Below are 56,779 nucleotides of genomic sequence, written 5' to 3'. Positions count from 1 at the left end.
GAAGCAGACGGCTGGACAGTCCTGCGCTTCTGGAATGACGATGTCCTCAAGGGTGTCGACAATGTCTGCATGCATATCCTCATCGTCGCTGGAAAGGATAAAGCATGACGGTCTCGACTTACACCGGCGGCTGCCAGTGCGGCGCGGTTCGCTTCAGGGTACGGGGCGAGCTGAAGGACGCGTCGATCTGTCATTGCCGCATGTGCCAGAAAGCCTTTGGCGCCTATTATGCGCCGTTGGTCTCGACGCGCGGCGCCGAACTGACATGGACACGCGGCGAGCGGAAGACATTTCAATCGTCCAACCACGTGAAGCGCGGCTTTTGCGCGGATTGCGGCACGCCGCTGACCTATGAAGCGCCGGATGGCATTGCGGTCGCGGCAGGCGCCTTCGACGATCCCTCGAAGCTGCCGCCCATCATACAATACGGCACGGAAGGCAAGATCGACTTTGTCGATCGGCTGCACCTGCTGCCGGGGCGTAGCACGGAAGAGGATGTAGCGCAGGCGCCTTTCGTTCTCGACATCGTGTCATACCAACATCCGGATTACGATACCTCAAGCTGGCCAGAGGAGAAGAGCCATGAGTGACGTCACCAAAAGCGGAGGATGCCAATGCGGCGCGGTGCGGTTTAGCATTCGCGGTCAACTCGGCCGCCCGTCGATCTGCCATTGCCGCATGTGCCAGAAACAGTTCGGCAATTTCTTCTCCGCGCTGGTGACGGCGCCGGATGAAGGCCTGGAATGGACACGCGGCGAGCCCACCTATTTCCAGTCTTCCGTCAATATCGACCGCGGCTTCTGCAAGAACTGCGGTACGCCACTCACCTATCGTCATCCCGGCGGCCTTGAAATCGCTATCGGCGCCTTCGACGAGCGCGACGATCTCGCCCCGCAGATCCAGGTCAACTATGCCAATCGCCTGCCCTGGGTCGACACGATCTTCGAAAAGCCAGTCCTGCAGGATCCGGATTTCTACGCCCGGCAGGAGCAGATCATTTCCTTCCAGCACCCCGATCACGACACTGATGTCTGGCCGGCGGGTGGACTGAAGATATGACCGAGGGGCTGCGGAAGGCCCGGCTGAAGGCTGAGTGCCAGCTCATCCGCGCCACCGACAGGCCCGCAGGAAAAATCTAGCGCCAGGCGCCCAATATCAAAGACCGGCTCGCCGGAGGAAACCGTATGACACGCGAAAAAATCTATCTCTTCGACACGACGCTCCGCGACGGCCAGCAGACGCCCGGCATCGATTTTTCGGTCGAGGACAAGATTGCCATCGCGACCATGCTGGACGAATTCGGCCTGGACTACATCGAAGGCGGCTATCCCGGCGCCAATCCGACCGACACGGCCTTCTTCGATGAGAACCGCACGAAATCGGCCTCTTTCGTCGCCTTCGGCATGACCAAGCGCGCCGGTGTCTCCGCCTCCAACGACCCCGGCCTTGCCAGCCTGTTGCAGGCGAAGGCCGATGCGATCTGTTTCGTCGCGAAGAGCTGGGACTATCACGTCAAGGTCGCCCTCGGCTGCTCGAACGAGGAGAATCTCGAAAGCATCGCCGAAAGCGTCAAGGCGGCGGTCGGCGCCGGCAAGGAGGCCCTGGTCGACTGCGAACATTTCTTCGACGGCTACAAGGCCAATCCGGCCTATGCGCTTGCCTGCGCCAAAACGGCCTATGATGCGGGCGCACGCTGGGTCGTGCTCTGCGACACCAATGGCGGCACGCAGCCGCCGGAAATCCGCGCCATCGTCGAGGCCGTCATCGCCTGCGGCGTTCCCGGCCACTGTCTTGGTATCCATGCCCATAACGACACCGGTCAGGCGGTTGCCAATTCGCTCGCGGCTGTCGAGGCCGGTGTGCGGCAGATCCAGGGCACGCTGAACGGCATCGGCGAGCGCTGCGGCAATGCCAACCTGATCACGCTGATCCCGACGCTGGCACTAAAGCGTGCCTATAGCGAACGCTTCGAAACGACGATCGATGCCGAGCGGCTGGTCGGCCTCACTGGCCTCTCGCATGCCTTCGACGAGCTTTTGAACCGCTCACCGGATCACCAGGCGCCTTATGTCGGTGCATCCGCCTTTGCGACCAAGGCCGGCATTCATGCTTCGGCACTGCTGAAGGATCCCCGCACATACGAGCATGTGACACCGGAAAGCGTCGGCAATTTCCGTAAGGTCATGGTTTCCGACCAGGGTGGAAAGTCGAACTTCATCAACGCGTTGAAGCGGCGTGGCATCGAGGTGGGCAAGGACGACCCCAAGCTCGACCGGCTGATCCAGATCGTCAAGGAGCGCGAGGCGACCGGTTATGCCTATGAAGGTGCGGATGCGAGCTTCGAGCTGCTGGCCCGCCGCACGCTCGGCACCATCCCGGAATTCTTCGCGATCGACGGCTTCCGCGTCATGGTCGAGCGCCGCTTCGATTCCCATGGCCGGGTGAAGATCGTCTCGGAAGCGGTGGTCAAGATCATCATCGACGGTGAGACCATCATGTCGGTTGCCGAGGGCGACGGCCCGGTCAACGCGCTCGACCTGGCGCTGCGCAAGAATTTCGGTAAGTACCAGCACGAAATCGACGATCTGGAACTGGCCGACTTCAAGGTGCGTATCCTCAACGGCGGCACCGAGGCCATCACCCGCGTCCTGATCGAGTCCACCGACAGCGACGGCGTGCGCTGGTGGACCGTCGGCGTGTCCGAAAACATCATCGATGCTTCGTTCCAGGCACTGATGGATTCCGTCATCTATAAACTGATGAAGAACCGGCATATGGCGGGCAGAATAGCGGCGGAGTGATCCGCCGCTCATCAAAAAGCTTGACGATGCCGTCAAGGAAATGAATTGGCCTCGCGACCCGCGTTGGAGTAATCCCGTCTCAAATAACCAAATACTATGGAATGACGGGAAAGATTCATGGCTGCCGATGCGCTGAAACCGGAAATCAAGAACAACGACGGTCTGCGCGGCTTCGGCTACGCGATGACGGCTTACCTCTTCTGGGGCATCCTGCCGCTCTACATGAAAGCCCTGGCGCATATTCCAGCCATGGAAGTCATCGCTCACCGCATCTTCTGGTCCGTTCCAGTTGCCGGCACCGTGCTGCTGGCCCTTGGCGGCATGCGTGACGTGAGGGCGGCGTTTCGCAATCCGCGCACGATTGCCATGGCGTCGCTGACAGCCACGCTCGTCACCATCAATTGGGGGACCTATGTCTGGGCGATCGGTGCCGGACATTCACTGGATGCGGCGCTCGGCTATTTCATCAATCCGCTGTTCAGCATTGCGCTTGGGGCTTTGATCCTCAAGGAGAGGCTGACGCCGGTGCAGATCGTCGCGATCGGTCTTGCCGCGGTTGCGGTCGTCATCCTGACCATCAAAGCCGGCACCCTGCCCTGGGTCGCGCTGTCCCTGACCTTCTCCTGGGGCTTCTACGCCTTTTTCCGCAAGACGCTGCCCGTCGGCGCCAATCAGGGCTTCTTCATCGAGGTGCTGCTGCTGTGCATCCCGGCGACGCTCTACATCATCTACCTGGAGATGCGGGGCGAAGGCCATCTGTATCAGACCGGCCTGTCGGACACTGCCCTTCTCCTTGGCTGCGGGCTGGTGACAGCGCTGCCGCTGATGATTTTTGCGAACGGCGCAAAGCTCCTCAGATTGTCGACCATCGGTATCATGCAGTACATCGTGCCGACGATGGTCTTCCTGATCGCCGTCTTCCTGTTCAAGGAACCCTTCGGCACGACGCAGCTGATCGCTTTTTCGCTGATCTGGGCCGGGCTGGTGCTCTACAGCTGGTCGATGCTGCGTCAGAGCAAAGACCGCTAACGGACAGATATGGTTATCAAACCGCTAAAGCGCATCGCGATCTTTCAGGGTCGCTTCGCGCGCTCAGCTGTTTAATTCTGCACATGTCGTTATCGCAAGACCGCTGCACGGTTCTGCGCGACATGTGTTAATCAGAGTTTGGAGATGACGGCTTCTTCGCCGCTGCGGTCGCCGCGCGCCTCGGCGGCGTGCTTGCGGATGGCCGGGATGATATCGTCCACCTTGTCGATAACCAGCGGCTGCACGCGATGGGCCGTGTGCACGAAGCCCTCTTCCGTCATATGGCGGACAAGTTCCATCATCGGGTTCCAGAAGCCGTTGATATTGGCGAAGATCATCGGCTTTTCGTGACGGCCGAGCTGGCCCCAGGTCATGATCTCGACGATCTCCTCCAGCGTGCCGATGCCGCCCGGCAGCGCCACAAAAGCATCAGCGCGCTCGAACATGGTGTGTTTGCGCGCATGCATGTCAGGCGTTATGATGAGCTCGTCCAGTTGACCGAGCGAATGGCGCGTCGCTTCCATGTCGACGAGGAATTCCGGGATGATGCCGGTGACCTGACCGCCATGTGAGAGCACGCCGCTCGCGACGGCGCCCATGATGCCCTTCGTTCCGCCGCCATAGACCAGGCGCAAGCCGTTCTCGGCGATGCTTTTGCCCAGCTCGCGGCCGGCAGCCATGTAGGAAGAATCGCGCCCGGGCCTTGAGCCGCAATAAACGCAGATGGATCGAATTGGCGCAGAATCGTCGGTCATGAAAGCAAACAACTATGCTGCAGATGCTCAGTCAAGAATTTTCGAAGGAAAACTTGTGCCCGAACATGCGAAAATGGCTGAGAAAGCTTGTAAAAGCAGGCGAAATCGCTAGCAATTTCAGGAGTTGCGACGACTGCGCCGCGTGGAGATGAATGATGATGAAGAACCGTGCCGGTTGGCTGGCTCTGTTGGTGTTGGTAATTGCCACCGTGTTGATGGTCTTTTTCGTGATGCCGCGCATCAACGGCAGCAAGAACCCGATCGGCGATGTCGTCAATCAAGCCGGCAACACGGTAAAAAACACCATCGAGGAGAATGCGCAGAAGGCTGGCGAGACGGCGCAGAAGTCGACTGAGGCGGCGCAGAACACCGTGTCGAAAGCGGTCGGCACCGCCGATCTTGCCAAAAAGCTGACTGATCTGACCGGCGCGGCGGCAGCATCGCTCACCGACCTCAAAGCGCTGTTCAAGGATGGCAGCACGCCGAGCCAGGATGTTTTCGCAGCAGCGAAGACGAAGGCGATCACGGCGCTGCAATCGATCGTCGCCTTTGCGCTTCCCGACGGAACCGATGCCACGGTGTCGGGCCTCGCGAAGAAGGCCCAGGAAGGCGCAGGCAAGGCTCTTGCCATCGTTCAGTCCCTGCCCACCAACGCCGCCGAAGCAAGCAGCGCGATCGACAAGGCATTGGCGGCGCTGACCGGCCAGCCCGCACCGCAGACCGCGGCAGCGGCAGCGCCGAGATATTCAATACCGTCATTTGATGTGCTGCGCGTGGAACCGAATGGCTCCACCGTGATCGCCGGCTCTGCCGAACCGAATGCCAAGCTTGAGATCGTCGACGGCGAGAAGGTCGTGACGACAACCAAGGTCGGTCCCAGTGGCGACTTCGCTGCCGTGCTCGACAATCCGCTGCCTCCTGGCGACCACGAGCTGGTGCTGCGCGCCACCGGCAAGGACGGTAAGGCCGTCAACTCCGAAGAAGTTGCCACCATTTCGGTGCCGAAGGACGATTCCACGCAACTTCTCGCCATGGTCTCGAAACCGGGCACTGCGAGCCGCATCATTACCGCGCCCTCGGCCAAGCAGGGCCGCGTGGCGACAGCGGAAGATAACGCAGCGGCAGCCAACGCTCAGGGCAACGCTGCATCGTCCCCCGACGCCAAGACGCAGCAACAGGGCGCGGTCGTTGCGTCCGCAAACCCTGGTGCAGCGACGAATCCGGCCGCTGCGAAGACGGACGAGCAGCCGGAAGTCGTGGTCAACGCCGTTGAAATCGAAGCCGACCATATCTTCGTCGCAGGCACCACGAGGCCGAATGCCACGGTACGCGGCTATGCCGATGACAAGCTGATCGGCGAGGTCGATGCCGGCGCAGACGGCCATTTCGTCGTCGACGGCGTGATGCCGCTGAGCGTTGGCGGCCACAAGATCCGCGTCGATGTGCTCGATGATGCAGGAAAAGTCGTCGTGCGCGCCAATGTCAACTTCACGCGTCCCGAGGGCAACCAGGTGACGGTCGCCGCTCAGACGCCGGCCGCCAACGCTCAAACACAATCTGCGTCGGCAAATCTGATACCTCTGGACGAAGGCGAGCTTGCCAAGCTGAGGGAGAGTGCCGGCAGGGCCTTCGCGCTGCTGAAGGGTCTCTTCACGGACGGCAAGCAGCCGAATGTGGAACAGCTTGCTGCCGCGCGGTCCGGCACGGAAATCGCGCTGAAATCGCTTTCGGAGTTCCGCCCGTCGATCAATGCCACCGCCGAGCTGAAGAAGGCTGCAGCCGATGCTGGTAGGGTTGCCGCCAAGGCGCTGAGCGCGCTGCAGGCTCTGCCGAGGGACGCGAAGTCGGTCGGAGCTGCTCTGCCTGGCCTTGAGGAGTTGATCGCGCAGATCACCGCGCCCTCGCAGCCGAATGCCGAGGTCTCGTCCAAGGACAATGGTCCGAAGACGCTGGAGCAGGCGCCGCTGGCGCAGGATGCCAACGCGGTAATCATCCGCCGCGGCGACACGCTCTGGCAGATTTCCCGTCGCGTCTATGGCGCCGGCGTGCGTTACACGACGATCTATCTGGCAAATGAGGACAAGATCAACAATCCGGACAGGATCTTGCCTGGGCAAGTGTTCGGCCTGCCGAAGGATGCGCTGCCGAATGCCGAGGAGCTGCATCGCAAGCGGCTTTCCGGCGAACACCTCTAGGCTGCTCACCATTCCTTGATAGGATTATGCATCGGCCAGGCGCGACCAACGCCTGGCCGATGCTTTTATGCGGAATAAAAATAGTATAAGCCTCGCGCAACCCTCATTGCCTTCACGCAACGGCCGCATCTAAGTGCGTGAAGGCTTATCAGCCGGACTAGCCCAACGGGTGCAACGCCCGGCTGCCTTTATTCTTCGCCGGAGACGGACATGGCAGAGCCCAAGAAAACCATATCGGCGGATTCCAGCAATCCATTGAACACGATCGTCAATCTCTGGCCGTATATGTGGCCCGCCGGCCGCATGGACCTGAAGATGCGCGTCGTCTGGGCGACCGTCTTCCTGCTGGTTTCTAAATTCTTCCTGCTGCTGGTCCCCTATTTCTTCAAATGGTCCGTCGACGCGCTGAACGGCAAGCTCGACATGCAAGGCATCCTGCCGGCCTTCATGGTCGGCGCCATCGCTCTGATCGTCGCCACGAACCTTACCCGCCTGATCCAGCTCGGCCTCAACCAGCTTCGCGATGCGCTCTTTGCCAGCGTCGGCCAACACGCGGTTCGCCAGCTCGCTTATCGGACCTTCGTGCACATGCATGAACTGTCGCTGCGCTTCCATCTGGAGCGCAAGACCGGCGGTCTTTCGCGCATCATCGAACGCGGCACCAAAGGCATCGAGACGATCGTCCGCTTCACCATCCTCAACACGTTTCCGACCTTCATCGAATTCCTGCTGACCGCCATCATCTTCTGGCGCGGCTACGGCTTCTCCTACCTCGCGGTGACGGCCGTCACGGTCTGGCTGTACATCTGGTTCACCGTGAAGGCGAGCGACTGGCGCATCTCCATCCGCCGCACGATGAACAACAGCGACACCGACGCCAACACCAAGGCGATCGATTCGCTCCTGAACTTCGAGACGGTCAAATATTTCGGCAATGAAGAGATGGAGGCCAAGCGCTTCGACCAATCGATGGCGCGCTATGAGAAGGCCGCCACCAGCGTCTGGACCTCGCTCGGCTGGCTGAACTTCGGCCAGGGCGTGATCTTCGGCCTCGGCACCACGGTCATGCTGGTCATCTCCGGTTTGTCCGTCCTTAATGGCCATCAGACCGTCGGCGACTTCGTCTTCATCAATGCCATGCTGCTGCAGCTCTCCGTGCCGCTGAACTTTATCGGTTTCGTCTACCGCGAAATCCGCCAGGGACTGACCGACATCGAGGAAATGTTCGACCTGCTGGAAGTCAAGCCCGAAGTGGTCGATGCTCCCGACGCCAAGGAACTTGTCATCGGAAAGGGCGCCATCTCTTTCAAGAACGTCCATTTCGCCTATGATCCGGCCCGGCCGATCCTGAAGGGCATTTCCTTCGAAGTCCCCGCTGGCAAGACGGTCGCCGTAGTCGGCCCATCAGGAGCAGGAAAATCGACCCTTTCACGCCTCCTCTATCGCTTCTACGACGTGCAGAGCGGCACGATCACCATCGACAATCAGGATCTGCGCACGGTGACGCAGAAAAGCCTGCGCAAGGTGATCGGCATGGTGCCGCAGGATACCGTGCTGTTCAACGATACCATCGCCTACAATATCCGCTACGGCCGGCCAAGCGCGAGCGAGGGTGAGGTCACGACCGCAGCCGAGATCGCGCAGATCAGCGACTTCATTCGCCATCTGCCCGAAGGCTTCGAGACGAAGGTCGGAGAGCGCGGCCTCAAGCTTTCGGGCGGCGAGAAGCAGCGCGTCGCGATCGCCCGCACCGTTCTGAAAGCGCCACCGGTTCTGATCCTCGACGAGGCGACCTCGGCGCTAGACACGACGACGGAGCGCGAAATCCAGGCGGCGCTCGATATCGTTTCCAAGAACCGTACAACGCTGGTCATCGCCCATCGCCTGTCGACCGTGATCGGCGCCGACGAAATCATCGTGCTGAAAAGCGGCGCGATCGCCGAACGCGGCACCCATGCCGACCTGCTGGCGCAGAACGGGCTCTATGCCTCCATGTGGAACCGCCAGCGCGAGGCAACGCAGGCCGAAGAGCATCTGAAGCAGGTGCGCGAAAACGACGATCTCGGCGTGGTCAACCGGCTGGCGCCCGCAAACTGAGCAACGACGGCCTTGTGTCCGGCGCCGTGTACGGTCCTTGCGGGTAAAAATCGCGCTGAAACATTGTGCACCGCAACTGTCACGAGCTTGAGATGACAGCTTGATAGGTACGGGCCTCACTTAAAAGGGAGCCCCCAAATGCGTACTTTCGCCAAAGCTTTAAGCCTGTTGCTCGTCGTCGGCCTCGCCTCGCCGGTCTTCGCCGAAGATGCCAAGCCCTTCAGCGATGCCAAGGAAATCAATCTGCTTGATCTGCTGCCGCCGCCTCCCGCCAATGATTCGGCGCAGACGAAGGCCGAGCTCGGCGAAATCCTGACGATCCAGGTTACGCGCACGCCGGAAATGGCGGCTCGCGCCGTGGCCGATTCTCAGGAGAATGTCTGGCGCTTCTCCGACGTCATCGACAATCCGAAATTCACCAAGGAAAACCTGCCGAAATTCTCGGCCTTCTTCGATCGCGTCGTCGAGACCGAAGGCGCCGTCGTCGATCCGGCCAAGGATGTCTGGAAGCGCCCGCGTCCGCATCTCTACAGCGATCTCGTAAAGCCGATCGTTTCGCTCTCCAAGTCTGGCTCCTACCCGTCCGGCCACACCACGGTCGGCACGCTGATGGGCGTCGTGCTGTCGAACATGGTACCGGAAAAGCGCGCCGCCATCATGACTCGCGCCTGGGAATACGGCCATAACCGCATTGTTGGCGGCATCCATTACGCCTCGGACATCGAAGCCGGTCGCATCGTCGGCATGGTCATTGCCGAAACCATCACCACGCATGACGACTACAAGACCGAATACGAAGGCGCCAAGGCTGAACTGCGCGCAGCTCTCGGCCTCTGATCGCCTCCGATCATTGCAGACTATGAAAAGCCGCCGCTTCCGCCGGCGGCTTTTCTGTTGCGCCCTGCTTGAATTCCGGTGGACTACGCGTCCAAAAACTGAAGATCGTCGACATCCTGCGCTTGCGTGGATTGCGTTGGGGGCGAGCATACGAGAGCATTGCCCATGACGGCGTTTGCCTGTAGTCACGCTCGTCTGGTAATCAGAGCAAGACCGCTTATCTTGTTCTCATCTTTTGATCGGCAGCGTCTCGCCCGGCAACCGGGGTTCGGTTTTCGCGGGAATGCCCTAACGGAGTTGGCTGTAGATGAGCTTGTTCAACAGCGTGCGCAACGTCATCGTTCCGGTGCACAAGGAAGGCTATCCCTTCGTCGCAGGTTTCTTCGTCGCTTCGCTGGTGCTCGGCTGGATCTTCAAGCCGCTCTTCTGGATCGGCCTGATCCTCACGCTCTGGTGCGCCTATTTCTTCCGCGATCCCGAGCGCATGACGCCGCAGGACGATGATCTGGCGATCTCGCCGGCCGACGGCAAGGTGTCCGGCGTGCAGATGGTCACGCCGCCGGCGGAACTCAACCTCGGCCATCAGCCGATGCTGCGCATCTCGATCTTCATGAACGTGTTCGATTGCCATGTGAACCGTTCGCCGATGCGCGGACGCATCACCAATATCGCCTATCGCCAGGGCAGCTTCCTCAATGCGGAACTCGACAAGGCCAGCGAACAGAACGAGCGCAACGGTCTTGTCATCGAGACGAAGCATGGCGAGATCGGCGTCGTGCAGATCGCGGGCCTGGTCGCACGCCGCATCCTCTGCTTCGTCAACCCGAACGAACCGGTCGATGCCGGCGAGCGCATCGGCTTGATCCGCTTCGGTTCGCGCCTCGATATCTTCCTGCCGGAAGGCGCTTCGCCGCGCGTTGCCATCGGCCAGCGCGCGATTGCCGGCGAAACCGTGATTGCCGAATTCGACTCGGCAAAAGGCCCAACCGTTAGCCGCCGCAGCTGAACCTAGAGCATTTCCGCTTTAAACGGGTCACGGAAATGCTCCATATTATTGTTTTCACGCAATTCCGGACGCAAACTTGCTTCGCAGGTTTGCTGGAATTGCTCTAGGAACTCGAGCGAGATGAAGACGCCTTTTCCGCCTTTCGAACCGCATGGACCCAACGACGAAGCGCGAGGGCCGCGCCTCCGGGAAATCCCGCTGCGGCTGATCGTGCCGAACATGATCACCGTGCTGGCGATCTGCGCTGGCTTGACGGGCATTCGTCTCGCTTTCGAAAACCGCTATGAACTCGCCGTGGCCGCCGTGCTGGTCGCGGCCTTCCTCGATGGTATAGACGGACGCGTCGCGCGGCTGATGAAGGCTACTTCAAAGTTCGGCGCGCAAATGGATTCGCTCGCCGATATCGTCAATTTCGGCGTCGCTCCGGCTCTGGTGGTTTACGTCTTCCTGCTCGATCAGGCCCGCTCGCTCGGCTGGATCGCCGCGTTGATCTATACGATCGCCGCCGGTCTGCGGCTCGCCCGCTTCAACGTCATGGCCGAACGGGAGCACAAGGCTTCCTGGCAATCGGAATATTTCGTCGGCGTGCCAGCGCCGGCAGGCGCAATGCTGGTGCTGCTGCCGGTCTATCTCGGCTTTCTCGGGCTGACGCCAGATCGCAGCTTCGCCTATTGGGGCGCCGCCTATACGGTTGTCATCGGCTTTCTGCTGGTTAGCCGCCTGCCTGTCTGGTCCGGCAAGACCGAAGGCAGCGGCATAAGGCGCGACCTCGTCCTGCCGATCATGCTCGGCGTCGTCGTCTATGTCGCGCTGCTGATGAGCTATACGTGGCATGTCATGGTCGTGACCGTCGTCGCCTATCTTCTGTCGCTGCCCTTCGGCGCACGCTCCTGGGCGAAGAAATACGGCACCTACACCATCAACGGCCCGGCCGATCCCAGCGTCGATGATTCCAACGACGACATCGGTCGGCATATCTAGACCCGGAATATCTGCACGCTATTCGACTGGCTCCGGCCTCCGCGTCCTGCTGCAACCGCAAGTCTGTAAGTCTCCCTTATCAATCAGGGACATGACAAACGTTTTTCGGGCGAATGGAAAGCCGCTTCAAGCTGGATTTTTGGCAGATCGAAACCTTGCGGCAGTGCGGATTCTACACGAGGTTTCGGCGCTAATCTCTCGAAATATGGTCGTTGTTCACAAAAGCTGATTGGAAAACGCCTTCGATTTGTCATGATTTACGACAAAAAGCACTATTCGATAGTGAATCGAAAATGCTCCCACGGGAGCATGGTGAGGAGTAAATCATGACGCAGAAGAAAGAAGCGGCGGCACAACCGCAGGCAAAAATCGACCCCAGCAAACACTATCGTCCGCTGGGCCTGAAAGCCGTTCTGGCAGCTCATCTGATGCTGAAGTCCAAGCCGCCGCTCAAGAAGAAACACGCTTGAATCCGAAGGGCGCCGGCCGGCTGCATGGCAGCTGAGGCGCCACAACTCGTATCGATGCCGGCCGCCGGATGGCGGTCGCTCAGAGAAGGCTTAGCTGGCCGTCGTCTGGATCTGCCTTCTTCGACGGTTTCCTGATAGGCTCGATCGCTACCGGTGTCTGCAGATCCGGCCCCATATTGGCGACCTTGTTGACGCGATCCGAGACCGGGATCGCCTCGAAAAAATCTTCCTGTACCGGTGCCATCAGATCAAGGACCTCGCGCGGTTCCTGGGTCTTGCAGTCGAGCCAGCGCGCAAAATCTTCCGGCTGGATCACGACGGGCATTCGATCGTGAATGGATCGGATCGCGTTGTTTGCCGCAGTCGTCAGGATCGCGCCGGTATCGACTTCCGAACCGTCTGCCGACGACCAGGTCTCCATCAGCCCGGCGAAAGCGATGACGCCGCCCCGGCGCGGACGGATCCAGTAGGCCTGCGGCTTCTCGCCGCTTTCCTTCGATGGCCTGTGCCATTCGTAAAAGCCCGATGCCGGAATAAGAATGCGTCGGTGGCGCATGGCGGCGCGGAAGGACGCCTTACCGATCGCCGTTTCGGCGCGCGCATTGATCAGAAGCGGAAACTCCTTCGGATCCTTCACCCAGGAAGGTGTGAAACCCCAACGGACCAGAAGGGCGCGCCGATCCGGCAGGTTGCTGCCCGGCTGCTGCCGGTCGCCGGATATGACGACGAGGATCGGCTGCGTCGGTGCGATGTTGTAGCGTGCGGGAAAGCCCTCACGCAGCAGGACGCCGAGCGCTTCTCCCACATAATCCGCCGTCGATGTCAGAGCAAAGCGTCCGCACATGGGGCTTGTTTTGCACCGGTAAAGCGCCGGGTCAAGCGGAAGCTCAGCCGCGCGGGCCGAAGAGAATGACGGCCGCTCCGACCAGGCAGATGGTGGCGCCGGAAATATCCCAGCGATCTGGCAAGCGTTCCTCCGCAAGCCAGAGCCAGAGGATGGAGGCGACGATATAGACGCCGCCATAGGCAGCAAAGGTGCGTCCGGCGGCCTCGCTCGGCACGAGCGCCAGCAGCCAGGCAAAGAGCGCCAGCGAGATCAGGCCGGGCGCCAGCCACCAGATCGGCTTTGCCAGCCGGAGCCAGGCCCAGAAGGCGAAGCAGCCGGCAATTTCAGCCAAGGCCGCAAGAGCATAAAGTCCATAGATCATCCAAGCGCCCGCCCAATCGGCGCATACGAATCGCCGTTCCATCGGCAGCGAGTTAAGGGGCTTTCCCGCGGGACAGCAAGGGTCGTTTCCTGTAGAGATCGTGAACCGATGGCGTGACGTCATTGCCAGCCAGTCTCCCGTGCGAATGCGAAACAATCCGATGAATTCTATTCCCCGCCCCGCCTCCTCCGCCATTCTCGAACGCGACGGCCGCTTCCTGCTGGTGTTGCGCAGCAATCCGCCATCGGCCGACATGTATGCTTTTCCCGGCGGCAGGGCGGAAGCGGGCGAAACGCCCGCAGAGGCAGCGCTCCGCGAATTCGAGGAGGAGACCGGCATCGGGGCGCGCAATCCGCGCCTGTTCGAGACCTATGATCTGCGGTCCCATGCAGCAGACGGGACGCTCACGAGCCATTTCCTGCTCTCGGTCTTCCTCGTCGACGCCGACAAGGACGCCGTGGCAGTGGCGGCCGACGATGCCGCCGAGATCGGCTGGTATTCGCTGGAGGAGATTCGCACCATGCCCGTGCCGGCCAGCGTGCTCGAATGCGTGGAGAGAATTGCCGCCGCCTGATTGGCGGCCGGGCCGCCATATTAACGATATCGAGCAATAACGAGGTGAAAAGACGGCCTGATGCCTTGTTCCCGTCATGCTTGTCCGGTCAACATGGTTACATGATTCATAACCGCCCGGGCCGACCGCTTCTGATTTGCATCGCGCTGGCATCCGCTTTTCCTGCGGTCGCCCAACCGACTGCGACCACGGCGCAGGTGCAGACGCCCAACGCCACGGACGCCGAACGGCCGACGCCTTATGACGAGCGGCTTTCCCGCCTCGCCGAAATCCTCGGCTCGATCGATTATCTGCGCAATCTCTGCAGCCCGACGCGCGAAGACGGATGGCGCGGCGCTATGCAGCAATTGCTCGACACCGAGACCAAGGGCGAGCCGAAACGCAAGGAAAAGCTGACGTCCGCCTTCAACCGAGGATATCGGTCCTTCGCTTCGGTTTATGCAAGTTGCACGCGTCAGGCTCTCGTCGCCGAGGAGCGATACCGTAACGAAGGTGCAACACTAGCCACAGAAATCACCGCGCGCTTTGGAAATTAACGATTTATTAACCCCTTTTCGTACCGAGCCGTGTCGTTTTAGGAAAAGGCTGATAAAGTTATTAAGCAAGTGGTAAGGACATGAACGTCTCGAGGAAAGAAGCAATGGAAACCAGCCTGAATGAAATCGACGACATGATCGTCCATGAAAAGATGCAGGCAGCGCTGGAATACCAGAATGAAGCTTGGGCCGACGGTATGGCAGACGGCATCGAGCCGGAAATCATTGCCGACGCCGCCATTGCTCATGCGATTCGCGAGACGATTCGCATTCGGGGCGAACAGGGAGCGGAAGCCTTGCTTGAATCGCTTCGCGAACGGATGCTCGCCGGCGAGTTTTCTCCGACCCGAACCCTGCAATAGAAAACAGAGATTGCTCATGCGTATCGTCCCAGGCAATGAGTTCCGCTGTTCCATTGCCTCGCTTGCCGTTGCAGCTCTGCTTCTGAGCGGCACTGCTCTGCCGTTACCGGCCCTCGCCTTCTCCGAGCTCAATCCTCCTACGCAGTTGCCGGGCGCCACCGGTACGCCCGGTCAGCAAAAGAACGCCAAGCCCGTCGAGCAGGCGCTGGAAGCGCCGGCGAACAACGGGCTGCCGATGCCGGATCCGCTGATCAACAAGCAAGCCGGCCAGAGCGGCGGCGATGCTTCGAATGCCAACAAGTCAGTCGAATTCCTCTTCGACATCGACAAGGCGCCGGAGCCGGTCAAGAAGCTCCGTGCGGCGATCGTCGAGGCTGCCGCTTCCGGCGATCTTGAGCGCCTGCGTCCGCTGATGAATGTCGGCGCCGGCCTCAAGCAGACACAGGTCACCGCCGACGATCCCGGCGAAGATCCTATCAAGACCCTCCATGATCTTTCGGGCGATCCTGACGGCATCGAAATCCTGTCCATCCTGCTCGATATCATGTCGACGGGCTTTGCTCATGTCGGCCAGGGCACGCCAGATGAAATGTATGTCTGGCCCTATTTCGCCCAGAAGGACATCAAGACGCTCTCCACGCCGGAGAAGGTCGACCTGATGCGCATCGTGACGGCGGGTGACTATGCCGACATGCTGGAATTCGGCGGCTATAATTTTTACCGCGTCGGCATCACGCCGGACGGCCGTTGGAAATTCTTCACCTCGGGCGAATGATCCTGCCGGGGAACTTGCGGTTCCCCGCCGAAGGCCCTACCTCTTGATGATGAAGCATGTCGCGCAGAAGTGCGCAGCGGTTTTGCGGCAACGACATGGGCAAAATCAAAAGCTTAAAGCGCACGTAGCGAATCTGGAAGGTCGTGGCGCGCTTTGAGCCAAATCAGCGGATCCACCATGCCAGCCGTATTCCTGAAAGATCGCTCCTTCATCCGCGTTGCCGGCACGGAAGTGGAAGCGTTTCTGCACAATCTCATCACCACCGACCTCGCATCGCTCGCGACGAACGAAGTGCGCCCCGGCGCGTTGCTGACGCCGCAAGGCAAGATCCTGTTCGACTTCATGATCCGGCGAGACGGCCCAGGTTTCCTGATCGAGACCGATGCGACACAGCAAGAGGGCTTGCTGAAGCGCCTGACCATGTATCGGCTGCGCGCCAAAATCGACTTCAGCGTCGACGATGTTCAGGGCGTCACGGTGGCATGGGCCGCAGAAGCGGGCGAAGGCCCACGCGACAGCCGCTTCCTCAAGGCTGACATAGCGCTGACGCGCACGCCTGGCCAACATGGGCACGATGCGGAAGCGCTTTACGACGAACTGCGCATTGCCAGCGGCATCGCCGTTTCCGGCCGCGATTTCGCGCTGCAGGATGCGTTTCCGCATGATGTGATGATGGATATCAACGGCGGGCTGGGCTTCCGCAAGGGCTGCTATATCGGCCAGGAAGTGGTTTCGCGCATGCATCACCGCGGTACGGCGCGCAGGCGCGTCGTTATTGTCGACGGCACCATGGATCTGCCCGTTTCCGGGACCGAACTGACCGCCGGCGGCAAGCCGATGGGGTCGCTGGGATCGATTGCCGGCCGCAAGGGCCTTGCCGTTATCCGTATCGATCGCGCAGGCGAAGCCATTGCAACGGGAACACCGATCCTGGCTGGCGAGGTCGAGGTCTCGGTATCGCTGCCCACATGGTCGGGCCTCACCTTTCCCGCCCCCGCCGATGAGGCTTCGGCATGAACTCGGCCAAGACGCCGCGCGCCTGGCAGCGCATGTTGTCCGGGCGCAGGCTCGATCTGCTGGACCCGTCGCCGCTCGACGTCGAGATCAGCGACATCGCGCACGGGCTTGCCCGTGTCGCACGCTGGAACGGCCAGACCTCGGGCGATCACGCCTTTTCCGTCGCGCAGCATAGCCTCGTCGTGGAAGCGATCTTTCGCCATCTCAATCCGGCCAACCCGGATGAACGATTGGCAGCGCTGCTGCACGATGCGCCTGAATATGTGATCGGCGACATGATTTCGCCGTTCAAGTCCGTCGTCGGCGGTGACTATAAAGAGGTGGAGAAGCGGCTTGAAGCGGCGATCTATCGCCGCTTTGCCCTGCCGCCGCATTGCGCACCGCAGCTGAAGGACAAGATCAAGAAGGCCGATACCGTCTCGGCCTATTTCGAGGCGACGCTGCTTGCCGGTTTTACGCCCGAAGAGGCGCGCAAATTCTTCGGCCAGCCTCGTGACATCACTCGGGAGATGCTGCCGATCGATCCGGTGCCGGCGGTCGAGGCGCAGCGACTTTTCCTGCGACGCTTCGAGGAGATCGAAGCCGAGCGCGCTGCGATGAGGATCGGTGCGTGACCGATATCGTGGTATCACCGCTGGCGCGTATCGCGGAGATGGCCGTTCGCCATGGTGCACGCGAGATGATCAGCCTGATGGCCAAGGAGCAGGCGTTTCATCGGCCTGCCGTCATCAAGGCCGACAGGCATTTGCTGCTCAGCATGAATGATATCAGCTTTGCCGGCACCGGCGATCTCATCGCTCCGCAGGAGACGCACGTCCGAGCGATCATCGACTTTGCAACGCAATGGGACCGCGCGTCGCCTCTGCTGATCCATTGCTGGATGGGGGTTTCGCGCTCGCCGGCGGCAGCGCTGATCGCCGCTCTTGCCGTTCATCCGGAACAGGATGACCTAGCCCTCGTCCGCCGCCTGCGCGCGGCCTCCCCCATTGCAACGCCAAATACCCGGCTGATCGCGATCGGCGATGACATGCTCGGACGAAAGGGGCGGCTTGCAGCGGCGATCAAGGAGATCGGCCGCGGCGCGGATGCTGACGGCAATGCGCCATTCGTGCTGCCATTGGCAGAGCTGAGCAATAGGCGATAAACAAAACGGAGGCCGGTTTGTGCGGCCTCCGTCCGTTTCACGACAATCGGTTGCGCGCAGGTCAGGCCGAAACGCCGCCCGACTGCTCAGGGTCGTACTGACCATAGGTATTCTGATAGAGGGCCGACGGATTCTGCATTTCGCTCAGCAAGACGTCCAGCGCCTGGTTCTGGGCTGCGGTCTTCGAATTAGTGCTATCGGGCGACGGTTCCAGCGACAGCATATCTGCGGCAGATGCGTCCGATGATTTGAGCGCATCGAGACCTCCCGCGAGCTGATCCTTGGTCAGCGAACCGGAATTTTGCCTGTCGATGCTCTTGAACAGGTTCGCCGCATCGCTTTCGCTCATATCCTTCGGCCGTCCGGCGACGAATTCGCTCTGCGTGATCTTGCCATCCTGATTGGTATCGAGGCTGGCGAATAGTTGATCCATCGGCGACTGATCCGAAGAGCTGTTCGAAGTCGAAGAGCCCGACTGGCCGGTCTGCTGCATCTGCAGCAGCATCGACGCCAGATTGCCGACAGAAGGCCCGATCGAGCGGCCTGCTGCAACTCCTGGGCATCCACAACGCCGTCCTGGTTCTTATCAAGGGGACTGTACGAGGCAGCCGTCATGCTGCTCCCAATTGAAGAAACGCCACTCATCCAAATCTCCTAAGCAAACGCCATCGGCGTGTTCGACTGCCCCCCGGCACGCTTAACCACATGGAGGCAGGATAGGTCGATTTGGCCAGGCTGAGATAGATGGGTGTTAATTCATCATTAACCATAATTGACAGGCATCGAATCCCATTGCCGGTGGACGCCCGCCGGGCAGGAACAACCGCCGCTTGGCACAGCTTCGCACAAGGATTCGAATCGCCCTTTGGCTGGGCCTTACCGGATGACGGCACACGCCAGACGCTTGCCGGCGCCGCCGACCGGCTGGCTGCGGTAATCGTCCGATTCCTCGTGGATCATCAGCGTGCGCCCGCGAATACCGTTCTTGCCGTTGAGCGATACCATGCCGTTGAAAACCTGAGCCTGCAGCTTGCCATCCTGATCGACATACTGGTTTGGCATGTCGCCCGCATGCGGCCCCTTGGCGGCGAGAAAGCCGTGCTCCGCTTTCGTCGGATTGAAATGGCCGCCGGCGGATTCGAAGCCATGCGTATGGTCGCACCGGCTGCTTTCGTGGACGTGAAAAGCGACCCAGCGATTGGCCGGCAAACCAGAGACCTCCATCTCGATCAGCACGCCCGACTTGCCCTCCGTCAACGTCGCCCGCCCTGCCTGCTTGCCGTCAAGCCCGACAAAATCGGCCGTCGCCGTCCTTTGGTCTTGAGCCACCGCAGGCATGCCCGCGGCCAGAGCAAGAATTGCAGCCATCATCATCCGTCTCATGGAGCGGTACTCCCTCTTTGGTAATCACTGTCCAACGCATTGCGGGCACGAGTGTTCCGTCGAGAGGAAAATGAATTGCATCAAACAGATAAAGCGACCTACCGTCGTCCGGCAGGCCGCTGAAACAATCCGACGAAACCGGCTATGTCAGGCCGCGATGCTACCCACGTCGTACTGGCCGTAGGTGCTGTTATAGGCATCCATCGGTGAGAACAGATCCGTATGGTGTTCGGGCAATTTGGCCCTGGAGGCGACATCGGCGCTGGGCAATTGCATGAGCTTGGCCATCAGATCGCTCATGGCGCCGCTGGTACTGTCCGCGGCGCTGTTGTCGGCGTTCTCCTGTAGAATGCCTGGACGCTCGCCAGCTTGACGCTCCTGACCGCTGAGGAGGCCATCTCCATTGGTGTCGAGACGCGAAAGCGTGCCGCGATAAGGATAAGAGCTATTGGTTACGGAAGATACATGGGACATTCAAACCTCCTTTGGAAGGAGCCGCCTCATGCGACGTCGTTTGCCCTCAATACATTCAGAGCCAGACTATGAACTCTTGATAAGCTGCTTCGCTCTATCAGTAAATACGAATTGTTAATGAGCATTAACTATAATTTTCAAAAGGTAAATCGGAACCAGCTAATACCTCGTCGGCACGGCTTTGCCGTATTGCTCGGTATAATCCACTGGAATCATAGGCGAATTTGACCGCCACCCCTTACCGTTCAGTCCAATTGGTATATTGTGCGGACGATTGCTCACGGAGAGGCCCTGATGGAACTGCTGCCGCTTGTCGTCGTGATCGCCGGCATTTTCATACTGCGGGGATACAACCAGCGGATAAAAAGGCTGGAGGTTCGCGTTCAGGAGCTGCAGAACGCCATCGCGGGCAAGGTGCTTCCGGCAGATGTGGCCGAATCGGCCCCAGCGGAAAAGCCGCAAACGAGCGCTGCCCTGCTGCACGCTGAGCATGACGACGGGGCAGCGATAGCCGAAGCCGCGATCCCGAGCCCCTCTCCAGTCGATATCGAAGAGGCTGATATTGCCGCACGCGACATGGCTGACACGTTCACCGATGGCGGCCCGGATATCACAGCGCCGGCGGCGATGAAGCCGAAAGAAAGCCTGGAAAGCACGATCGGCGCGCGCTGGGCTGTTTGGGTCGGCGGCATCGCTCTAGCCCTCGGCGGCATCTTCATGATCAAATATTCGATCGAGAGCGGCCTGCTGAGCCCGGGCGTCCGGCTGGTGCTTGCTGCGATCTTCGGCCTGATCCTCGTTGCCGCCGGCGAAGTCATCCGTCGCCGTTCGGCGCCTGTTTCCGGCAATGCTTTCCAGAATGCGATGGTTCCCGGCGTGCTGACGGCAGCAGGCGTCGTCGCACTGTTCGGCTCGACCTACGCGGCGCATGGCATCTATGGCTTCATCGGGCCGGCCACGGCTTTCGTCCTCCTCGCCCTGATCTCGCTAGCAACCCTCGCCCTGTCGCTCTTGCATGGACAGGCGCTGGCGGGCCTCGGTCTGCTCGCCTCGATGGTCACCCCCGCCTTGATCGCATCGACGGCGCCGCGACCCTGGATCCTCTTCGGCTACCTCGTCCTGACATGGCTCGCAACACTGCTTGCGTCACGGCTGCGCCGCTGGCTGATTGCGCCTTCACTTGCCAATGCGCTGCTCAGCCTTTGGCCCCTGCTCTACATCTCCTACAGCCCGGTCGTGGACTTCACGCCGGTTACGCTTTCGATGCTCGCCATGATCGGCGGCACCATCTTCCTCTGGCCCGGACGCTACCAGACTGCCGCGAAGGCCGTGGATCACGCGACGACTGAGACGAAAGCCAATCCGCTGCAGCTTCGCAGCGCCGGTGGCGGGGGCGCCTTCCTTGCCCGAGCGCCGCTCGGCATGACGCTGACGGCAACGATCGGCGCGCTTGCGGTGGCTCTCTCCTTGCTGGCCGACGGTCTCCTTTATGGATATCCCATCGTGGATGCCGTGTTCATGTTCGCGGCGATCGTCGCGGCGGTGGCCGCCTTCGGTGCTGGCCGGCTGCACGCAGCCTGGGCGGCGATCCTCTCTGCCGTCGTTGCCATAATCGGCATGTTCGGTCTCCTGACGAACTGGATCTATGGCCTCGACCCCGGCACCGTCGACGCGCTGGCACGCATGCAAAGCATGGTGATCTACGAAGCGCTCGGCCTCGGGGCAATCTTCGTGCTGATCGGCGCTTTCTTTCTCCGGCGTTTTGCCGAGGGTGAGAAACCCTTCGCCGCGCTGTGGAGCCTGATCATGGCCGCCGTTCCGCTGGCGATCGCCACGATCAGTTTCTTCAATTTCGGCAACTGGACGGTCGACTGGCTGCATGGTCTCTATGGCATCGGGCTCGCCGTCGCGCTGCTGGCGCTCGCCGAATGGCAATATCGCCGCTCGGGCGACGGATGGAACCTGCCGACCAACATTCTTGCCGCCGGCTCCTTCGCGGCCACGGTCTTTGCTCTGCATGTGCTTGCGCATCATGCCGTGCCGACCATTCTGCTGCCGGTCCTCGGCATTGCCTATCTGCTGACGGGACGCGTCCGCGACTGGCCGGTCCTGCCCTGGGCGATGGTCGCCGCATTGATCGTTGCCATGGCGCGTATCGCCTGGCAGCCGACCATCGTCGATCCGTCCGAGCTCGGCACGACGCCGGTCTTCAATATGCTACTCGCAGGCTACGGCATTCCCGCAGCGCTTGCAGCCGTGGCTGCCTTCATGGTCCGCCGCGCGCCCAACATCCGCCTGTGCAGCGCGCTGCAGGCATTGGCCTCCTTCCTCGTTCTGCTGACGATCGCCATCCTGGTCCGCCATGCCATGAACGGCGGCGTGCTGAACGACGCTGTGCCGACGCTCGGCGAGCAATCGATCTATACCCTGCTGGCCATCGGCGCTTCAGCGACGCTGATGGCCCTCGATCTCAGCGCCGCAAGCCCCGTCTTCCGCTACGGCAGCATGGCGCTCGGCACGCTCTCGGTCATCATGATCCTGACACTGCATCTGCTCGGACTGAACCCGTTCATCACGGGCGAAAGCACCGGCCGGATCCCGTTGTTCAACCTGCTGCTGCTCGGCTATCTCCTGCCCGCCATCGCCTATGGCGGGCTGGCGCTCCTGGCACGAAACCGGCGGCCCCTACCCTATGTCGCCATGCTGGCCGTTGCCGGCGCGGTCATGGTCTTTGCCTGGGCGACGCTGACGGTGCGCCGCTTCTGGCAAGGGGAATACATTCCCTTCTGGAACGACTTCATCCAGGGCGAGCTCTATTCCTATTCCGTCGTCTGGCTGTTGATCGGCATCGCCCTTCTTGGGCTAGGTGCCCGCTTCGAAGCGCGGAGCCTGCGCATTGCATCGGCGGTGCTGGTCTTCATCGCCGTCGTCAAAGCCTTCCTCATCGATATGGCAAACCTCGAAGGCTTCCTGCGCGCCCTCTCCTTCATCGGTCTCGGCGCAGTGCTGATCGGCATCGGCCTGTTCTACCAGAAGATCCTGACACGGAAGAAAGCCACGGAATGATTGCGGCGAATCCTTTCGCCCGTTAGGAAGTGGCTCTGCCGACAGATCATTCCGGAGCGCTTGCCACAATGGACACCAACAGGATGGCGCGGGCCTTTGCCCCGTTCGAAACGCTGGCTGCGGATCTCATTCCACATGCTGCCGATGGGGACGACGGTTCGCATGATATCGCCCATATCCTGCGGGTTTTCCGCAACGCCATGGCGATCCAGGCTGAGGAAGGCGGCAATGCACGAATCCTTGCCGCCGCCGTGCTGCTGCATGATTGCGTTGCCGTGGAGAAGAATTCGCCGCATCGCGCACAGGCCTCACGGCTAGCCGCAGAGAAGGCATCGGGCATCCTTCGGGAGTTAGGCTGGGCCGATGAGGATATCGCGGCGACCGCACATGCGATCACCACCCACAGCTTCTCCGCCAATCTTCCGCCCGAAACCCTGGAAGCGAAGATGCTGCAGGATGCCGACCGGCTGGATGCGATTGGCATGGTGGGGGCCGCACGCTGCTTCTACATCGCAGGCCGTCTCGGTTCCGGTCTCTACGATCCATTCGATCCGCTTGCGTCCGAGCGACCGCTTGATGACAAGCGTTTCGCCATTGACCATTTCGAGACGAAGCTGTTCAAACTGGCGGACGGTTTCCAGACCGAGACCGGACGCAAGCTTGCCGAAGCACGGCATGATCGGCTGAAAACCGTGCTCGCAATGTTCATCGACGAAATCTGAGGGCTATCCATGCGCGTCAGCGATCTTTTTATCTACCCGCTCAAGAGCGCTCGCGGCATCGCCATCCCGTCGGCCGCCATCGATGCCTTTGGTCTGGCCGGCGATCGCCGCGCCATGCTGGTCGATCCTTCCGGCCAGTTCATCACCCAGCGCGAATTGCAGGCCCTGGCGCAGATCGATATCGAGCCCGGCCCTTCCTATCTGCGCCTGAAGATGGAGGGAAAGCCCGACATCATCGTGCCGCCGCCGCATCCCGACAATCGCATGGATGTCGTCGTCTGGAAGTCTGCCGTCAACGCGTCCATTGCCGATGAGGAGACCAACAGGGCTCTGTCCGGCTGGCTTGGCCGCGAGGTCAAGATGGTTTTCTTCGACAGGCTCGCCAGGCGTCTCGCCAGCCCGGAGTGGGCCGGCGATGATTCAACCGTCACCTTCGTCGATGGCTATCAGATCCTCGTCACCACGACTGGATCGCTGAAGGCGCTCAACGCCAATCTTGCCGCCCATGGCGAAGGCGCCGTCGGCATGGAGCGCTTCCGTCCGAATATCGTCATCGATATCGATGAGGAATGGCCGGAGGATCGCTGGGCAGCGATCGAGGTCGGCGGTATACGCCTCGATCTGGTCAAGCCCTGCTCGCGCTGCATCATGACGACACAGGACCAGAAGACCGGCTCGCGCGACGTGCCGAACCCGATGCCGGCCATGGGCCGCATCCGCATGTCGGCAGACCGCCGCGTTCCCGGCCCACTCTTCGGCTGGAATGCCGTGCCGCGCGGCGATGGCTCCGTGAAGATCGGTGATGCGGTCACCATACTCGAGGAGCGGCCGGACGGCTGGGCTCTCAAGCGGCGATAGCCATTCCGCCGTTTGTTTAGCTTGCGGACCCAGCGCAGCAGGCGCATGCTTGTCGCTCATTTTGAACCCGTCGGTTACGGCTGAAACAGCCATGGCACACGGGGATGCGTGGGGTGCGTTCGATGGAGTGCGCCGGCTGCGGTTTCGATATTCAGAGCGGCTTTGCTTTCTGTCCGCGATGCGGAGCAAGGCAGCCTATCGCTTGTGCTGGCTGCGGCTATCCCTGCCAGCCTGATTTCGCCTTCTGCCCCCGATGCGGCACCGCAGTCTCCGGCAAAGTCCAACCCGCCGCCAAGCCCAGCATCGAGGTTGTGCCGGCAAAATCCGATGGCGATGCCGATCGGCGGCCGGTAACCGTGCTCTTTGCGGATCTCTGCGGCTTCACGACACTGAGTGAGCAGATCGACCCGGAAGTCATGCGGGTGCTGCAGAACGACTTGTTCGAAGAGATGACACAGGCGGTCGAGGCCTATGGCGGCTTCGTCGACAAATTCGTCGGCGATGCGCTGCTGGCGCTGTTCGGCGCACCGGTTGCTCATGAAGACGACCCGGTGCGGGCGCTGAACGCAGCACTCGATATGATCGGCCGGGCGACGCAGGTCGGCGAGCGCTGGCAACCGCGCGCCGGCGTGCCGCTGCGTCTGCATATCGGCATCAATAGTGGCCCCGTCGTCACCGGCGGCTTTGGTGCCGTCAGTGCAAAATCCTATTCCGTGACCGGCGACACGGTGAACACGGCCCAACGCCTGCAATCCATGGCAGGCGAAAACGATATTCTCGTCGGGCCGCTGACCTATCGCCTCACCCGCCATGCCTTCGCCTTCGAAAATCTCGGCGCCCAGGCCTTGCGCGGCAAAAGCGGCAACGTGCTTGTTCATCGGCTGACGGGACCGCTGGAAGCGCCGCATACGGCGCGCGGCCTCGAGAGTTTCGGCCTTCAGGCACCGATGATCGGACGGGATACGGAATTGTCGCGGCTGCTGACCTGCCTCGACCTTGCCTGCGGCGGTGCGGCGCAACTGGTCCGTCTCATCGGCGACGCAGGCATCGGCAAGTCGCGGCTGGTCAGCGAGTTCATCGGAATTGCAGGCAATGCAGCCCGCTTTCAGGGTCTCGCCATCCGCAAGGCGACCTGCTCTCCTCTCGGCGAACAGTCCTATGGTACGCTTGCCGCGGTCGTGCGCAGCGCCTACGGCATCGGTGAGCGGGACAATCTCGACAGGACGCGACAATTGCTGGCGACCGGCTTCCGCGCGCTCGATCTCACGCAAGAGGATGTAGACGGGCTTTTACCGCTCTTTCTGCATGTGCTTGGTCTCGGCGACCCCAGCGGAGCGCTGCGGCACATAGAACCGGAGCAATTGCGACGGCAGATCTTCTATGCGGTGCGCACCATCTTCGAGCGGCGGCTGGCGCAAGGTCCTCTGCTGCTTGTCATCGAGGATCTGCACTGGGCCGATGCCGCCTCGCTGGAAGTGCTTCGCTTCATGATGGATCGGCTGGAGCGCAGCCGGCTGATGCTGCTCGCGATCTACCGGCCGACATCGCAGATCGATCCGCTGGACTCCAATCGCGTCAGCGTCACCGTGCAGCGTCTCGGCCCGCTCATCGCAGCCGACGGGCAAAAGCTGCTCGCTGCTTTTTTCGGCGAGAGCCATGGCAAGCTGCCGGCCGCGATGCGCAAGCGTATCCTTGATCGTGCAGGCGGCAATCCCCTCTTCATCGAAGAGATTCTTCGGGGATTGATCGACATGGGCGAACTGCACAATGACAGCCAGCGCTGGGAAATTGCGGCGGAAGACACGGATGTCGATATTCCGGTCAATCTGCAGGCCCTGTTGCTCGCCCGTGTCGATCGTCTGCCGCCGGAGATCAGACGGCTGGCGCAGGAGGCGGCGGTGGTTGGGCCGAAGTTCGACACCGTCCTGCTGCGCAGCGTCGCCACCGAACCGGCTGCCATCGACGCCGCGTTGGACTATCTCTGCGATGCCGATATCATCGGAGAATTGCGCGGGCCGGATGCCGGAGCATCTCCCACCTACCGCTTCAGCCAGTCTCTGCTGCACGACGTCATCTATCATAATCTCCTGCTGCAGCGGCGCACCGAGCTGCATCACCGGATCGGACGGGTTCTGGAACGCCAATATGGCGCAGCGCCGGACCGGCCCGAGCATCTGGCGCAACTCGGCCATCATTTCAGCCTGACCACCGAAAAGGCGAAGGGGGCCGGCTATCTGATGGCGGCCGGAGATCTGGCGCGCAAGACCTACGCCAATGACGACGCGATGCGCCTCTACCGCCAGGCGCTTGCAGCCTTCGAAAACGAGCCGGAGGTGGCACCGGAACAATTGGCGCTGCTGGAACGTCTTGCCGATCTCTATCGTCCTGCCGGTCGCCGCGACGCCGCATTGAACCATTATCAGCGAGCGCTGGCCATTCATCGCGCCGGAGACGATCGGATCGCAGCAGCGAGGGTATTGCGCAAAATCGGCCGGCTGTATCTCGAGGCGGGGCGCCGTGATCAGGCGGAGGCGCATTGCGCCGAGGCGGAAGCTATGATCGCGACGATCGATGCGCCGGTCGAACACGCGCATCTGCTGCAGGAGCGCGGCCATCTCGCCTTCCGTATGGGTGACCAGGCCGCAGCCGCCGAATGGGCGACGCAGGCCCTGCAACGGCTGCAAACGCTTCCCATCGACGGAACCACCGAGGCCGGACGAGAAGCGGCGCGCGCCATGGCGGAAGCGCTGAACACCAAGGGCGCGGCTCTTGCGCGGCTCGGCCGCCGTCGCGATGCGGTGCAAGAAGTGGAGCACAGCCTCACGGTCGCCGAAAAGGCCGATCTGCAAAGTGCTGCCTGTCGCGCCTATTCCAATCTCGGTGTGCTCTACACGATTGTCGATCCAGCCAACGCAATCAAGATCTGCCGGCGCGGGCTGGAGGTCGCCACCCGCATCGGCGATCTCGGCTTCCAGGCGCGCCTTCTCGCCAACCTCGCCGTTTCCTGTTGCACCTTTACCGACCGCTGCGCTGCCGAGGGTGTGCCCGCGGCCGAGAAGGCGGTGGAGATCGACCGGGCGCTCGATCAGCGCGACCACCTTTCCGTGCCCCTGATTGTCCTCGGGCAGATCCATCAATGTCACGGCCAGCCGAAGCTGGCGCGCAAGTATTACGAGGAAGCCCTTGAGGTTGCGAAGGAAATCGATGAGCCGCAACTGCTCTTTCCATGCTATGATGGCTTGGCGACACTAAGCTTGGAACATGACGATCTGGTCGAGGCAGAGCGATTTTTCACGCTGGCGCAGGATGTTTGCGCGCGCCACAACCTCGATCCGGGCACACTCGTCGTATTGCCGTTTCTCGACTGACCGTCCTCGTTATGACGGTCGTCGGAGATCCAATAGGAGAATCGATTCAAGCATATAAAGGGAGGAACGAAACATGCAGGAGAACCACATCGAGAGACCATTGCAGCCCGGAGATCGTGCGCCGAATGTCGTACTGGATGCGATCACTCGCCAGGGCAAAATCGCCATCGACGATTTTCGCGGCCAGAGGCCGGTGCTTGTGGGATTGTTCCGCGGACTGCATTGTCCCTTCTGCCGCCGTCAGATCGCCGCGATGTCCGAGCTTACGGGTGCTCTGCAGGAGAAGGGCATCGACAGCCTGACTGTCGTCAACACGCCGATCGAACGCGCCCGGCTTTACTTCCGGTACCATCCGCTTCCCAATCTACTGGCCGCTTCCGATCCGGAGCGGGTATCGCACAGGGCTTTCGGCCTGCCGAACGTCCAGTTCACCGAAGATGAGACCGACTGGCCGCGCAAGGTCGGCATAAGCGCCGTGCGGTCGATGCGCATCGAAATGCCGAGCGAACTTCCACAGCCGATGGATCCGATGTCAGCGATGGAGTTCCTCGACAAGGCGGACGGCTATGAAATCACGGAGGATGACAAACATATGGTTGCCACCGGCGAAGGCCAGCTCGTCGGCGAGTTCCTGCTCGACCGGGATGGCGTCGTCCGCTGGTGTTTCACCGAGGCCGAAGAGGCCGGTCGTCATATGTTCGGCATTCCCGCCCCGCGGGAGGTGATGTCGGCCGCCTCGAATATGGCTGTCTGAAGCGAGCGGTCTTTCAGCTTGGAAACACGCCTTGAGCATGATCCTATCCGCTGCGTGCTTGCGAGATCATGCTCTATATTTTCGCGGCAACGGCCGGCCGCTCCTGCGGCGCCTCCAACGACACCGCATCCAGCGCCTTCAACGCCGCCTGAATAAAGCCGTCGCGCGCCACGGCGATCTGAATGCCGCGCGGTTCGTAGACATGGCGATGCAGGAAAAAGCCCGTTAGCCGGAAAGCCGCAGAAAGGCCTTCGCTATCGGCCGCGACCACGGCTCCGGCAGCAAGAAAGGGCGGCAAGGTCAGCATCTTATCCGCCCATGGCATACCGGCTGAACGGCATACGGCACGCCCGGTTTTCGGCGAAACGAAGGCCAGATCCTCGCGCACGCCAGTTGCCGCGCATTCGGTCAAATCGAGGCCGAAACCGAGATCGTTGAGCACGGCAAGCTCGAAACGGACGAAAAGCTCGCCGGCATCGGCCGGGTTCTGCAGGCTCTCAAGGATGACATCGAGCGCATCGTAGAGATGCGGGTGCGGATCGCGCTCTGGCAGCAGCCGCAAAAGCGCGCCCATTGCCTGCACGCCATAGACGGCGGTCGCGGTCTCCATCAGCCGCGCCGCTCGCAACGCGACGGGCTCCATGCGGAATTCGCCAAGATGCTCGTGCAGCCTCGCCCGCCAGGTCACTTCGACCAGATTGCCCGCCTGCAGCACCGGTTGCATGGAGCGAGAGCGCCCTCCTCGCACCATGCCCATATGCCGGCCGCGCGCGCGCGTCATCACCTCGGCGATGACGCTGGTTTCTCCAAGGCGCTTGACGCCCAAGATGATCGCGTGGTCCTGCCACTGCATCGGCTGGTCTGCCTCAAGAGGATTGTCGCGATTCGAGTTTAGGACAAATGGCAGCGGCTGTCACATGCCCGAGGATTTGCCGGCCTCCGCCAGTGTCTGAACAAACAGGCGCATGGCCTGCTCATCGAAAGGTTTGTTCAAAAGCGGCACATGCCGCAGGTCCGGCGGAAAATCGAGCGTATCGGAATAACCGCTGACGAAGCCGAAGGCGATGCCGCGCTCCATCAGCAGACGGGCGAAGCCGAAGCTTGTCGACTCCCCGAGATTGACGTCCAGCATCGCAAAATCATAATCACCAGCATGAACGGCGTTGACCGCCTGTTCCAGATTCGAGGCAATCTCGACTTGCCCGATCCCGACAAGGCGCAGTATTTCCTCCGCCTCCATAGCAATAATCAGATTGTCTTCGAGAATCAGGACTCGTTGAACCGTCATATCAACGCCATCCCGGCATGCGTGCGTCGAGCGGTGCGCCCGTTAAGAAATTCCACATCAATCCCTCCGGCGCCAATCATCGGCCCGTATTGAATGGATGGTTTTCTCCCATCCGTCCCGGCTCGGTCTGTTGTGACATGACCTCGCCTAAAACCCGCTTCGCACTTTTTGCATTGCGGGACTATGGGCTCGTCGACGTGCTCCCGTCGCTTTTACCGCGGGGGTTAGTAAAGGGTGAAACTGGTCGAAAAGTGACGGTCATAGTAATCTAAGCTGATACAGTTGAGGCCGACATTGAAAAAAGACATGTCGCCGATCACAATAAATATCTTCAAATGAAGGGCCGCTTGCCCGAATCAGGATTGTCCCATCCGGCTACATCTGCGAGGCCTTTGGCGCCCAGGACGCCGCAGCAGCACTCCTGCCAGAGCATCGGTCGTCATCCGGCCAACTTTTTTCAAGGTCTTATTGGTGTGGACAGCGGAAAGGCCGAGCGTATCGGCAGCATGCTGCTGCGTGATCGGAATGACCCCGCCGCCGTTGAACAGGCGAAGCGCGTTTGCGCGCCGATAGTGATGGGCCATGAGACAGGCTGCTCGTTCCAGAGCCGGTCGGCGCCCGATGTGCTCGTCCAACATCCGCTCTTCCTGAGCCGCAATTCAGCTGGGACCGAAGGCCAGCGGCGCATGGGAATTGGAAAGCGTCATCAATTCAGTGCGCTCGAAAACGCAAAGCAAAACCGGCGAGAGCGAGCGGCTTCGGTCAAATGCTGCATCTCCCCCGTGACCGAGCCTTGCAAGCCGATCAGATCACCGGGCATGGCATGGTTGAGGGTCTGCCGGCGACCGTCCTCAAGCATATTGCAGCGGAAGCTCAGCCGGACAGATTGAAAGCGCTGACGAAACTCAGCTCATCGCGCACGAACTCCCGAAGATGAGGAAGGGAACGCGACGGACATTGCTGATATGGCGTTGGCACCCCATGCGTCATTGCTGCTTTCGCCATGAAGCGTTCCCCCAAGTTGCGTCAGCTCAGGCAAGGCGCCCGATAAACTGTTGCAATATATAGCGCTCAGGGGAGCAAAGTTCCATCAGTGCGGGAAGTCGAGACCCATTTCCCGGAAGCGCTCGGGATCGTCGCCCCAATTCTCGCGCACCTTGACGAAAAGGAAGAGGTGAACCGGCTGCTCCAGGATCTCGGAGAGTTCCTTGCGCGATGCAGTCGAGATCGATTTGATCGCTTCGCCACCTTTGCCCAGCGCAATTTTCTTCTGGCTCTCGCGCTCGACATAGATCACCTGTTCGATACGAACAGAGCCATCCTTGCGCTCTTCCCACTTCTCCGTCTCGACATGCGAGGAATAGGGAAGCTCCTGATGCAGGCGCAGAAACAGCTTTTCGCGGGTGATTTCGGCAGCGAGCTGGCGCATCGGCAGATCGGAAATCTGGTCCTCGGGATAGTACCAGGGTCCTTCCGGCAAGGTCTTTGCCAGATAGTCCATCACATCCTCGCAACCGGAGCCGTTTTCAGCCGAGATCATGAAAGTCTGGTCGAAGGCGATCTTCTCGTTGGCGGCAGCAGCAAGCGCCAGCAGGTCCTCGCGGCGGACGCGATCGATCTTGTTGAGCACGAGGATTTTCCGCTGCGGGACTTCTTTCAGCCCTTCCAGAATAGCTTCGGCATCGCCGCGTAAACCGCGCTCGCTATCGATCAGCAGCATGATGAGATCGGCATCCTTGGCGCCGCCCCAGGCCGATGTCACCATTGCGCGGTCGAGGCGGCGGCGCGGCTTGAAGATGCCGGGCGTATCCATGAATACGATCTGTGCATTGTTGTGAATGGCGATGCCGCGAACGACTGCGCGCGTCGTCTGCACCTTGTGGCTGACGATCGAAACCTTGGCGCCGACGAGCCGGTTGAGCAGTGTCGACTTCCCGGCATTTGTCGGGCCGATGAGAGCCACGAAGCCGGAATGGGTCGGGCCGCTCTGTTCAACCGCACCATCGTCGGCGGGCGTATCTTGCTGATTGGTCATCTTTTCCGTCGTTTCTAGGCAGTCACTTCTCAGTCGACTGAGGCTGCCATACACCTTCGCGCTCCAAAATCCGCGTCGCCGCCACCTGTTCGGCCGCACGCTTGGAGCGTTCAATTCCTGTCTCGGGCGCGGTTCCCGCCACTGCCACGGTCACCGTGAAGCGGGGATCATGATCCGGTCCGCTGCGATCATCAACCCTGTAGACCGGGGTGACGCCGAATTTCGCATGCGCCCATTCCTGCAATTCCGTCTTGGCATCGCGCCTTGCGCCGTCGGGCCGAACCGCCCGGCGCTCCCAATAGCGCAGAATGAAGGTGCGGGCCACTTCGAGGCCACCATCCAGATAAAGCGCTGCGATCAGGCTTTCGACGACGTCGGCGCGCACGTTGAGCATGCGCTTGCCGGTGAGCTTCTTCACGTCGGCGCCGGTGCGGATATAGAGATGCAGCTGCATCTCGTCGGCGACCTCGGCACAGGTATCAGCGCTGACCAGCTGGTTGAGGCGCACCGAAAGCTCGCCTTCGGTCGCGTTCCCGAAGGTCCGGAACAGAAGTTCGGCGATGCACAGGCCGAGAACCCGGTCGCCGAGAAATTCCAGCCGCTCGTAATTGCCCGTCTTGTGCGTGCGGGCGCTGGCATGCGTCAGCGCCCAATGAAGACGATCCTTCTCGACGAACTCGTAGCCTATCGCCGATTCAAGCTTGGCACGATCCGCTTGCGAGAGGGCCTGCGCTTTCGTCATTCGACAACCTTGAAGAGGCGATCCCAACGCATGTTGGTCGGCCATTTCCAGATTTCCCGGAACGACGTGTCGTGACCGAGCGAGAAGAAGATGACGCTGGCGCGACCGATGAGATTTTCAGCCGGCACATAACCGACGTCGAAACGGCTATCGTCGGAATTGTCGCGATTGTCGCCCATCATGAAATAATGCCCGGCCGGAACGACATATTCCTGCGTGTTGTCGCCGCGCGAATTCGGCGAAAGATCCAGCGTGTCATAGACCTTGCCGGTATCCGCCAACCGCTCGCTATAGACCGGGATGTGATCGCCCGGCTCCTGGCTGTAGTCCGACGAGAAAGTGCCATGCGGCTCGCGCGGCACGGCCTGGCCGTTGATGTAAAGGATATCGTTCTTAACCTGGATGCGATCGCCAGGCAGGCCCATGACGCGCTTGATGTAGTCGACATCGGGATTCGGCGGGAAGCGGAAGACGACGACGTCGCCGCGCTTCGGCTCACTGCTGAAGATGCGGCCGCTGAACAGGTTCGGCGAGAACGGCAGCGAATACTTCGAATAGCCATAAGCAAACTTGTTGACGAAGATATAGTCGCCGACAAGAAGCGTCGGCATCATCGAGCCGGACGGAATAGTGAATGGCTGAAAGAGAACCGTGCGGATGATCATGGCCAGGACGAGCGCCTGCACGATGACCTTAATGTTCTCCCACAGGGCGTTCTGCTGTTTTACGGCTTTCTCGGACACGCAGTCTTGTTCCTTTTTCGCACCCCACCGGCGCAACTTGCATTCACGCACTCTCTACTCGCTTCATATCACTGCGGCAATGGCGCTGGCGCCAAAAGCAACATCAAGCAGCGATTCAGCCCTCTATCGGCAGCGCCTCGATGATCACGAAGGCCTGCGCGAGAGGGAAATCATCCGTTATCGTCAAATGAATGGCGGCGCGATGATTTTTGGGCAGCATGGCTGCCAGCCTTTCGGCTGCTCCACCTGTCAATTGCATGGTGGGCTTGCCGCTCGGCAGATTGACGATGCCCATGTCGCGCCAGAAGACGCCCTGCGCCAATCCGGTGCCCAAAGCCTTGGAGCAGGCCTCCTTGGCGGCAAAGCGCTTGGCGTAAGACGCCGCCTTGTTCTTGCGCCCCTCCGACTTGGCGCGTTCGATATCGGTAAAACAGCGCTCGGTGAAGCGGGCGCCGAAACGCTCCATCGTCTTTTCGACGCGGCGGATGTCGATAAGATCGCTACCTATACCGATGATCATGATGCGGCCCTCCTGGCGGCCCGGACGATGTCGGGCTCGTCAGACGCTCGACGCGTTGTCGGCAAGCGCCATGCGCTCGCGCGCGCGCTCCATCAGCCGCTCCTTGCGGCGCGTCTTGAAAGTCTTCACACCGTAATAGGTCAGCGCATAGACGATGATGCCTGAGACAATCGCCGGCGGAATACCGCCGATCAGCATCGGCTTCAAAACCGGGTCCCAAATCTGCAGAAGGTCGCCCTTGTGCCACAGCGCCGGTAGATCTATGCCGGCAGCACTACGGCCGCCGCTGTCGCGTGCCAGGATCAGATGACCGATTTCCCAGGTGAACGCCCAGATGAAGGGATAGGTAATGGGGTTGCCGGCGGCCAGGCAGCCGAGCGCGGAAGCAATGACATTGCCACCGACCAGATAGGCGATGATGATCGCCATCACGAAATGCACGCCGATGAACGGCGTCCAGGACACGACGATCCCCGCTGCAAATCCGGCCGCAATCGAATGCGGCGAGGCAGCGAGGCGAACGAGGCGCTTGCCGAAATATTGGAATGAGCGAACGAAACCCTTGCGGGGCCAAAGGTGCTCCCGCAGTTTTTCCTTGAATGTCAGTGGTTTTCGGCGACGAAATAGCATGCGGCTTATCTAGTGCAATGGGGGCCGTCGTGACAAGACCGGCCAGCGGATCACGCACTGATTAAGAACCGAAAGTGCGGCCCTTTTTGGGAACGTCGCCCGCTTGCGCTGCAAAAAGCCGGACGCTCTCCCATTTTACGGGAAGCAATCCCGGAGTATCGGGATGCTCCAAGGGCGCAACAGCGACGCGCCCTCCTGGTCTTATAAGTATTGGCAGCGATTAACGCTGGCGGAACAGACCGCGGTCAACCTGACGCTGACGATATTCAAGGTCAAAACGGTCGTGCGAGCCATTCAGATATGCCATTTCACGCTCTTCAACACTCGGAACGCGCAGGGCACGGGCGATTTTCTTGATCGGGCTAAACATTGTCTTCTCTCATCTCTGTTTCATTTCTTCGATGACCAGAAGATAGGCTTGACAAAGGTTAATTACCACCTCTCTAAAATTGATGCAGCCATGCGCTATACGCATATCACTCCGGAAAGCTGCTCGTTTTCGGTCATAAAATGATCACAAAATATGCAGCCTGCACCGGATCGGCCGCGAGGCCGTGCGGTGTCACTCGTAAAGGCGCTTCACCGTCGCGATGCAATCGAGCTCCTTGAGCTGCACGAGAAGCTGGTTGAGCTGGCGCAGATCCCAGACTTCGACATCGAGCGCCATTTCGGTGAAATCGGCGGCGACGCGAACCGTATTGAGAACGCGGATATTGACGTCGACATCGGCGACGGTCTGCGCGACCTTGGCCAGAGTACCTGGTTCGTTCAGCGCGTTGATCAGGACGCGGGCGGCAAAGCGGGACTTGTTGGCTTCGTCCAGATCCCAGCGCACATCGATCCACCGTTCCGGCTCATCGTCGAACCGCTGCAGGACCGGCGACTGTATGGGATATATGGTGATCCCCTTGCCCTTTTCCATGATGCCGACGATGCGATCGCCGGGGACGGCGCCTGTCGGTGCGAAATGCACTTCGACATTTGCTGCGAGGCCACGGATCGGTGGCGTCTCGATCCCGTCGGCGAGATCGGCCTTGTTCTTGCCGGGGATCTTGAAAATCATGCCGGCGGCGCTGTGCACATTGAACCAGCCCTCGTCGCCGGCCGGCTTGACGGTCACCCGCTCGTCCTGATGATCGGGGTAAACCGCGCGCAGAACATCGAGCGACGACATCTCCCCTCGCCCGACGGCGGCAATGGCATCCTCCACATCCTTCTGACCGAGGCGATGCAGAGCAGGCTTCAAGGCATCCCGCGAGAAGACCTTGCCGGCACGCTCGAAGGTGCGCTCGAGAATGCGATGGCCAAGGCCGGCATATTGCTTGCGGATGGCAAGCCGGGTCGCACGGCGAATGGCCGCGCGCGCCTTGCCGGTCACGACGATCTCTTCCCAGGCAGCCGGCGGCACCTGAACGCCGGAGCGGATGATCTCCACCTCGTCGCCATTGGTCAGTCGCGTCACCAGCGGCATGATGCGGCCGTTGATCTTTGCGCCGACAGTGGTGTCGCCGATATTCGTATGGACGGCATAGGCAAAATCGATCGGCGTGGCGCCGCGCGGCAGAGCGATCAGCTTGCCCTTGGGCGTGAAGCAGAAAACCTGATCCTGGAACAGCTCGAGCTTGGTATGTTCAAGGAATTCTTCCGGGCTGTCGCCCTCGGCCAGCGCCTCGATGGTGTGCCGTAGCCAGGAATAGGCGCTGCTTTCCCGCGACAGGACCTCGCCGTCGCCATTGCCGTTCGTGCCATCCTTGTAGAGCGTGTGGGCGGCGATGCCGAATTCGGCGATCTCATGCATGCGCTTGGTGCGGATCTGCAGTTCGATACGCTGACTGGACGGGCCGACGATCGTGGTGTGCAGCGAGCGGTAGTCGTTCTGCTTCGGCGTCGAGATATAGTCCTTGAAGCGGCCGGGGACGACGCGCCAGCGGGTGTGCACGATACCGAGCGCGCGATAGCAGGACGGTATGTCGTCGACGAGAAGACGGAAACCGTAAATATCCGAAAGCTGCTCGAAGGAGAGCGACTTCGACTGCATCTTGCGGAAGACTGAGTAAGGCTTCTTCAGCCGGCCCTTGACCATGGCGTTGGCAAGGCCGTTGGCGACCAGCAGGTCGCGCAGCTCGGTCTCGATCTTCTTGACGAGACCCTCATTGCGCCGCGACAGCTCTTCGAGCCGCTTGGTGACGGTATCGTGCGCCTCGGGATTGATGTGGCGAAAAGAAAGCTCCTCGAGCTCCTCGCGCATGTCCTGCATGCCCATGCGGCCGGCAAGCGGCGCATAGATTTCCATCGTCTCTTCGGAAATGCGGGCCCGCTTTTCCGGCGACATATGGTCCAGCGTGCGCATGTTGTGCAGACGGTCGGCAAGCTTCACCAGAAGCACGCGGACATCGTCGGAGATGGCGAGCAGCAGCTTGCGCAGATTTTCCGCCTGCTTCGCCTTCTTGGTGACGAGATCGAGCTTCTTGATCTTGGTCAGCCCCTCGACCAGACGACCAATGTCTTCGCCGAACAACTCGTCGATCTCGGCGCGCGTCGCAGTCGTATCCTCGATGGTGTCGTGGAGGAGTGCGACGGCGATCGTCGATTCGTCCAGACGCATGTCGGTGAGAATGGCGGCAACTTCGAGGGGATGGGAAATATAGGGGTCGCCGCTGGCGCGTTTCTGCTGACCATGCTTCTGCATCGCATAGACGTAGGCCTTGTTGAGCAGCGCTTCGTTGGCATCGGGCTTGTACTTCTGCACCCGCTCAACAAGCTCATATTGCCGCATCATTCCAAGACTACTCCCGCACAAACAAAAGCGCGCCAGTCTTATGACCGGCGCACGCATCTCATCATCATATCGCTCCTGCCCGGAGCATCAAGATCGACGATCAGTAATCGTCGCTTTTTTCTGGCGGAACAAGACCTTCGATGCCAGCCAGAAGCTCTTCTTCCGACATCTGGTCGAAAGTAACGGCTTCCGGAAGATCTTCTTCCTCGTCGCCGGAGGCAGCGGCGCCGCTGGCGGCGAGCAGGCTTGCCGGATCGGGCTCGGGCTCGTCCACTTCGACATGCTTCTGCAGCGAATGGATCAGGTCTTCCTTGAGGTCATCGGGAGACAGCGTCTCGTCGGCGATTTCGCGCAGAGCAACGACCGGATTCTTGTCGTTGTCGCGGTCGATCGTGATCGAGGAGCCCTGCGAAATCAGGCGAGCGCGGTGGCTGGCAAGCAGCACGAGCTCGAACCGGTTTTCTACTTTATCAATGCAATCTTCAACTGTGACACGGGCCATTGCCTGTCCTTTGCGGTCGTGATGTCTTCATCATGTCTCGGAGTAGCACGCCGATACAAGCAAACGATGGCAAATTCAAGTTTTTCCTGTTTGAGCCCCTTCGCACCATCCCATAAAGTGCTAAAATTCTCCTAGACAAACGGTGCATTCCACCTAAGGTTGCTTGGAATATCGCGTAACGTGCCCTAAATCTCGATTATATGAATAATTCATAAAGTAATTCGAATTATTCTTGGACGCTGTACAAGGCTTTGTTTTAGCTTACCTTTGAATAAAAAGATTACGTTTTGTAACAGTGGATATGTAAGCGATGTTTGACCCACGCGAGAAAATCGCACTTTTTATCGACGGCGCCAATCTCTACGCTGCTTCCAAGAGCCTCGGCTTTGACATCGACTACCGCAAGCTCCTGAAGGCGTTCCAGAAACGTGGATATCTGCTGCGCGCCTATTACTACACCGCCCTTATCGAGGATCAGGAATATTCCTCGATCCGTCCGTTGATCGATTGGCTCGATTACAACGGCTACAAGGTCGTTACCAAGCCGGCGAAAGAATTCACCGACTCCATGGGACGCCGCAAGATCAAGGGCAACATGGACATCGAACTGGCGATCGACGCCATGGAACAATCCGAGACCGTCGATCATCTGGTTATCTTCTCCGGCGACGGCGATTTTACGACGCTGGTAGAGGCTCTGCAGCGTCGCGGCCGCAAGGTGTCGGTCATTTCGACCATGGCGACCCAGCCGCCCATGATCGCGGATGATCTGCGCCGCCAGGCCGATCACTTCATCGATCTCGTGTCGCTGAAAGCGGAAATCGGACGCGAACCCTCCGAACGCCCGCACCGTGCCACGGAGGCCAATCACGCAGAAGCGGATGCCGAACAATAAGGTCGGGAAATTCCTGACCTCCGGCTTTTGAACTCCTGCGCTATTACCACTGATCCTTAACCTCGCCCCTACCCCTACCCCTACCCCGGCCGGTCTCGGCTAAACGCCAACCGGCGGAGCGTTCTCGGTCAGCCATTGTCCTTCAGCAGGCGGCTCTTCTGCCGGTTCCAGTCGCGTTCCTTCTCGGATTCGCGCTTGTCGTGCAGCTTTTTACCCTTGGCGAGAGCCAGTTCCAGCTTCGCGCGGCCGCTGTCGTTGAAATAGATCTTCAACGGCACCAGCGTCATGCCCTCGCGATTGACGGCAGAGCGCAACCGGCCGATTTCTCGACCGGAAAGCAGCAATTTGCGGCGGCGGCGCGGCTCGTGATTGAAGCGGTTCGCCTGCAGATATTCAGGCAAATAGGAATTGATGAGCCAGATCTCGCCGTCCTCGTCGGAGGCGTAGGATTCGGCGATGTTGGCCTTGCCCTCGCGCAGAGATTTGACCTCGGTGCCCTTCAGCACGAGGCCAGCCTCATAGGTATCGATGATCTCGTAGTTGAAGCGGGCCTTGCGGTTCTCCGCCACGATCTTATTCACTACGCGCTGGCTGCCTTTGGGGGCCATGATTCTTCTTCTTTTCTTACGTCATTCCGGCTGCAGCCATCGGCGCGCCAAGTTCCTGCACCCTAAATAAGCGAGGCCGCCCTCTTTGTGAAGGGAGCGGCCCGATAGAGCTTCAGCCTTGCGCGCGTTGCCGTCAGTTCAGAAGGCCCGCGTGGCGCATGGCTGCGTCGATCGCAGCTTCCGTCGCAGGCTCGAGGGTCGACAGCAGCGGCGAGCGGACGTTGCGGCTCATGCGGCCGAGGCGCGAAAGACCGTATTTGGCGCCGCAAACGCCGGGCTCCATAAAGATCGCCTTGTGCAGCGGCATCAGACGGTCCTGATACTCGAGGGCCTTGGCATAATCGCCGGCAAGCGTTGCCGCCTGAAATTCGGCGCACAGGCGCGGCGCGATATTGGCCGTCACAGAAATACAGCCGACGCCGCCATGAGCATTGAAGCCGAGCGCCGTCGCATCCTCGCCGGAAAGCTGGCGGAAACCGGTGCCGCAGGCGATGCGCTGCTCGGAGACGCGCTCGATCTTGCCGGTCGCATCCTTCACGCCAACGATATTGCCATAGGCCTTGACGAGTGCGCCCATCGTCTCCGGCGTCATGTCGACGACCGAGCGGCCCGGAATATTGTAGATGTAGATCGGCAGCTTCACCGCTTCGGCAATGGCCGCGAAATGCGCGTAAAGGCCCTTCTGCGTCGGCTTGTTGTAATAGGGCGTAACGACGAGAACCGCGTTGGCACCCACCTTCTCGGCATGCTGAGCAAGCTCGATCGCTTCGCGGGTATTGTTCGAGCCTGCTCCGGCCATGACGGGAACGCGCTTGTTCGCTACCTCGATGCAAAGCTCGACGACGCGCTTGTGCTCGTCATGCGACAAAGTCGGCGATTCGCCCGTCGTGCCTACGGGCACCAAGCCGCGGCTACCCTCTTTTATCTGCCACTCGACATGGGAGGCGAAAGAAGCCTCATCGAACTTGCCGGCGTCAGTAAAGGGCGTAACGAGTGCGGGAATGGACCCCTGGAACATACAAGTCTCCTAGCGGCACTGCTTTCATGCTTCAGCCGCAATCCATGGTTATGAATCTGCGCACCATAGAGTGCCGGCTTGACGGGGACAAGCGCGCTTTGATTGGTTTGGGGCAGTTTCCGATATCATAATTGATTGAAATTCTGACCGCCGGTAAGGTTTCGTTAATATGGCATTAGGCAAATGGAAGGGGCCTGATTGTTTTGTGAGTAGCCGGATGAAAAGACCCGCGATGATCTGGACCGCCGTAGGCTTGGCGGTCGCATGGGGCGCTTTTGCGTCTCAGCTTTCCGGCCAACAGACCTTGACCAGCGATCGCTCCGACGTCGCGATGACGATGCCGGATCCGATAAGCACCGCCTCCATACCGCGCGGCGGCCCCATCGCCCCGGTCAATGGTGACCTGAAGGCGGGTCTTGATGCGCTTTCCAACAAAAACCCGATGCAGGCGCTCGCCATCCGCAACGGCATGAGCCAAGGCACCCTCGATCGCCATATTCTGACCTGGGCGATTGCCACCTCCGGCCAACCCGGCACTCCTTCCGGAGAAATTGCCGCCGCTGCGCGCGAGCTGGTGGGCTGGCCGGGTCTCGGCAGCCTCCGGGCAAACTCGGAACGGGCGCTCTACGCCGAAAATCCGCCGACGGATCAAATCCTTGCCGCCTTCGGCAGCACGCAACCGGAAACCGTCGAAGGCTCGGTGATCCTGGCTCGCGCCCTCATGGCGCGCGGCTCGTCGGCGCAGGCTGCGAAATTGATCCGCAAGATCTGGCGCAATGAAACGCTGGACAAGTCCTTCGAGGACAAGATCCTCGCGGAATTCTCCGCGCTGTTGTCGCCGGCCGATCATAAGGCACGTATGGACTATCTGCTTTACCGCGACCGTACTGCTCAGGCGAAGCGCTTCGGCGATCTCGGGAAAGCGCAGTCGCTCTACAAGGCCTGGGCTGCGGTCAACGAGCGCTCGGACAAGGCCGACGGGCTGATTGCCGGCATCGACGCCCAATGGCGCAAGGACCCCGCTTATCTCTTCATGCGGATCGAAAACCTGCGCCGTCAGAACAAATATGACGATGCCGCCAATCTGCTGGCGCAGATGCCGCGCGATCGCGGCGTGCTCGTCAATCCCGACCAATGGTGGAACGAGCAGCGCATTGTCAGCCGCGGCCTGGTGGATCAGGGCGACTTTAAGGATGCCTATCGCATCGTCGACGCCAGCGTTGCGGAAAGCCCGCAAGATGTCGGCGAAGCCGAATTCCATGCTGGATGGTACGCTTTGCGCGGCCTGCAGGACGGCGCGAGCGCGGCGACCCATTTCCGCAAGATCCTGCAGGTATCGAACGGGCCGATCTCGCAGTCGCGCGGCTGGTACTGGCTCGGTCGCGCCGCCGAGGCCGGCGGCCCGGGCAAGGCAGCCGATTTCTATGCCAAGGCCGCCTCCTATCCGAGCACGTTCTACGGCCAGCTTGCCGCCGAAAAGCTCGGTCGACGCACGCTGAACGTCACCTATCCCGCTCCCTCGCCTGCCGATCGCCGAGGCTTCCAGGACCGTGAAGCCGTGCAGGCCATTTCGCGGCTCGAAGCGGCAGGGCATGGCTGGCGTGCCGAAACGCTCTATCGCGCACTGGCGAGACAGCTGGAGAGCCCGGGCGAGATTGCCTTGCTGACGGCCCAGGCCGAACGCTCCGGCAACCACCAGCTCTCGCTGCAGATCGGAAAGATCGCCTATGGACGCGGCATCGACGTGGCGGCCTTGGCCTTCCCGATCGGCGTCATTCCGCAGAATGCGAATATCGCCGGCTCCGGCAAGGCGCTCGCCTATGCCATCGCCCGGCAGGAAAGTGCCTTCAATCCATCAGCCATCTCTTCGGCCAACGCGCGTGGCCTGCTGCAACTGCTGCCGAAGACGGCCAAGGCGGTCGCAGGCCGGCATGGAATTGCCTACTCCGCCGACAAGCTGACGCAGGATGCCGGCTACAACGCCACGCTTGGCGCCCACTATCTCGGCGAACAGATTGACACCTTTGGCGGCTCCTACATTCTCACTTTCATCGCCTACAATGCCGGACCGAACAAAGTGCCGGAATGGATCAGCCGCTACGGGGATCCGCGCGGCAAGTCGCTTGACGATGTGATCGACTGGATCGAGCGCATCCCCTTCCCCGAGACACGCAACTATGTTCAGCGCGTCATGGAGAACTATCAGGTCTACAAGGCGCGGCTCGGCCAGAAGACCGATATCGTGCAGGATCTCGTCAACGGCCGCAGCTAAATGGCCCGCAAGTGCACGGTTGTGAAAGCCGGCGAAATCGCGTTACATCTCTCGTCCTATCCCAGGCACGAGGCATGATGCATGCGCAGCGACGACGAAAGCGGCTTCCTTGCCCGAACGATATCCACCCAGGACGGCCTGAAGCTCTATGCTCGAGACTATATGGGCGATGCATCGGCAATGCGGGCGCGGCCGCCTGTCATCTGCCTGCCGGGCCTGACCCGCAATTCGCGGGACTTCCACCAATTAGCACTGCTTTTGGCCCGGCATCCGACTGATCCCTATAGGGTGATCACGCTCGATGCGCGCGGACGCGGCCAATCCGAACGCGATGCGGACAAATCCCACTACAATCTTGCCGTCGAAACTCAGGACGTCCTGACCCTCTGCGCGACGCTTGATATCCCGCAGGCAATCTTCATCGGCACGTCACGCGGCGGTCTCGTCATGCATCTGCTGGCAGCCAGCCGTCCGGATATCCTGAAAGCGGCCATTCTCAATGATATCGGTCCTGCGATTGAGAAAGCTGGCCTAGCCGATATTCGCGACTACCTCAATCGTGACAGGAAGCCCATCGACCGAGACGATGCCGTTGCCATTCTGCGCGAGAACCATGGAGGCACTTTTACCGCACTCGGCGACGATGACTGGCAGGACATGGCGGAGGCGATCTATGCCTTCGTCGATGGCAAGCCCGTGGCTGACTATGATCCGGCCATCGCCGAACAGCTGCAATCGCTTGACCTGGAAGCCCCTCTCGCGGACCTATGGCCGCAATTCGAGGGATTCAACGGCATTCCCTTGATGGTGATTCGCGGCGAGAACTCCGGACTGCTGAGCACGGTCGTCACGGAAGAAATGGCGCGCCGTCATCATGGAACAGTCGTCAAGACGGTGGCAGGACAGGGCCATGCCCCCATTCTGCATCTCGGCGATACTCCGGAGGTAATTCGGAGCTTTCTTTCGGCGGTTTGACAACAACCCCTCTCGCTTCCGGGAGGCGGCAAACAATGAAAAGGCCCGGTTGGGAAAACCGGGCCTGTCCCTTTCTGATCGGAGGTCAGATCAGAAAATTCGTCAAAGTCGATTCGGCGGACCGAATTAGAAGCTGCGCTGGAAGCGGAGGATACCAGCCCACTGATCCTGGTTCACAGAATCGAAGTTGGTGTAGGATACTTCCGGCTCGACGAGCAGGTTCTTAACCGGGTTCCACTTCAGGTTCGTGGTAGCGGCGAAGATCTTGCTGTCGGTGTAGGCGAGCTGGAGGTTCCACTTCAGCTTGTCGTTGACCGGAACGCCAATGCCACCCCAAACTGCCCAGTCACCCCAGCCGCAGAGATCGCCACGGCCAACCGGGCAAGCAGACGCATCCAGGTTCGAACCGGCATACTGGTTCAGCTTCTTGCCGTCGGTGTTCCAGCCGCCCATCAAGAAGGCCTTGAAGACGCCGAAGTCGGCATCGACGCGAGCCTTGATAGCGCCTTCTTCGACGATGGAGTCGTAACCGCCGACGACCTTGAAGCCGAAGTTGCCAGCCTTGTAACCGATACCGGCAACAGCGTTCGGAGCATAGTGGTTAGATTCCGACTTAACCCAGGCGCCGCCGAAGGAAGAGGCATCCGCACCGGAGTTGCTGTCTTCAACGGAGACCACAGCCGTGAAGCCGTTGCCCGCGTCGTAGTTGTAGGTGATCTGGTTCAGTTCGTACGGGCCGTCATAGACCACGTCGTCGTTGATGACGTCGCCGGCATAACCGGTGAAGGCGTTGTACTGCGAATCAGCCTTACCGACGAGGAAGCCACCGAGGCTGATGTTAGCCCAGAGCAGCTTCGTGGTGGTGGTGTTGCCTTCCTGCCAATCCCAACGGATGACCGTGTTGGTCTTCAACGGACCGTATTCGGTGTCCGATGCAGTGTCGAGGCTCAGCTGAGCGCGGGTATGCCAGATAGTGCCGTTGTGGGTATTCGGGTTGTAGGCATCGTACCACTTGCCTTCGGTACGGACCATGCCGCCGACCTTGAGGCAGGTTTCGGTGCCCGGAATGAAGAAGTAGCCCGCACCGTATGCGTCGCAGATGCGAACGTATTCCAGCGGCTCCGGCTGAGCAGCGACGATAGCGTCAGCTGCCTGGGCACCGGATACTGCTGCCAGCGCAGCAGCGGAGCCGAGAAGAAGGCTCTTGATGTTCATTGTAAACTCCAGTTTCAATATCGATTAGGCACAGGAAATCACGCCGAGAGAATCGACGCGCCCCACCCCACCTAAAGTTTTTCAAAGTTGACCCCTGATCTGGGAGAACCAAGACAATAAGCCTTGCTTCCGATTTGCACCCTACAGATCGTTTTTTGCAGAGCAATATCGGATACAAACAATCGGTATTTATGACGCGCGTTTCAAAGAGCGCGTTGCACAAAGATCACGTCGCAAATTCGTCATATTGCTGACGCGTCCAGAGCGAATTCCACTTAAAATTATATGGAAAAAACTTTCGCCCCATAAGCAATATCCGCGGGGAAAGTGTGCCGCACCAAGACAGTCGGCTCTATCCTTCCGATATCAGAAAGAAATGCTGCCACAGACAAAGCAAAAAGCCCGGCCTTTCGACCGGGCTTTTCCTCACCGAAGTGAGAAATCTCATATGACCGAAGTCATACTAGATTAGAAGCTGCGCTGGAAGCGGAGAATACCAGCCCACTGGTCCTGATTGATGGAGTCCCAGTTGGTGTAGGATACTTCCGGCATGACGAGCAGGTTCTTAACCGGGTTCCACTTGACGTTCGTCGTAGCAGCGAAGGTCTTGTTGTCGGTGTAGGCGAGCTGCAGGTTCCACTTCAGCTTTTCATTGATCGGAACGCTAGCACCGCCCCAAACTGCCCAGTCACCCCAGCTCTGGCCGATCGAGTCGCCATTCGCATACTTGTTGAGCTTGCTGCCGTCGGTGTTCCAGCCGCCCATCAAGAAGGCAGAGAATACGCCGAAGTCAGCGTCAACACGAGCCTTGATAGCGCCTTCTTCAACGATCGAGTCATAACCGCCAACGAGCTTGAAGGCCCATGCGCCGGCCTTGTAGCCAACACCGGCAACAGCGTCAGGAGCGTAGTGGTTGTGGCTGTCTTCGCCGTTAGCGCCAACAGCACCCGCGCCGGAGTTGCTGTCTTCAACCGAGATCACAGCCGTGAAGCCGTTGCCGGCGTCGTAGTTGTAGGTGATCTGGTTCAGTTCGTACGGGCCGTCGCCGATCACGTCGTCGTTGATGACGTCGCCAGCATAACCGGTGAATACGTTGAACTGCGAGTCTTCCTTACCAACGGTGAAGCCACCGAGGCTGATGCTGGCGTGCAGCAGGTTCGTCTTGGTCGAACCACCTTCCTGCCAATCCCAACGCATTTCGGTGTTGGTCTTCAGCGGGCCGTATTCGGTGTCCGAAGCCGTCTGCAGCTGCAGCTCAGCGCGGGTGTGCCAAAGAGTGCCGATGTGGGTGTTCGGGGTGTAAGCGTCGTACCACTTGCCTTCGGTACGAACCTTACCGCCGATCTTGAGGCAGGTTTCGGTGCCCGGAATGAAGAAGTAGCCAGCGCCGTATGCGTCGCAGATGCGGACGTATTCGAGCGGCTCCGGCTGAGCGGCGACGATGGCATCAGCTGCCTGAGCGCCGGATACTGCTGCGAAGGCAGCAGCGGAGCCGAGAAGAAGGCTCTTGATGTTCATATTGACCTCCAGTCAAAGTTTTAATCGAAAATGAGAACTACCCGAAGGTATTCCCTGTCCCATCTCCGTGTTTCAAGAAGTGGACGATCAATCGCCCTCGCTTCCGAGAGTGAAAATACAAGACGCGCTCTGTCACGCAATCGACATCTTGCCGGAAAGGGTGATTTGCGTAAGCCTTCCGTGAGCCCTGTTGCCGAAAGGACACAAAACGACGAACCGGCGGCAATATTGGTTTAGACTTTGTTAAGAAAAGCCTTAGTCTACGGGGGGTTATAAGGACCGCCCAAATATTGGCAAAGAATTGAAATGGGCGCTCAGATGGCCATCACATGGCAATTTGCGGGGGTTTGCGACGCTCTGCAGGCCTATTACGACATTTGCCGAGCCGTCGGCCGATGACGCGCGCCACTGCCAGAGTTCCCTGGCCGTCCCGAAACGATGCACGTAGCCAAATGATTCCCAACAGCGCCGATTCGTCTGCGCGCGCCTATCCAACAACTGTTGATGCGGCTTCGCGTATCAGTTGGCGGAATCGGACGAGAGCGGGAGCAGCGGAGCGGCGGCGGTTCCAAGCCAGCGGGACGAAAAACGGCTCCGGAATCAGTGGCGATGGCTCGGACGCCGCGCATCCGGACGATCCCGGCCATCCTTCAGCCGGCATTCCGGATGACTTTGCCGATCCAGCGCGAGGTGCATGATATGCGTTCCTCTTCGACCGTCCCTGCCATATCGATGCGATAAAGTTTACGGCCCGCTTTTCGTTGGATGTGACGCCGATCAATGTGGGAGTTGCCGAGACGGTCCGCCATTTCCTGAGCGCCGCAAACCGATGCGGTTCGATCCGCAACCCGAACAAAGGGTCTGCGATCGGAAGGTAGGCAATCGCCAAGCCGACCATCTGGCACCGGAGCTGAGGGAAATGTGTTCGGTATGGACAAGGTCATCATGGCGGAGAAGATGGGATTCGAACCCACGATACCATTTCTGGTATACTCCCTTAGCAGGGGAGCGCCTTCGACCACTCGGCCACCTCTCCGGTGCGGCCCTGATAGGGCCATTCATTTATCGACGCAAGCGCTTTTTCGCCTCCACCCACGTTCTTTCCGAGATTTGGCGATAGCCGGCTGTCGAATGTGGCGCGTCAGGCCAGCAGTTGCTTGAGGTCGGCAGCCGGGTCGGAAAGAATCGCTTTGGACGGATTGACGCCGCTTTCCAGCAGCTTCTTGCCGGTAACATAGGCCTTCGCGTCGTTTACGGCATCGACGGCGATGAAGCGGCCCTGCTTGAAATACCAGACGGAGGCGGCGCCTTCGCGCGCGCCGGGACGCAGCAGGGTCTCGTCATAACCGAGATTGAAGCCGGCAATCTGCAGCTTCACGTCATACTGATCCGACCAGAACCATGGTTTCGGATCATAGGCCTGATCGCCGCCGGCGATGATCTCGGCGGCGGCGTCTGCCTGGTCGACCGCGTTCTGGACCGATTCGAGCCGGATTCGCGCTCCATCCCATGGCAGCTCGACGCAATCGCCCATAGCGAAGATGGATGGGTCGGATGTGCGGGCGAACGAATCGACAACAATACCGTTGCCGACCTCCAGGCCTGCTTCCTTGGCCAGCCTATCGTTCGGCGCGACGCCGATGCCGACGACGACGAAGTCTATATCTATAGTGGCCCCATCGGAGAGCTCCGCAGCGGCGACATGACCGTTCCTGCCGACGAGCTGCTTCAGCCCGGTCTTCTCGCGAATGACGACATCATGCTTCTGGTGGATCGATCGGAAGATATCGGCCGTTTCCTTGGCCGCAACCCGCTGGAGGATTCGGTCGCTCATTTCGATGAGGGTGACCTCAAGGCCGCGATGGCGCGCGACGGCCGCCGCCTCGAGACCTATATATCCCCCACCGATGATGAGAACCCGGCGTCCGGGGCGCATTTCGTCCGCCAGCAGATCGGCATCGCGCTTGTCGCGAGCAACATAGACGCCTTCGAGCGCGCCGCCGACGGATGGCGGAAGGCGGCGCGGCGTGGAGCCGGTCGCAAGCGCCAGCGTCTCGTAATCCAGCCTCGAACCATCCTGCATGACGATCTGCTTTGCAGCGCGATCGATCTGCTCGACCCAGGTGGACAGACGAATCTCTACATTATTGTCGGCATACCAATGTTCCGGACGGAACAGCAGGCGGTCGAAGCTCATTTCGCCGAGGAGATATTTTTTGGTCAATGGCGGCCGCTGGTACGGCAGGCTCTCCTCTGCACCCACAATGGTAATCGGCCTCGAATCACCAAGCGCCCGCAATTTGGCCGCAAGAGCAAAACCCGCCTGCCCGGCCCCGACAATGACCAATCTGCCCGTCACGATCCGTACTCCATTGTTATTATGGCGATCCAATCCGCGTGAATGCGGAGGATGCACCTCGGCCTCAGGGGTAACGCCTGCGCCGGCAAGCGTCAATCATGACTGACCCTGCGCCCCGGATCGGGAGAAAGTTGGGCCACGACTTCTTTTCTCCGGCCGCATTTCTGCGACGCCAGGTGGGGTGCGCATGGCCGCAATGATCTAGGCGATCTCGATCCACCGCCGTTCATGGAAGGATTGCGCCATGGCATGCACCGACTTCTCGATGCGCAGGCCATCTTTGAAAGCCACGACTGACGCAGCCTCGCCGGAGATGGCGCGGATCAGTTCGCGGCATTCGATGATCTTCAGATCGTTGAAGCCGAGACCATGGCCGGGTGCGGGGATGAAACGATCGTAGGGCTTGTGAGCAGGCGCCGCGAGGATCTTGCGGAATCCTTGTTCCGTATCCCTGCCCTCGGCCTGATAGAGTTCGAATTCGTTCATGCGCTCCTGATCGTAGGAAATGGAGCCCCTTGAGCCGAAGATCTGCAGGGCGATCCGTCCCTTGCGGCCCCAGGCCGACCGGTTGGCCATGAGCACGGCGGAAATGCCGCCGCCAAGCCGCATCAGCACGTTAGCCAGATCGTGGTTTTCGACGGCACGGCTGCCGCCGTCCTTCAATGGCCGCTCGGCATAGGGCTTCACCATATCGGTGATGACGGCCTCCACATGACCGAAGAGAAACCAGAGCAGCGAGAGTGGATGCACGGCAAAATCGTCCAAAGCGCCGTAGCCGGAGGCTAGCTCGCTCTTCCAGTAGAACAAGCCGTTCGGATCGGCCATGAAATCCTCGTCCATCTCGACGCGGACATGATTGACCGTACCGATCGCGCCCTCTTCGATCAGCGACTTGATGTGCCGCATCACAGGGTTCTGGATATAATTGTAGCCGAGAATGGCGATCTTGCCGGAAGCCTTGGCCGCCGCCAGCATGCGTTCGGCATCATCATAAACCGGCGCCATGGGCTTTTCGCACCAGACGTGCTTGCCAGCCTCGAGGGCCGCGATCGCCATTTCCGGGTGGAACTGGTTGGGTGTCGTGACCGAGACGACATCGACATCGGGATCCGCAATGAGATCGCGCCAGTCGGCCGTTGCCTTCTCGAAGCCGAACTCATCTCCGCGCGTCTTCGCCAAATCGGCATTCGCTTCGGCAAGGTGGACAAGACGAGGTCGCGCCACATCGCCGAACACGGTCTTGACCGCATTCCACGCGAGCGCGTGGCATTTGCCCATATAGCCCGTACCGATCAGTCCAACGCCCAACGGCTTCATTTGCCTGTCCTCCTCCGCTTCCTCTCGAAGCTGGCTCATTTTTGGAATGTTTAGACCGTTTTGGCAAGCGCACATTTCGTATCGCCGACATGAGATTTCGATGGGCATCTAAATTATGTGTTTAAAATCATTATCTTAAAAATATTCGTGCCGATCAAATCGAAATCCGCTATCTTTGCAAATATGGAATACTTATTCCATCATAGGCATGAATGGCGGAAGGGCAGGCATGGATAACGGTATCGACACGCAGACAAGGGTGCCGCGCGACTTCGAAAGCCTGCGCAGCAACATCATAGAGCGCAAGAATGCCATGCCGAAGCGACTGGCGCAGGTTGCCGCCTTCGCGCTCGGCAATCCCGATGAAATTGCCTTCGGCACTACGGCGAGCATCGCGGCCGCCGCCGAAGTCCAGCCTTCGACGCTGGTACGTCTTGCCCACCACCTGGGTTACGAGGGCTTCTCTGACTTGCAAAGCATCTTTCGCGAGAGGCTGCGCGACCGGACGCTGAGCTATGAAGAGCGCCTGGTGACACTCGAACGTTCCGGCACAGAGAATGAGGAGGCCAGCATTCTATCCGGCTTCCTGTCTGCGGCCAGCCAGTCGGTCAACAAGCTGGCCGCAACCATCGAGACGGAGACCTTCGCCAAGGCAGTCGACACGCTTGCGGCGGCCGAGACCATCTATCTCATTGCCAAGCGCCGCTCCTATCCGCTCACCGCCCATATGGCCTATGCCTTTTCCAAGCTGAATATACGCCATCAGATCGTCGCCTCGCCGAACGGCATCGATAGCGAGATCGCCCGCTTCGCCACGGAAAAGGATGCAGCGATCGCGGCAAGCTTTTCCCCCTACGCCGCAGACAGCCTGGCGCAGGCGCAGGATCTCGCCTCACGCAACGTGCCGGTCATTGCCATTACCGATTCGGCCTTCTCGCCGCTCACGGCCTGCGCAACCCACTGGTTCGAGGTCGCCGAGACCGACTTCGCCGGCTTCCGCTCGATGTCGGCATCGATGGCTCTGGTCATGGCCTTCCCTGTCGCAATCGCCGAGCGGAGGAGAAAAGGTGCAGCAAAAGCCGACAAAACGAAAATGGAATAAATATTCCGAATTGACAAAAACTCGGAACCGATGTTTCACTACGCCCAGGATAGCGGCCGCAAAGACGGCCGGCCAATCCGCCGCAACCGGGACGAAACGAATACCGGCACTTTCAATGACGCATGATCTCGGCGCAGTTTGAAGAGCAAAAGAGGTCATGCATGGACGGGAGGACATCATGACACACGGCAATTCTGGCGCTGAGCCGGAGGCAAGACTCGATGTGATCACCATCGGACGGTCCTCCGTTGATCTCTATGGTCAGCAGATAGGATCGAAGCTTGAGGATATTGCCTCCTTCGCCAAGTCCGTCGGCGGCTGCCCGGCCAATATCGCCATCGGCACGGCGCGGCTCGGGCTGAAATCCGGCCTCATCACCCGCGTCGGCGACGAGCAGATGGGCCGCTTCATCCGCGAGCAGGCAGCACGCGAAGGCGTTGCCGTCGATGGGATCGCCACCGACAAGGAACGCCTGACGGCGCTGGTTCTGCTCGCAGTCGAAGCCGAAGGCGTCTCGCCGATGATCTTCTATCGCTCCGACTGCGCCGACATGGCGCTGAATGAAGACGACATCGACGAAAGCTTCATCAAGTCCTCAAACGCAGTCCTCGTTTCCGGCACGCATTTTTCCAAGCCCAACACCGAAGCGGCCCAGCGCAAGGCGATCCGCATCGCCAAGGCGAACGGCCGCAAGGTGATCTTCGACATCGATTATCGGCCGAATCTTTGGGGCCTTGCCGGCCATGCCGAAGGCTTCGAGCGCTATGTAAAGTCGGACCGTGTGTCCTCCAAGATGAAGGAGACGCTGCCGGATTGCGATCTGATCGTCGGTACGGAAGAAGAGATCATGATCGCCTCCGGCGCCGACGACGTGCTCGGCGCGCTGAAGGAAATCCGCCGCCTTTCTTCCGCCGTCATCGTGCTGAAGCGCGGCGCGATGGGCTGCATCGTCTATGAAGGCCCGATTTCGGATGATCTCGAAGCCGGCATCGTCGGTGAGGGATTCCCGATCGAGGTGTTCAACGTTCTCGGCGCCGGCGACGCCTTCATGTCCGGCTTCCTGCGCGGCTATCTGCGCGGCGAGCCGCTGAAGACCAGCGCCACCTGGGCGAATGCCTGCGGCGCCTTTGCCGTTTCCCGCCTGCTCTGCTCGCCGGAGTATCCAACGTGGGCAGAGCTCGACTTCTTCCTGAAGACCGGCAGCAAGCACCGGGCGCTGCGCAAGGACGAGGCGATCAACCATATCCATTGGGCAACGACCCGCCGCAGCGAAGAAATCCCGCTGCTGATGGCGCTTGCCATCGATCATCGCTCGCAGCTCGTCAGTGTCTGCGATGAGCTGGGCATCGGTCACGACAAGATCGTTGCTTTCAAGCAGCTTGCCGTCGAGGCGGCGGCGCGGGTAGCGGACGGCCGCTCCGGCTATGGCATGCTCATCGATGAGCGCTTCGGCCGTGATGCCTTCTTCGATGCGGCCACCAAGAACTTCTCCTGGATCGGGCGCCCCGTCGAGCTGCCGGGATCGAAGCCGCTGAGATTCGAATTTAGCCAGGATATCGGCTCGCAACTCGTCGAATGGCCGCTTAGCCATTGCATCAAATGCCTGTGCTTCTACCATCCGGACGATCCGAAGGAATTGAAGGAGGAGCAGCAGGAGAAGTTGCGGACGCTCTTCGAAGCCGCCCGCAAGGTCGGTCGCGAGCTTTTGGTCGAGATCATCGCCAGCAAGAACGGGCCGCTGACCGACGACACGATCCCGACGGCGCTGGAAGAGCTCTATGCGCTCGGCATCAAACCGGACTGGTGGAAGCTGGAGCCGCAGGAATCGACCACCGCATGGAAAAAAATCGATGCCGTGATCGCCAAAAATGATCCATTGTGCCGCGGTATCGTACTGCTCGGCCTGGAGGCGCCGGCGGAAGAACTGATCCGCAGCTTCGAGGCGACGCTGGCAGCGCCTTCGGTCAAGGGCTTCGCCGTCGGGCGAACCATCTTCTCCGATGCGGCCCGCGCGTGGCTCTCGGGCGGCATGAACGACGAGGAAGCGATTGCCGACATGGCCGGCCGCTTCCGGCAATTGACGGCAGCGTGGCTCAAAACCCGCGGCCTGTGAAATTCTGGAGCAATTCCAGCAAAAGTGCATAACGGTTTTGCTGGAATTGCTTGAAGCAAACAGATACGGCATTTGGGAGGCGCCCGATGGGCAAGACGATCCGATTGACGATGGCACAGGCTGTCGCGCATTTCCTCAAGAAGCAGATGACCATCATCGACGGGCAGAGGCAGCCGATCTTCGGTGGCGTCTGGGCGATCTTCGGTCACGGCAATGTCGCCGGCATCGGCGAAGCGCTCTATCAGGTGCGCGAGGAACTGCCGACCTTCCGCGCTCACAACGAGCAGGGCATGGCCCATGCCGCCATCGCCTATGCCAAGGCGAGCTTCCGTCAGCGCTTCATGGCCTGCACGACCTCCATCGGCCCCGGCGCGCTCAACATGGTGACGGCTGCCGGCGTGGCGCACGTCAATCGCATCCCCGTTCTCTTCCTGCCCGGCGACGTCTTCGCCAACCGCGCACCGGATCCGGTGCTGCAGCAGATCGAGGATTTCGGCGACGGCACCGTCTCCGCCAACGACGCTTTCCGTCCGGTCTCGCGCTATTTCGACCGCATCACCCGTCCCGAGCAGATCATGTCGGCGCTAAAGCGCGCCATGCAGGTGCTGACCGATCCGCTTGACTGCGGGCCGGTGACGCTTTCGCTCTGCCAGGACGTCCAGGCCGAAGCCTATGATTATCCGGAAAGCTTCTTCGAGGAGCATGTCTGGGTGCCGCGTCGCCCGCAGCCGGATGCCGACGAGCTCGCCAACGCGATCGCGCTCATCCGCCGCTCGGAAAAGCCTGTCATTCTGGCCGGCGGCGGCGTGCTCTATTCACAAGCCACCAAAGAACTAACAGCTTTCGCTGAAGCGCATGGCATCCCTGTCGTCGTCACGCAGGCGGGCAAGTCGGCCATCGACGAAAGGCATCCTCTGGCGCTCGGCTCGGTCGGGGTAACAGGCACTTCGGCGGCCAATGCCGTTGCCGAGGATACCGATCTGGTGATCGCCGTCGGCACGCGCTGCCAGGATTTCACCACCGGCTCCTGGGCGCTGTTCAAGAACGAGAAGCTGGCGATGATCGGCCTCAACATCGCGGCCTATGATGCGCTGAAGCACAATAGTCACCCGCTGGTGACGGATGCGCGCGAGGGGCTGAAGGCGCTTTCCGCCGGCTTGGTGGGCTGGCGCGCTCCGGCAGCGCTTGCCGAGAGGGCAACGCAGGAAAAGAAGATCTGGATTGAAGCCGCCGCTCGGGCAATGGCGACCACGAACGCCGCCCTGCCCTCCGACGCCCAGGTGATCGGTGCGGTCACGCGCACGATCGGCGGCGAGAAGACCATCGTGCTTTGTGCCGCTGGCGGCCTGCCGGGCGAGCTGCACAAGCTTTGGCCAGCAACCGTGCCCGGCAGCTACCATATGGAATACGGCTTCTCCTGCATGGGTTACGAGATTGCCGGCGGGCTCGGCGCGAAGATGGCCCATCCGGAAAAGGAAGTCGTCGTCATGGTTGGCGATGGCTCCTACATGATGCTGAATTCCGAACTGGCGACCTCGGTCATGCTCGGCCTGAAGATCACCGTCGTTCTGCTCGACAACCGCGGCTATGGCTGCATCAACCGCCTGCAGATGGCGACCGGCGGAGCAAACTTCAACAATCTGCTGAAGGATTCGCGCTTCGAAGTGATGCCGGAGATCGACTTCCGCGCGCATGCTGAAAGCATGGGCGCGATTGCGGTCAAGGTTTCCTCTATCACCGAGCTGGAACAGGCGATCGAAGCGTCGAAGAAGAACGACCGCAGTTCGGTCATCGTCATCGACACCGACCCGCTGATCACCACGGAAGAAGGCGGCCACTGGTGGGATGTCGCCGTTCCCGAAGTCAGCCCGCGCGCCGAGGTCAACAAGGCCCGCGCCGCCTATGAGAAAGCGCGCGCCTCCCAGCGCATCGGCTGATCGATTTCCGACACTTCTCCGGAGGAGCTGAGACGCTCCTCCAACACTGTTTTCAAGGAGTCTATTGATGAAGGCCAAACTCGGCATGTCGCCCATCGCCTGGTGGAACGACGATCTTCCGGAGCTCAGCGACGACGTATCGCTAGAGGAATGCCTGCGGCAGTCGCGTGGAGCGGGCTTCACCGGCATGGAGCAAGGCCGGCGCTTCCCCAGCAATCCCGACGAGATGCTGCCGATCCTGCGCGCCGCCGATGTGACGCTCTGCGGCGGCTGGTTCTCCGGCACGCTCGTCAATGAGGAGCTTGCCGCCAACAAGGACCGCATCGCTCCGATGATCGAACTGTTCAAGGCCGTCAACGCGCCTTGCATCGTCTATGGCGAAGTCGGCCGCTCCATCCAGGGCGACCGTTCCAAGCCGCTCGCCACCAAGCCGCGCCTTTCGGATGACGAGATGAAGGCATATGCCCGCCGCGTCACAGAATTCGGCGAATGGTGCGCTTCGCAGGGCATGCCGCTCTCTTATCACCATCACATGGCAGCCGTCGTCGAAACCGAGCCGGAACTTGACGCCTTCATGCGCAATTCCGGCGAAGGCATTCCGCTGCTGCTCGATGCCGGCCATCTCGCCTTTGCCGGCGGCGATGTGCTGCGCGCGATCGACAACCACCACGCCCGCATCAATCACGTCCACGTCAAGGATATCCGCAAGTCCGTCGTCGATGGCCTGGATCGCAGCCGGCAATCCTTCCTCGATGCTGTGGCGCTCGGCGCGTTCACGGTGCCGGGCGACGGCTCGCTCGATTTCGGCGCGATCGTCAAGCGCTTCGCCGACTACGGCTATGAAGGCTGGTTCGTCGTCGAGGCCGAGCAGGACCCGCGCAAGGCACCGCCGCAGAAAATGGCCGAGATCGGCCATGCCGAGCTGATGCGCGTCATGACGGCAGCTGGCTACACCGTGGAAACCGAAGGCTTTCCCAAGGGATAGCTAGAGCTTAGCGCCCCTCGCCCATCCAAGAGTGGCGAGGAGCGTTTTGCCAAGCAATGGAGGAAGAACCCATGCCAAATCTCAAGGTCAAACCTGATGGCTCCCATGGCCGCGTCACCCACGTCACGCCCGAAAGCGCCGGCTGGACCTATGTCGGCTTCGATCTCCATCGCCTGAAGCCGGGCGAGACGGCTTCGGCCGAAACCGGCGATCGCGAGGTCTGCCTCGTCTGGGTCAGTGGCAAGGGACGTGCCAAGGCGGGTGCGAAGGATTTCGGCTCGCTCGGCGAGCGCATGAGCCCCTTCGAGGGCGCGCCCCACGCGCTCTATATTCCAGCCGGCTCGAGCTGGTCGGTGACGGCCGAGACCGATCTGGAATTGGCCGTGTGCTCGGCACCGGGCGGCGGCTCCTATGAAGCGCGCGCCATTCCGCCGGGCACCCATCCGGCTCTGACGCGCGGCAAAGGCACCAATGTCCGCCACGTCAACAACATCATGCCGGAAGACGACGGGGCGGCGCATTCGCTGCTGGTGGTAGAGGTGATCACGCCGGGTGGTCACACGTCATCCTACCCTCCCCATAAGCACGATCAGGACAATCTCCCGAACGAAAGCTTCCTCGAGGAGACCTACTATCATCGCCTCAATCCGCCACAGGGTTTTGGCTTCCAGCGGGTCTATACCGATGACCGCTCGCTCGACGAAGCCATGGTGCTCGAAGATGGCGATGTGACGTTGGTGCCGAAGGGATATCATCCGTGCGCTGCCTGCCACGGCTATGATCTCTACTACCTGAATGTCATGGCTGGGCCGAA

General features: G+C 60.4%; 52 protein-coding genes, 1 tRNA gene and 2 pseudogenes (2 of these 55 running past the window's edge). 31 read left to right on the top strand and 24 right to left on the bottom strand.

The genetic code is table 11. The features are described from left to right. The 5 genes from RHSP_RS20325 to rarD all read left to right on the top strand — a co-directional run. A protein-coding gene (locus RHSP_RS20325) for an endonuclease domain-containing protein (RefSeq protein WP_081615337.1) crosses the window boundary here: on the top strand, nt 1–108 show its final stretch. Its footprint begins 261 nt before the window's first position; only the last 108 of its 369 coding nucleotides appear in the window; its start codon lies beyond the left edge, outside the window; its stop codon occupies nt 106–108. After that, the gene (locus RHSP_RS20320) at nt 105–590 is read left to right on the top strand and encodes a GFA family protein (protein WP_004121946.1); all 486 of its coding nucleotides are present in this window, start codon (nt 105–107) and stop codon (nt 588–590) included. Before RHSP_RS20325 ends, RHSP_RS20320 begins: the two co-directional genes overlap by 4 nt. Beyond that, entirely contained in the window at nt 583–1,059 is a 477-nt protein-coding gene (locus tag RHSP_RS20315; protein ID WP_004121931.1) for a GFA family protein, read from the top strand. The genes RHSP_RS20320 and RHSP_RS20315 overlap by 8 nt, the downstream gene beginning before the upstream one ends. A 125-nt stretch (nt 1,060–1,184) precedes the next feature. Further along, nucleotides 1,185–2,801 carry a citramalate synthase gene (gene cimA, locus RHSP_RS20310; RefSeq protein ID WP_004121929.1) on the top strand — a complete coding sequence of 539 codons (1,617 nt, stop codon included), beginning with the start codon at nt 1,185–1,187 and terminating at the stop codon, nt 2,799–2,801. A 117-nt stretch (nt 2,802–2,918) separates the two neighbouring features. Then, complete coding sequence (gene rarD / locus RHSP_RS20305) at nt 2,919–3,830, top strand: EamA family transporter RarD (RefSeq protein ID WP_004121926.1); 912 nt, start codon at nt 2,919–2,921, stop codon at nt 3,828–3,830. A gap of 131 nt (nt 3,831–3,961) precedes the next feature. On the opposite strand, the gene RHSP_RS20300 is transcribed toward rarD, so the two are convergent. Next, nucleotides 3,962–4,585, bottom strand: coding sequence for an LOG family protein (locus tag RHSP_RS20300; protein WP_037153301.1), 624 nt, complete (start codon nt 4,583–4,585; stop codon nt 3,962–3,964). Between the two features lie 155 nt (nt 4,586–4,740). Here RHSP_RS20300 and RHSP_RS20295 point away from each other — a divergent pair, with 155 nt between their 5' ends. From RHSP_RS20295 to RHSP_RS35175, 6 genes are all read left to right on the top strand, one after another. Continuing rightward, nucleotides 4,741–6,780, top strand: coding sequence for a LysM peptidoglycan-binding domain-containing protein (locus RHSP_RS20295; RefSeq protein ID WP_037153299.1), 2,040 nt, complete (start codon nt 4,741–4,743; stop codon nt 6,778–6,780). Nucleotides 6,781–6,990: 210 nt separating this feature from the next. Further along, nucleotides 6,991–8,877 carry an ABCB family ABC transporter ATP-binding protein/permease gene (locus RHSP_RS20290; RefSeq protein ID WP_037153183.1) on the top strand — a complete coding sequence of 629 codons (1,887 nt, stop codon included), beginning with the start codon at nt 6,991–6,993 and terminating at the stop codon, nt 8,875–8,877. Nucleotides 8,878–9,015: 138 nt separating this feature from the next. Then, entirely contained in the window at nt 9,016–9,714 is a 699-nt protein-coding gene (locus RHSP_RS20285; RefSeq protein ID WP_004121912.1) for an acid phosphatase, read from the top strand. 307 nt (nt 9,715–10,021) lie between these two features. Further along, nucleotides 10,022–10,720, top strand: a complete 699-nt coding sequence (locus RHSP_RS20280) for a phosphatidylserine decarboxylase (RefSeq protein WP_004121909.1) — start codon at nt 10,022–10,024, stop codon at nt 10,718–10,720. A 120-nt stretch (nt 10,721–10,840) separates the two neighbouring features. Continuing rightward, nucleotides 10,841–11,701, top strand: coding sequence for a CDP-diacylglycerol--serine O-phosphatidyltransferase (gene pssA / locus RHSP_RS20275; RefSeq protein ID WP_004121905.1), 861 nt, complete (start codon nt 10,841–10,843; stop codon nt 11,699–11,701). Nucleotides 11,702–12,027: 326 nt separating this feature from the next. After that, complete coding sequence (locus tag RHSP_RS35175) at nt 12,028–12,171, top strand: hypothetical protein (protein WP_167332665.1); 144 nt, start codon at nt 12,028–12,030, stop codon at nt 12,169–12,171. A 79-nt stretch (nt 12,172–12,250) separates the two neighbouring features. On the opposite strand, the gene RHSP_RS20270 is transcribed toward RHSP_RS35175, so the two are convergent. Together RHSP_RS20270 and RHSP_RS20265 are read right to left on the bottom strand one after the other, a co-directional pair. Continuing rightward, a complete protein-coding gene (locus RHSP_RS20270) occupies nt 12,251–13,015 on the bottom strand; it encodes an SOS response-associated peptidase (RefSeq protein WP_037153180.1) in 765 nt (254 codons plus the stop codon). A 43-nt stretch (nt 13,016–13,058) separates the two neighbouring features. Next, nucleotides 13,059–13,379, bottom strand: coding sequence for a YnfA family protein (locus RHSP_RS20265; RefSeq protein WP_004121900.1), 321 nt, complete (start codon nt 13,377–13,379; stop codon nt 13,059–13,061). A 160-nt stretch (nt 13,380–13,539) separates the two neighbouring features. Here RHSP_RS20265 and RHSP_RS20260 point away from each other — a divergent pair, with 160 nt between their 5' ends. From RHSP_RS20260 to RHSP_RS20230, 7 genes are all read left to right on the top strand, one after another. Beyond that, nucleotides 13,540–13,953 carry an NUDIX hydrolase gene (locus tag RHSP_RS20260; protein ID WP_004121897.1) on the top strand — a complete coding sequence of 138 codons (414 nt, stop codon included), beginning with the start codon at nt 13,540–13,542 and terminating at the stop codon, nt 13,951–13,953. Between the two features lie 101 nt (nt 13,954–14,054). Further along, on the top strand, nt 14,055–14,489 hold the full coding sequence (locus RHSP_RS20255) for a TIGR02301 family protein (protein ID WP_004121895.1): 435 nt from the start codon (nt 14,055–14,057) through the stop codon (nt 14,487–14,489). A 104-nt stretch (nt 14,490–14,593) separates the two neighbouring features. Continuing rightward, the gene (locus tag RHSP_RS20250) at nt 14,594–14,851 is read left to right on the top strand and encodes a hypothetical protein (protein WP_004121891.1); all 258 of its coding nucleotides are present in this window, start codon (nt 14,594–14,596) and stop codon (nt 14,849–14,851) included. Between the two features lie 16 nt (nt 14,852–14,867). Further along, nucleotides 14,868–15,626 (top strand): hypothetical protein, encoded by a 759-nt coding sequence (locus RHSP_RS20245; protein ID WP_004121888.1) that lies wholly within the window; start codon nt 14,868–14,870, stop codon nt 15,624–15,626. 177 nt (nt 15,627–15,803) lie between these two features. Further along, nucleotides 15,804–16,643, top strand: a complete 840-nt coding sequence (gene ygfZ, locus RHSP_RS20240; RefSeq protein ID WP_004121885.1) for a CAF17-like 4Fe-4S cluster assembly/insertion protein YgfZ — start codon at nt 15,804–15,806, stop codon at nt 16,641–16,643. After that, entirely contained in the window at nt 16,640–17,257 is a 618-nt protein-coding gene (locus RHSP_RS20235; protein WP_004121882.1) for a YfbR-like 5'-deoxynucleotidase, read from the top strand. The genes ygfZ and RHSP_RS20235 overlap by 4 nt, the downstream gene beginning before the upstream one ends. Next, nucleotides 17,254–17,787 carry a tyrosine phosphatase family protein gene (locus tag RHSP_RS20230; protein ID WP_004121878.1) on the top strand — a complete coding sequence of 178 codons (534 nt, stop codon included), beginning with the start codon at nt 17,254–17,256 and terminating at the stop codon, nt 17,785–17,787. Before RHSP_RS20235 ends, RHSP_RS20230 begins: the two co-directional genes overlap by 4 nt. Before the next feature lie 61 nt (nt 17,788–17,848). On the opposite strand, the gene RHSP_RS35655 is transcribed toward RHSP_RS20230, so the two are convergent. From RHSP_RS35655 to RHSP_RS20215, 3 genes are all read right to left on the bottom strand, one after another. Continuing rightward, nucleotides 17,849–18,220: an EF-hand domain-containing protein gene (locus RHSP_RS35655; protein ID WP_240535472.1), complete on the bottom strand. Its 372-nt coding sequence runs from the start codon at nt 18,218–18,220 to the stop codon at nt 17,849–17,851. Between the two features lie 443 nt (nt 18,221–18,663). Further along, a complete protein-coding gene (locus tag RHSP_RS20220; RefSeq protein WP_037153175.1) occupies nt 18,664–19,170 on the bottom strand; it encodes a superoxide dismutase family protein in 507 nt (168 codons plus the stop codon). Between the two features lie 147 nt (nt 19,171–19,317). Further along, complete coding sequence (locus RHSP_RS20215) at nt 19,318–19,644, bottom strand: hypothetical protein (RefSeq protein WP_004121871.1); 327 nt, start codon at nt 19,642–19,644, stop codon at nt 19,318–19,320. Nucleotides 19,645–19,938: 294 nt separating this feature from the next. On the opposite strand from RHSP_RS20215, the gene RHSP_RS20210 reads away from it, so the two are divergent. From RHSP_RS20210 to RHSP_RS20190, 5 genes are all read left to right on the top strand, one after another. Then, a complete protein-coding gene (locus tag RHSP_RS20210; RefSeq protein WP_004121869.1) occupies nt 19,939–22,710 on the top strand; it encodes a DUF2339 domain-containing protein in 2,772 nt (923 codons plus the stop codon). Nucleotides 22,711–22,778: 68 nt separating this feature from the next. Then, nucleotides 22,779–23,432: an HD domain-containing protein gene (locus RHSP_RS20205; RefSeq protein ID WP_004121867.1), complete on the top strand. Its 654-nt coding sequence runs from the start codon at nt 22,779–22,781 to the stop codon at nt 23,430–23,432. Between the two features lie 9 nt (nt 23,433–23,441). Further along, complete coding sequence (locus tag RHSP_RS20200) at nt 23,442–24,290, top strand: MOSC domain-containing protein (RefSeq protein ID WP_004121865.1); 849 nt, start codon at nt 23,442–23,444, stop codon at nt 24,288–24,290. A 122-nt stretch (nt 24,291–24,412) separates the two neighbouring features. Next, a complete protein-coding gene (locus tag RHSP_RS20195; protein WP_037153169.1) occupies nt 24,413–27,658 on the top strand; it encodes an adenylate/guanylate cyclase domain-containing protein in 3,246 nt (1,081 codons plus the stop codon). A 73-nt stretch (nt 27,659–27,731) separates the two neighbouring features. Further along, the gene (locus RHSP_RS20190) at nt 27,732–28,412 is read left to right on the top strand and encodes a peroxiredoxin-like family protein (RefSeq protein ID WP_004121862.1); all 681 of its coding nucleotides are present in this window, start codon (nt 27,732–27,734) and stop codon (nt 28,410–28,412) included. Nucleotides 28,413–28,485: 73 nt separating this feature from the next. On the opposite strand, the gene recO is transcribed toward RHSP_RS20190, so the two are convergent. The 11 genes and pseudogenes from recO to rpoZ form a co-directional block, all read right to left on the bottom strand. Then, nucleotides 28,486–29,265, bottom strand: a complete 780-nt coding sequence (gene recO, locus RHSP_RS20185) for a DNA repair protein RecO (protein WP_004121860.1) — start codon at nt 29,263–29,265, stop codon at nt 28,486–28,488. A 60-nt stretch (nt 29,266–29,325) separates the two neighbouring features. Beyond that, nucleotides 29,326–29,700, bottom strand: a pseudogene (locus RHSP_RS20180) (response regulator); the annotation flags it as partial. Between the two features lie 331 nt (nt 29,701–30,031). Further along, nucleotides 30,032–30,705: pseudogene (locus RHSP_RS20175) on the bottom strand (Crp/Fnr family transcriptional regulator). Between the two features lie 85 nt (nt 30,706–30,790). After that, entirely contained in the window at nt 30,791–31,735 is a 945-nt protein-coding gene (era, locus tag RHSP_RS20170; RefSeq protein WP_037153166.1) for a GTPase Era, read from the bottom strand. Between the two features lie 22 nt (nt 31,736–31,757). Further along, nucleotides 31,758–32,477 carry a ribonuclease III gene (rnc, locus tag RHSP_RS20165; protein WP_004121851.1) on the bottom strand — a complete coding sequence of 240 codons (720 nt, stop codon included), beginning with the start codon at nt 32,475–32,477 and terminating at the stop codon, nt 31,758–31,760. Then, nucleotides 32,474–33,220, bottom strand: coding sequence for a signal peptidase I (gene lepB / locus RHSP_RS20160; protein WP_037153162.1), 747 nt, complete (start codon nt 33,218–33,220; stop codon nt 32,474–32,476). Before lepB ends, rnc begins: the two co-directional genes overlap by 4 nt. A 115-nt stretch (nt 33,221–33,335) precedes the next feature. Then, nucleotides 33,336–33,740, bottom strand: a complete 405-nt coding sequence (gene acpS, locus RHSP_RS20155; protein ID WP_004121845.1) for a holo-ACP synthase — start codon at nt 33,738–33,740, stop codon at nt 33,336–33,338. Nucleotides 33,741–33,779: 39 nt separating this feature from the next. Beyond that, complete coding sequence (locus RHSP_RS20150) at nt 33,780–34,370, bottom strand: DUF2062 domain-containing protein (protein ID WP_037153159.1); 591 nt, start codon at nt 34,368–34,370, stop codon at nt 33,780–33,782. Between the two features lie 220 nt (nt 34,371–34,590). Further along, nucleotides 34,591–34,740, bottom strand: a complete 150-nt coding sequence (locus RHSP_RS33875; RefSeq protein ID WP_081615336.1) for a DUF3563 family protein — start codon at nt 34,738–34,740, stop codon at nt 34,591–34,593. A gap of 192 nt (nt 34,741–34,932) precedes the next feature. Beyond that, entirely contained in the window at nt 34,933–37,149 is a 2,217-nt protein-coding gene (locus RHSP_RS20140; RefSeq protein ID WP_037153153.1) for a RelA/SpoT family protein, read from the bottom strand. A 100-nt stretch (nt 37,150–37,249) separates the two neighbouring features. Further along, complete coding sequence (rpoZ, locus tag RHSP_RS20135; protein WP_004121833.1) at nt 37,250–37,651, bottom strand: DNA-directed RNA polymerase subunit omega; 402 nt, start codon at nt 37,649–37,651, stop codon at nt 37,250–37,252. Between the two features lie 310 nt (nt 37,652–37,961). Here rpoZ and RHSP_RS20130 point away from each other — a divergent pair, with 310 nt between their 5' ends. Beyond that, nucleotides 37,962–38,546: a LabA-like NYN domain-containing protein gene (locus tag RHSP_RS20130; protein ID WP_004121830.1), complete on the top strand. Its 585-nt coding sequence runs from the start codon at nt 37,962–37,964 to the stop codon at nt 38,544–38,546. Nucleotides 38,547–38,674: 128 nt separating this feature from the next. Here the strand turns inward: RHSP_RS20130 and smpB are convergent, their stop codons facing one another. Continuing rightward, nucleotides 38,675–39,154 (bottom strand): SsrA-binding protein SmpB, encoded by a 480-nt coding sequence (smpB, locus tag RHSP_RS20125; RefSeq protein ID WP_004121827.1) that lies wholly within the window; start codon nt 39,152–39,154, stop codon nt 38,675–38,677. Nucleotides 39,155–39,287: 133 nt separating this feature from the next. After that, nucleotides 39,288–40,172, bottom strand: coding sequence for a 4-hydroxy-tetrahydrodipicolinate synthase (gene dapA / locus RHSP_RS20120; protein ID WP_004121824.1), 885 nt, complete (start codon nt 40,170–40,172; stop codon nt 39,288–39,290). A gap of 217 nt (nt 40,173–40,389) precedes the next feature. Between dapA and RHSP_RS20115 the strand changes: the two genes are divergently transcribed. Continuing rightward, entirely contained in the window at nt 40,390–42,444 is a 2,055-nt protein-coding gene (locus RHSP_RS20115; protein WP_037153149.1) for a lytic transglycosylase domain-containing protein, read from the top strand. An 81-nt stretch (nt 42,445–42,525) separates the two neighbouring features. Next, nucleotides 42,526–43,419 (top strand): alpha/beta fold hydrolase, encoded by an 894-nt coding sequence (locus RHSP_RS20110; RefSeq protein ID WP_004121815.1) that lies wholly within the window; start codon nt 42,526–42,528, stop codon nt 43,417–43,419. 126 nt (nt 43,420–43,545) lie between these two features. Here the strand turns inward: RHSP_RS20110 and RHSP_RS20105 are convergent, their stop codons facing one another. From RHSP_RS20105 to RHSP_RS20085, 5 genes are all read right to left on the bottom strand, one after another. Beyond that, nucleotides 43,546–44,634: a porin gene (locus tag RHSP_RS20105; RefSeq protein WP_004121814.1), complete on the bottom strand. Its 1,089-nt coding sequence runs from the start codon at nt 44,632–44,634 to the stop codon at nt 43,546–43,548. 468 nt (nt 44,635–45,102) lie between these two features. Then, nucleotides 45,103–46,152 (bottom strand): porin, encoded by a 1,050-nt coding sequence (locus tag RHSP_RS20100; protein ID WP_004121811.1) that lies wholly within the window; start codon nt 46,150–46,152, stop codon nt 45,103–45,105. Between the two features lie 946 nt (nt 46,153–47,098). Continuing rightward, nucleotides 47,099–47,188: transfer RNA gene (locus tag RHSP_RS20095), tRNA-Ser, on the bottom strand. 105 nt (nt 47,189–47,293) lie between these two features. After that, the gene (locus tag RHSP_RS20090; RefSeq protein ID WP_037153146.1) at nt 47,294–48,511 is read right to left on the bottom strand and encodes an NAD(P)/FAD-dependent oxidoreductase; all 1,218 of its coding nucleotides are present in this window, start codon (nt 48,509–48,511) and stop codon (nt 47,294–47,296) included. Between the two features lie 201 nt (nt 48,512–48,712). Next, a complete protein-coding gene (locus RHSP_RS20085) occupies nt 48,713–49,828 on the bottom strand; it encodes a Gfo/Idh/MocA family protein (protein WP_004121800.1) in 1,116 nt (371 codons plus the stop codon). Between the two features lie 229 nt (nt 49,829–50,057). Here RHSP_RS20085 and RHSP_RS20080 point away from each other — a divergent pair, with 229 nt between their 5' ends. The 5 genes from RHSP_RS20080 to iolB all read left to right on the top strand — a co-directional run. Continuing rightward, nucleotides 50,058–50,930 (top strand): MurR/RpiR family transcriptional regulator, encoded by an 873-nt coding sequence (locus tag RHSP_RS20080; RefSeq protein WP_004121797.1) that lies wholly within the window; start codon nt 50,058–50,060, stop codon nt 50,928–50,930. Nucleotides 50,931–51,108: 178 nt separating this feature from the next. Next, nucleotides 51,109–53,043 (top strand): bifunctional 5-dehydro-2-deoxygluconokinase/5-dehydro-2-deoxyphosphogluconate aldolase, encoded by a 1,935-nt coding sequence (locus RHSP_RS20075; RefSeq protein ID WP_004121794.1) that lies wholly within the window; start codon nt 51,109–51,111, stop codon nt 53,041–53,043. An 86-nt stretch (nt 53,044–53,129) separates the two neighbouring features. Further along, nucleotides 53,130–54,980, top strand: a complete 1,851-nt coding sequence (gene iolD, locus RHSP_RS20070) for a 3D-(3,5/4)-trihydroxycyclohexane-1,2-dione acylhydrolase (decyclizing) (RefSeq protein WP_004121792.1) — start codon at nt 53,130–53,132, stop codon at nt 54,978–54,980. A 67-nt stretch (nt 54,981–55,047) separates the two neighbouring features. Then, nucleotides 55,048–55,965, top strand: coding sequence for a myo-inosose-2 dehydratase (gene iolE / locus RHSP_RS20065; RefSeq protein ID WP_004121790.1), 918 nt, complete (start codon nt 55,048–55,050; stop codon nt 55,963–55,965). A 71-nt stretch (nt 55,966–56,036) separates the two neighbouring features. After that, a protein-coding gene (gene iolB / locus RHSP_RS20060; RefSeq protein ID WP_037153143.1) for a 5-deoxy-glucuronate isomerase crosses the window boundary here: on the top strand, nt 56,037–56,779 show its 5' portion. Its footprint extends 55 nt past the window's final position; 743 of the gene's 798 nt are visible here — the first part of the coding sequence; it begins with the start codon at nt 56,037–56,039; its stop codon lies beyond the right edge, outside the window.

Origin of the sequence: Rhizobium freirei PRF 81, assembly GCF_000359745.1 — a bacterium.
Taxonomy (GTDB): Bacteria; Pseudomonadota; Alphaproteobacteria; order Rhizobiales; family Rhizobiaceae; genus Rhizobium; species Rhizobium freirei.
Note: the sequence above shows the minus strand (reverse complement) of the source record. Positions and strands in the feature narration are given on the sequence as shown.

Excerpts from the sequence above, each read along its gene's own strand:
- RHSP_RS20315 (WP_004121931.1), top strand. The coding sequence starts at position 583 with ATGAGTGACGTCACCAAAAGCGGAGGATGCCAATGCGGCGCGGTGCGG.
- RHSP_RS35655 (WP_240535472.1), bottom strand. The coding sequence starts at position 18,220 with ATGGATCAACTATTCGCCAGCCTCGATACCAATCAGGATGGCAAGATC.
- RHSP_RS20085 (WP_004121800.1), bottom strand. The coding sequence starts at position 49,828 with ATGAAGCCGTTGGGCGTTGGACTGATCGGTACGGGCTATATGGGCAAA.
- RHSP_RS20115 (WP_037153149.1), top strand. The coding sequence starts at position 40,390 with ATGAAAAGACCCGCGATGATCTGGACCGCCGTAGGCTTGGCGGTCGCA.
- RHSP_RS20130 (WP_004121830.1), top strand. The coding sequence starts at position 37,962 with ATGTTTGACCCACGCGAGAAAATCGCACTTTTTATCGACGGCGCCAAT.
- RHSP_RS20295 (WP_037153299.1), top strand. The coding sequence starts at position 4,741 with ATGATGAAGAACCGTGCCGGTTGGCTGGCTCTGTTGGTGTTGGTAATT.
- RHSP_RS20220 (WP_037153175.1), bottom strand. The coding sequence starts at position 19,170 with ATGAGACGGATGATGATGGCTGCAATTCTTGCTCTGGCCGCGGGCATG.
- RHSP_RS20075 (WP_004121794.1), top strand. The coding sequence starts at position 51,109 with ATGACACACGGCAATTCTGGCGCTGAGCCGGAGGCAAGACTCGATGTG.
- RHSP_RS35175 (WP_167332665.1), top strand. The coding sequence starts at position 12,028 with ATGACGCAGAAGAAAGAAGCGGCGGCACAACCGCAGGCAAAAATCGAC.
- RHSP_RS20100 (WP_004121811.1), bottom strand. The coding sequence starts at position 46,152 with ATGAACATCAAGAGCCTTCTTCTCGGCTCCGCTGCTGCCTTCGCAGCA.
- acpS (WP_004121845.1), bottom strand. The coding sequence starts at position 33,740 with ATGATCATCGGTATAGGTAGCGATCTTATCGACATCCGCCGCGTCGAA.
- cimA (WP_004121929.1), top strand. The coding sequence starts at position 1,185 with ATGACACGCGAAAAAATCTATCTCTTCGACACGACGCTCCGCGACGGC.
- rarD (WP_004121926.1), top strand. The coding sequence starts at position 2,919 with ATGGCTGCCGATGCGCTGAAACCGGAAATCAAGAACAACGACGGTCTG.
- era (WP_037153166.1), bottom strand. The coding sequence starts at position 31,735 with ATGACCAATCAGCAAGATACGCCCGCCGACGATGGTGCGGTTGAACAG.
- RHSP_RS20255 (WP_004121895.1), top strand. The coding sequence starts at position 14,055 with ATGATTCATAACCGCCCGGGCCGACCGCTTCTGATTTGCATCGCGCTG.
- RHSP_RS20200 (WP_004121865.1), top strand. The coding sequence starts at position 23,442 with ATGCGCGTCAGCGATCTTTTTATCTACCCGCTCAAGAGCGCTCGCGGC.
- RHSP_RS20250 (WP_004121891.1), top strand. The coding sequence starts at position 14,594 with ATGGAAACCAGCCTGAATGAAATCGACGACATGATCGTCCATGAAAAG.
- RHSP_RS20270 (WP_037153180.1), bottom strand. The coding sequence starts at position 13,015 with ATGTGCGGACGCTTTGCTCTGACATCGACGGCGGATTATGTGGGAGAA.
- RHSP_RS20215 (WP_004121871.1), bottom strand. The coding sequence starts at position 19,644 with ATGTCCCATGTATCTTCCGTAACCAATAGCTCTTATCCTTATCGCGGC.
- RHSP_RS20300 (WP_037153301.1), bottom strand. The coding sequence starts at position 4,585 with ATGACCGACGATTCTGCGCCAATTCGATCCATCTGCGTTTATTGCGGC.
- rnc (WP_004121851.1), bottom strand. The coding sequence starts at position 32,477 with ATGACGAAAGCGCAGGCCCTCTCGCAAGCGGATCGTGCCAAGCTTGAA.
- RHSP_RS20105 (WP_004121814.1), bottom strand. The coding sequence starts at position 44,634 with ATGAACATCAAGAGCCTTCTTCTCGGCTCCGCTGCTGCGCTGGCAGCA.
- RHSP_RS20080 (WP_004121797.1), top strand. The coding sequence starts at position 50,058 with ATGGATAACGGTATCGACACGCAGACAAGGGTGCCGCGCGACTTCGAA.
- pssA (WP_004121905.1), top strand. The coding sequence starts at position 10,841 with ATGAAGACGCCTTTTCCGCCTTTCGAACCGCATGGACCCAACGACGAA.
- RHSP_RS20110 (WP_004121815.1), top strand. The coding sequence starts at position 42,526 with ATGCGCAGCGACGACGAAAGCGGCTTCCTTGCCCGAACGATATCCACC.
- RHSP_RS20210 (WP_004121869.1), top strand. The coding sequence starts at position 19,939 with ATGGAACTGCTGCCGCTTGTCGTCGTGATCGCCGGCATTTTCATACTG.
- RHSP_RS20245 (WP_004121888.1), top strand. The coding sequence starts at position 14,868 with ATGCGTATCGTCCCAGGCAATGAGTTCCGCTGTTCCATTGCCTCGCTT.
- RHSP_RS20140 (WP_037153153.1), bottom strand. The coding sequence starts at position 37,149 with ATGATGCGGCAATATGAGCTTGTTGAGCGGGTGCAGAAGTACAAGCCC.
- RHSP_RS20265 (WP_004121900.1), bottom strand. The coding sequence starts at position 13,379 with ATGATCTATGGACTTTATGCTCTTGCGGCCTTGGCTGAAATTGCCGGC.
- smpB (WP_004121827.1), bottom strand. The coding sequence starts at position 39,154 with ATGGCCCCCAAAGGCAGCCAGCGCGTAGTGAATAAGATCGTGGCGGAG.
- RHSP_RS20260 (WP_004121897.1), top strand. The coding sequence starts at position 13,540 with ATGAATTCTATTCCCCGCCCCGCCTCCTCCGCCATTCTCGAACGCGAC.
- iolE (WP_004121790.1), top strand. The coding sequence starts at position 55,048 with ATGAAGGCCAAACTCGGCATGTCGCCCATCGCCTGGTGGAACGACGAT.
- RHSP_RS20285 (WP_004121912.1), top strand. The coding sequence starts at position 9,016 with ATGCGTACTTTCGCCAAAGCTTTAAGCCTGTTGCTCGTCGTCGGCCTC.
- dapA (WP_004121824.1), bottom strand. The coding sequence starts at position 40,172 with ATGTTCCAGGGGTCCATTCCCGCACTCGTTACGCCCTTTACTGACGCC.
- RHSP_RS20290 (WP_037153183.1), top strand. The coding sequence starts at position 6,991 with ATGGCAGAGCCCAAGAAAACCATATCGGCGGATTCCAGCAATCCATTG.
- RHSP_RS20235 (WP_004121882.1), top strand. The coding sequence starts at position 16,640 with ATGAACTCGGCCAAGACGCCGCGCGCCTGGCAGCGCATGTTGTCCGGG.
- RHSP_RS20150 (WP_037153159.1), bottom strand. The coding sequence starts at position 34,370 with ATGCTATTTCGTCGCCGAAAACCACTGACATTCAAGGAAAAACTGCGG.
- RHSP_RS20195 (WP_037153169.1), top strand. The coding sequence starts at position 24,413 with ATGGAGTGCGCCGGCTGCGGTTTCGATATTCAGAGCGGCTTTGCTTTC.
- ygfZ (WP_004121885.1), top strand. The coding sequence starts at position 15,804 with ATGCCAGCCGTATTCCTGAAAGATCGCTCCTTCATCCGCGTTGCCGGC.
- RHSP_RS20205 (WP_004121867.1), top strand. The coding sequence starts at position 22,779 with ATGGACACCAACAGGATGGCGCGGGCCTTTGCCCCGTTCGAAACGCTG.
- RHSP_RS20190 (WP_004121862.1), top strand. The coding sequence starts at position 27,732 with ATGCAGGAGAACCACATCGAGAGACCATTGCAGCCCGGAGATCGTGCG.
- RHSP_RS33875 (WP_081615336.1), bottom strand. The coding sequence starts at position 34,740 with ATGTTTAGCCCGATCAAGAAAATCGCCCGTGCCCTGCGCGTTCCGAGT.
- recO (WP_004121860.1), bottom strand. The coding sequence starts at position 29,265 with ATGCAGTGGCAGGACCACGCGATCATCTTGGGCGTCAAGCGCCTTGGA.
- RHSP_RS20280 (WP_004121909.1), top strand. The coding sequence starts at position 10,022 with ATGAGCTTGTTCAACAGCGTGCGCAACGTCATCGTTCCGGTGCACAAG.
- iolD (WP_004121792.1), top strand. The coding sequence starts at position 53,130 with ATGGGCAAGACGATCCGATTGACGATGGCACAGGCTGTCGCGCATTTC.
- RHSP_RS20320 (WP_004121946.1), top strand. The coding sequence starts at position 105 with ATGACGGTCTCGACTTACACCGGCGGCTGCCAGTGCGGCGCGGTTCGC.
- rpoZ (WP_004121833.1), bottom strand. The coding sequence starts at position 37,651 with ATGGCCCGTGTCACAGTTGAAGATTGCATTGATAAAGTAGAAAACCGG.